This is a genomic window from Ramlibacter lithotrophicus, from assembly GCF_012184415.1.
Taxonomy (GTDB): Bacteria; Pseudomonadota; Gammaproteobacteria; order Burkholderiales; family Burkholderiaceae_C; genus Ramlibacter; species Ramlibacter lithotrophicus.
In genome coordinates, this window is sequence record NZ_VTOX01000001.1 from 1,224,220 (window position 1) to 1,277,738 (window position 53,519).

Consider the following 53,519-nt stretch of genomic DNA (forward strand, 5'->3'; position numbering starts at 1 on the left):
ATTTCAACGGCTTTCATGGTCTGCTCCGTCTGATGGCGGCGCCCCGCGTGGGGCGCCGCACCACAGGCTCATGGAAAACCTCAGACCTGGTCGTCGACCGGCGTCTGCGGCGGCTGCTGCGGCTCGCGCGGCTGCTGGTCGCGCGGCTGCTGAAAGTCACGCTGCTGCTGCGGTTCGCGCGGCTGGAAATCGCGCTGTTCGCGCTGTTCGCGCGGCTCACGCTGTTCGCGCGGCTCGCGGGCCTCGCGCGGTTCACGCGGCTCACGGCGCTCGCGGTAGTCGCCGCGGCCTTCGCCACGCGGGCCGCGGTCCTCGCGCGGGCCACGGTCTTCGCGCGGACGATCTTCCATGCCGGCCGGCCGGTCCAGCAGCGCCTTCATCGACAGCTTGACACGGCCCTTCTCGTCGGTCTCGAGCACCTTGACCCGCACGACCTGGCCTTCGCTCAGGTAGTCGCTCACCTTCTCGACCCGCTCGTGCGCGATCTGCGAGATGTGCAGCAGGCCGTCCTTGCCGGGCAGCAGGTTGACCAGCGCGCCGAAGTCCAGCAGCTTGGTGATCGGGCCTTCGTAGACCTTGCCGATTTCCACTTCCGCCGTGATCTCCGTGATGCGCTTCTTGGCGAATTCGGCCTTGTCGGCTTCGGTGGAGGCGATCGTGATCGTGCCGTCCTCGGCGATGTCGATGGTGCAGCCGGTCTCCTCGGTCAGCGCGCGGATGGTGGCGCCGCCCTTGCCGATCACGTCGCGGATCTTCTCCGGGTTGATCTTCATCGTGTACAGGCGCGGCGCGTAGTTGCTGACCTCGGTCTTGGCTTCGCCCAGGGCTTCCTGCATCTTGCCCAGGATGTGCATGCGCGCTTCCTTGGCCTGGGCCAGGGCGACCTGCATGATTTCCTTGGTGATGCCCTGGATCTTGATGTCCATCTGCAGGGCGGTGATGCCGTTGGTCGTGCCGGCCACCTTGAAGTCCATGTCGCCGAGGTGGTCCTCGTCGCCCAGGATGTCGGTCAGCACCGCGAAGCGGTTGCCTTCCTTGATCAGGCCCATGGCGATGCCCGCCACGTGCGCCTTCATCGGCACGCCGGCGTCCATCAGCGACAGGCAGCCGCCGCAGACCGAGGCCATCGACGAGGAGCCGTTCGACTCGGTGATCTCCGAGACCACGCGCATCGTGTACGGGAACTCGTCCTTGCTCGGCAGGCAGGCGATCAGCGCGCGCTTGGCGAGGCGGCCGTGGCCGATCTCGCGGCGCTTGGTCGAGCCCATGCGGCCCACTTCGCCGGTGGCGAAGGGAGGCATGTTGTAGTGGAACATGAAGCGGTCTTCGTACTCGCCCATCAGCGCGTCGATGCGCTGCGCGTCGCGCTCGGTGCCCAGCGTGGTGACCACCAGCGCCTGCGTTTCGCCGCGGGTGAACAGCGCCGAGCCGTGGGTGCGCGGCAGCGCGCCGGTGCGGATCTCGATCGGACGCACGGTGCGCGTGTCGCGGCCGTCGATGCGCGGCTCGCCGGCCAGGATCTGGCTGCGCACGATGCGCGCCTCGATGTCGAACAGCAGGCCCTCGACCTTGATCGCATCGAAGTCGCCGCCCTCTTCCTTCAGCGCCGCGAGCACCGAGGCGTTGGCTTCGCGCAGGGCCTGGGTGCGGGCCTGCTTGCTGCGGATCTGGTAGGCGGCGCGCAGCTTCTCTTCGGCCAGGGCGTTGACCTTCGCGATGAAGCCTTCGTCCTTGGCCGGCGGCTGCCAGTCCCACACCGGCTTGCCGGCGTCGCGCACCAGTTCATGGATGGCGTTGATCGCGATCTTCGCCTGCTCGTGGCCGAACACCACGCCGCCCAGCATCACTTCCTCGGACAGCTGCTGCGCCTCGGACTCGACCATCAGCACGGCGTTCTCGGTGCCGGCGACGATCAGGTCCAGGTCGGACATCTTGCGGGCCGTCTGGCCCGGATTCAGCACGTACTCGCCGTTGACGTAACCCACGCGCGCGGCCCCGATGGGGCCGGCGAACGGAATGCCGGACACGGCCAGGGCCGCGCTGGTGCCGATCATCGCGGCGATGTCCGCGTCGACCTCGGGGTTCAGCGACAGCGTGTGGATCACCACGTGCACTTCGTTGAAGAAGCCTTCGGGGAACAGCGGGCGGATCGGACGGTCGATCAGGCGCGAGGTGAGCGTCTCGTGTTCGCTCGGCTTGGCTTCGCGCTTGAAGAAGCTGCCGGGGATCTTGCCGGCGGCGTAGGTCTTCTCGATGTAGTCGACCGTGAGCGGGAAGAAGTCCTGCCCCGGCTTGGCGCTCTTGGACGCGGCCACCGTGGCGAGGATCACCGTGTCGTCGATGTTGACGATGACGGCGCCGCCGGCCTGGCGGGCGATCTCGCCCGTCTCCAGCGTGACGGTATGGGAGCCCCACTGGAACGTCTTGGTGACCTTGTTGAAGATGCTCATGGTTGTTTTCCTAGGGTGGCGGAGCCCGCGCTAGGGCGCGGTCCCGACCTGGGGCGCATGTGGCTGCGCCGGGAGCCCGGAACAGGCGGTGTCGAACACGATGCCATTCCAGAAGGAGCCAGGGGCCCCTTGTGGAATGACACAGCGCGTATTCGTCTTGCCGTCTCCGAAGGACAAAGCGCCTGAGCTAGCCGTCGACCAACTCAGGCGCCATGCAGTCGTTGCAGTTCCTGCTTACTTGCGCAGGCCCAGCTTGCCGATCAGCGCGGTGTAGCGCTCGGCATCCTTGTTCTTGAGGTACGCCAGCAGGCTCTTGCGGCGGTTCACCATGCGCAGCAGGCCGCGGCGGCCGTGGTGGTCCTTGGCGTGCGTCTTGAAGTGCGGGGTGAGCTCGTTGATGCGAGCCGTCAGCAGGGCGACCTGGACTTCGGGGCTGCCGGTGTCGTTGGCCGCGCGGGCGTTGGCCTTGACGATCTCGGCCTTGTCGGTGATGTTCATTGGTTTCCTTGGGGGTTTCCACTTGCGTTGGCGACTGGAACTGCCGCCAACGTGCGCTCTGCGGGATGCAGAACCATGGGATTATAGCCGGAAGCGGTCGCCAGCCGCCCGGGATGGGAACGCAACAGCCGAACGCAGAAGCCGCAGAGGGGAAAACAGCCAAAGCCGCAGAGAAAACCTCAGTGAAGTTTTTTGCGGCTTCTGCGCAACCTCTGCGGCTTCTGCGTCCGGCTGTCTGCCTGCGAATTCAGTTCTTCGCCAGCCACCCCTGAAGCCGCTCGACGCCCTGCCCCAGCCGTGAGACATCCCTGGACGCGAAGCACCAGCGCAGCCACCCCTGTGCCTCGGGCGAGAAGGCGTTGCCGGGCGCCAGGCCGAGCCCGGCTTCCCGCACCAGCCGCTTGGCGACGTCGAGCGAGTCGTCGAAGCCGTCCAGCCGGAAGAAGGCGTACATCCCGCCCCTGGCCGGCTCCACCAGCACCCGCGGCAGGCCCTGCAACATGGGCACCAGGGTGTCGCGGCAGGTCTTGAGGTGCGCCACCACGCGCGGGGTGACCTCGTCCGTGCGCTGCAGCGCCACCACCGCCGCGCGCTGGGTGAACGTGCTGGCGCAGGACGTGTTGAACTCCAGCAGCTTGCCCATGTGGTGGGTCAGTTCGGGCGGCATCACCAGCCAGCCCAACCGCCAGCCGGTCATCAGGAAGCTCTTGGAGAAGCTATGGGCCACGATCAGCCGGTCTTCGGGCGCCGCCACGTCCAGGAAGCTCGGCGCGCAGCGCGTCCCCTCCTCGTAGTACAGCCGCTCGTAGACTTCGTCGGCGAGGATCCAGGTCCCGGTCTTGCGGCAGTGGTCCAGGATCGCCTGCTGCTCGTCGCGGCTGAGGGTCCAGCCGGTCGGGTTGTTCGGGGCGTTCACCACCAGCAGGCGGGTGGCCGGCGTCACCGCCTCCAGCAGCGCCTGCAGGTCCAGCGTCCAGGCGCCGCCCCGCGGCCTCAGCGAAACGCGCCTGACGTCGGCGCCCATGATCTTCGGCTGCGCCACCAGGTTGGGCCAGACCGGGGTGACCACCACCACCCGGTCCCCGGCATCGACCACGGCCTGCACGGCCAGCATCAGCGCGCTCACGCCGCTGGAGGTGATGGCGATGCGGTCGGTGCCGACCCGCGGATGCAAGGTGCTCGTGTAGCCGGCCACGGCCTTGCGCAGTTCGGCCAAGCCCAGGTTGTGGGCGTAGAAGGTCTCGCCCTGGCGCAGGGATTCGATCGCCGCCTCGCGGATGAACCCGGGCGTGACCTCGTCGCTTTCGCCGAACCAGAAGGCCAGCACGTCGCTGCGCCCGAGGCCGGCATTGGCGACTTCGCGGATCTTGGATTCTTCGAGGTTCTGGATGGCCTGTCGCATGGGATGCTTTCACTCGGAACGGGTCATTTTGCAGCTGGCGGGCATTTCCGCCTGCGCCGGCTGGATGGTCTTGATGACGCGGAAGCCGTAGCCCGAGCCTTCCACGTCGAAACGGACGCCAGGCGTACCCTGCCGGTCCATCATGCCGACCATCAGCTGCTGCTGGAACTGGTGGTCGGCCGCCCGCATGGCGCCGCGCTGCCCGTGCAATTCCACCTTCGCCTGCTCCAGGGCGCGTGCCACCGGCGCCGCCTCGAGGCCGCCGGCCCGCTCGATCGCCTGGGCCAGCGCCTCCACCAGCAACTGCATGCGCATGTGCACGTAGTCGTCGGCCGGATCCGGATAGCGCTGGCGGAAGGCCTGGTAGAACGCGTCGCTCGCCGGGGTCCCGGCATTGGGCAGCCAGTCGGCCACGGCGATCACCTTGCCGACGCCGGCATCGCCCAGCGCGGCCGGCGCTCCCAGCGCGTTGCCGTAGAACGTGTAGAACTTGCCCTCGAAGCCGACCTCGCGCGCCGCCTTCACCAGCAGCGTCAGGTCGTTGCTGAAATTGCCCGTGATCACCGCCTGCGCACCGCTGGCCTTGATCTTGGTGGCATACGGCGCGAAATCCTTCACGCGGAGCATGGGGTGCAGCTCGTCGGCGACGATCCGCACGTCCGGCCGCAGTGCGCCGAGCTGGCGCCGCGCCTCGCGCGCCACCGCGTGCCCGAAGCTGTAGTCCTGCCCGATCAGGTAGACGGACTTGAGCGCCTGGTCCTCGCGCAGCACCGACATCAGCGCCGTCATCCGCATGTCGGCGTGCGCGTCGAAGCGGAAGTGCCAGAAGCTGCACTTCTCGTTGGTGAGGATCGGGTCGACGGCGGAGTAGTTCAGGAACAGCACGCGCCGGGTCGGCTCGCGCTCGTTGTGCTTGTTGACGGCATCGATCAGCGCCGCGGCGACGGCCGACGAATTGCCCTGCAGGATGAAGCGGGCGCCGTCGTCGATCGCCGAGCGCAGGGCCGACAGCGCCTCCTCGATCTGGCCCTTGCTGTCGTAGCGTTCCAGCTGCAGCCGGCGCGCACCCTCGGCCGTCTTCACCCCGCCGCGCCGGTTGACGCGCTCCACCGCCCACACCAGGTTGCGGAACACAGCCTCGCCGCCGTTCGCGTTGCCGCCCGACAGGCCCTCGATCATGGCCAGCTTCACCGGCCCTCGCGCGGGTTGCGCCATGGCGACGGCGGGGACAAATAGCGTTGCCGCCAGCGATTTCAAGAGCCGGCGTCTCACATCTTTCACTTCAGCATTTCCCTTGAAAAACCTGCCGCGGCTCGCAGATGGGAGCCATGCGGCGATCACGGTGGAGAGCCGCGCAGTGTATCGGAGCGGCGGCCGCGTCCGCCCGCTCCAACAAGGAGTTGATGATGTTTTTCGCCCCTGTCGTGCGCACCCGTTCCGCGCTGCCCTTCCGCTCGTTCGACCGCAACTTCGAGCGCTTCGTCAACGACGCGTTCTTCGGCAATGCCGCTCCCGGCTTCCAGGTGGAGCAGGACGAAAAGGCCTGGACCGTGACGCTGGACGTGCCCGGCGTCGCGAAGGAAGACCTCGCGATCACCATCGAAGGCGCCATCGTGCGCATCGAGACCCGCAAGGAAGCCAGGCGCCAGGTGAAGGCCGCCTACGAGCTGCCGCAGGACATCGACGCGGCAGCGAGCGGCGCGAAGCTGGAGAACGGCGTTCTGGCGCTGACGCTGGCCAAGCAGCAGCCGGTGAGCACCGCTCGCCAGATCGAGGTCAGGTAAACCTCGCAGCGGACAGGTTCCTAGATTTCCGCGAGCGGCCAGCGCGGCCTGACGTCGAAGGCGTACGACCGGCTGGCCGTTGCGAAGCCTGAAGCCAGGCGCATCGCCGCGGCCATCGCGATCATCGCGCCGTTGTCGGTGCAAAGCTGCAGCTCGGGATAGTGCACGCGCACGTTCCGCTTGCCGGCCGCCGCGCCCAGTTGCGCCCGCAGCGACCGGTTCGCGCCCACGCCGCCGGCCACCACCAGCCGTTGCAGTCCGGCGTGGTCCAGCGCGGCCATCGCTTTCTTCACCAGCACCTCCACGATCGCGGCCTGCGCAGACGCCGCGAGATCGGCCTTGCGCGCCTCGAGGTCCGCGCCGAGCTTCTTCGCCTGCGTCAGCACGGCGGTCTTCAGCCCCGCGAACGAAAAATCCAGGTCGCCGCTGTGCAGCAACGGCCGCGGCAGCTTGAACGCCGCCGGGTCGCCCTGCTCGGCCAGCCGCGCCAGCGCCGGCCCGCCCGGGTAGCCCAGCCCCATCAGCTTGGCCGACTTGTCGAACGCCTCGCCCGCGGCGTCGTCGATGGTCTCGCCCAGCAGTTCGTACCGCCCCACGCCTTCGACGCGCATCAGCTGCGTATGGCCACCGGACACCAGCAGCGCCACGAACGGGAACTCCGGCGGGTCGCTGCCGAGGAACGGCGACAGCAGGTGCCCTTCCAGGTGATGCACGCCCAGCACCGGCTTGTCGAGCGCCGCGCCCAGGGCGCAGGCGACGCCGGCACCCACCAGCAGCGCGCCGGCGAGGCCCGGCCCGCGCGTGAACGCCACCACGTCGACCGCCCGCAGGTCCACTTGCGCCTGCGCGAGCACGCTTTCGGTGAGTGGCAGCACGCGGCGGATGTGGTCCCGGCTGGCGAGCTCGGGCACTACGCCGCCGTAGGCCTGGTGCATCGCGATCTGGCTGTGCAGCGCGTCGGCCAGCAGCACCGGCACGCCGGTGGCGCGCGCCTGGACCAGCGCGACGCCCGTTTCATCGCAGGAGGACTCGATACCCAGGACCAGCATGGCTGGCAGTGTAGGTGAACGGCTGCGGCGCGCGGGACGCAGGGTCATCCTGGCGTGCTTCTTGCGCGGCGTGCCCGCATGACAGTTGGCCCGGCCCTCCGCATCCTCGTCGTCGCACCCGATTCGCCCGCGTCAGCCGATGCCCGGCCCGAGGCCGAGCGGCAGGCGGAGCGCTCGCGCCTGCTGCAAGGCAGCCTGCTGGAGAACGGCTGCACCATCGTGGCCGTGCTGCCGGCCGACGCCTTGCCGGGGGAACGCGTGGCCCAGCTGGACCCGGACCTGATCGTCGTCGATGCCGAGAGCGATGCGCGCGCTGCGCTGGAGCACGTCGTGCTCGCGACGCGGGACCGGCGACGACCGATCGTGCTGTTCACCGACGACGGGGACGTCACGCACGTGTCCGACGCGGTCGCCGCCGGCGTCTGCGGCTACGTGATCGCCGGACTCGCGCCGGGGCGCATCGGTGCGGTCCTGGCGGTGGCGATGGCCCGCTTCCGGCACGAGCAGCGGCTGCGGCGCGAACTCGCCGACGCGCAATCGGAGCTCGAGGAGCGCAAGGTGGTCGAGCGGGCCAAGGGCGTGCTGATGGAGCGGCAGCGCCTGGGCGAGGGCGAGGCCTACGCCAGGCTGCGCCGCGCCGCGATGGACAGGGGCCTCAGGCTGCGCGACGTGGCCCAGCGGATCCTGGACGTCGCCGACCTGTCGTGAGCTACGGTCGCCCGCGCGCACGCGAGGCCGAAGACGGTGCACGGTGCGCACCTGCGCACGCTTTGAGTGCACACGCGACGCTCTCGGCACCGACGCGCACGGCTCGCCTCCTTCCTTCGCGTTCCTCGCGGCCCTGCCTCCGGCTGTGCGCGCCCGGCGGGATCCTGGCACGCTCCCTGCATAAGGTCACGCGGCTCGCGCCAACGGCGGCGCGGATCCGAAGTGGACAACGGCGTCCATCCCTGCCCGGCACCCGGGTGGAGGGTGGACGCCGTTCTGGTTTTTCTGGTGCTTTCAGGACAGGAGCAGTGATGCAACGCACATTCGACAACACGGGCTGGTCGCGCCGGTCGGTCATCAGGGCCGCGGCGGCCGGCGCCGGGATCGCCGGCGGGCTGTGGCCGATCGCGGCGTCCGCGCAGGGCGGCGCGCTCGAGACCAGGACGGCCAGGCTCGGCTTCATTGCCCTGACCGACGCCGCGCCGCTGTTCGTTGCCGACGAGAAGGGGCTCTTCAGGAAGCACGGCATGACCGGCGTCGAGGTCCTCAAGCAGTCGTCCTGGGGGGCGACCCGCGACAACCTGGTGCTCGGCTCCAGGAGCGGTGGCATCGACGGCGCCCACATCCTGACGCCGATGCCCTACCTGATCACGACCGGGGCCGTGACGGCGAACAACGTGCCGGTGCCGATGGCGATCCTGGCGCGCCTGAACCTCGGCGGCCAGTGCATCTCGGTCGGCAACGAATACCGGGACCTGAAGGTGGGACTCGACACCCGCGAGTTCAGGAAGGCGCTCCTGGCGAAGGCGGCGAAGACCGGCAAGCCGGTCAATGCCGCGATGACCTTCCCCGGCGGCACGCACGACATGTGGCTGCGCTACTGGCTCGCCGCCGGCGGCATCGACCCGACCCGCGACATCTCCACCATCGTCGTGCCGCCAGCGCAGATGGTGGCGAACATGAAAGTGGGCAGCATGGACACGTTCTGCGTGTGCGAGCCGTGGAACCACCAGCTCATTCACCAGAAGATCGGCTACACGGCCAACACCACCAGCGAGATCTGGCAGAACCACCCGGAGAAAGCTTTCGCGATGCGCGCCGATTACGTCGCCGCCAATCCGAACTCGACCAAGGCGCTGCTGAAAGCCGTGATGGAAGCGCAGATGTACTGCGAGGACCCGAAGAATCGCGAGGAGGTGGCCGAGATCTGCTCGCGCCGGCGCTGGATCAACGCGCCGGTCGCCGACATCGTCGACCGCATGAAAGGCGACTTCGACTACGGCACCGGCCGCCTCGTCGCGAACAGTCCGCACCAGATGCGCTACTGGAAGGACTTCGCCAGCTATCCGTTCCGCAGCCACGACCTCTGGTTCCTCACCGAGAACATCCGATGGGGCTACCTGCCGCCGAACCTGGACACCAACGCGCTGATCGCCAAGGTCAACCGCGAGGACCTCTGGCGCGCCGCGGCGAAGGAACTGGGCGTCCCGTCGAAGGAGATCCCCGCGTCCACCTCGCGCGGCGTCGAGAAGTTCTTCGACGGCAAGGTCTTCGACCCCGCCAACCCGAAGGCGTACCTCGACAGCCTCTCCATCAAGTACCTGAAGTCCGCCTGACCACGCCATGAACCACGTCGAATCCATCGAGCCGCTGCGGCTCGCCAATCCGCCGCGCCACCGGGCCGCCCTCGCCGCCTGGATGGCGAACGCGGCACGCGGCTGCGCGGCGCACGTGCTGCCGCCGCTCGTCATCCTGGGCGTGCTGCTGCTGGTCTGGCAACTGCTCGGCTCGCGCCCGGGCGCGTCGCTGCCCAGTCCGACCCAGGTGATTGCCGACACCTGGGAACTGATCGCCAACCCGTTCCACGACCACGGTGGCAACGACGTGGGCATCGCCTGGCAATTGCTCGCGAGCCTCAAGCGCGTCGCCTACGGCTACTCGCTGGCGGTGGTCGCCGGGGTGTGCCTGGGCGTGCTGGTCGGGCAGTCCTCCTGGGCGCTGCGCGGGCTCGATCCGCTGTTCCAGGTGCTGCGCACGGTGCCGCCGCTGGCCTGGCTGCCGATCTCGCTGGCGGGCTTCCGCGATGGCCATCCCTCGGCCATCTTCGTGATCTTCATCACCTCGGTCTGGCCGATCATCATCAACACCTCGGTGGGCATCCGCAACATCCCGGACGACTATCGCAACGTCGCCCGGGTGATCCGGCTGAACGGCTTCGAGTACTTCGCGAAGGTCATGCTGCCGGCCGCCGCCCCGTCCATCTTCTCGGGGCTGCGCATCGGGGTCGGGCTCTCCTGGCTGGCCATCATCGCCGCCGAGATGCTGATCGGCGGCGTCGGCATCGGCTTCTTCATCTGGGACGCGTGGAACTCCTCGCGCATCAGCGACATCATCCTCGCGCTGGTCTGCGTGGGGCTGGTCGGCTTTGCGCTGGACCGCGTGGTGGCATCCATCGGCCGCAAGGTGACGCGCGGCACGTCCGCGAGCTGAGCACGCCATGGCCAACGCGTATCTTTCGATTTCGAGGGTCGACATGACCTTCAGCCGGGGCGGCGCCGTCAACCCGGTGCTCAAGGGCATCAACCTGGACGTCCCGCGCGGCGAGTTCATCTCCCTGATCGGCCATTCGGGCTGCGGCAAGTCGACGGTGCTCAACATCGTCGCCGGCCTGCTGCAGGCCACCTCGGGCGGCGTGATCCTGGACGGCAGGGAAGTGAACGCACCCGGACCCGACCGGGCGGTGGTGTTCCAGAACCACTCGCTGCTGCCATGGCTGACGGTGCGCGAGAACGTCGCACTGGCGGTGGACAAGATCTTCCGTGGCTCGCGCACCGCCGCCGAGCGCCGCGACTGGGTGCTGCACAACCTGGCCATGGTGAACATGTCGCATGCGCTCGACCGCCTGCCGTCGGAGATCTCCGGCGGCATGAAGCAGCGCGTCGGCATCGCCCGCGCACTGGCGATGGAGCCCAAGGTGCTGCTCCTGGACGAGCCGTTCGGCGCGCTGGACGCGCTGACCCGCGCCCGCCTCCAGGACGAGGTGATCCGCATCCAGGCCGGACTCGGCAACACCGTGCTGATGATCACGCACGACGTCGACGAGGCCGTGCTGCTGTCGGATCGCGTCGTCATGATGACCAACGGCCCGTCCGCGACCATCGGCCAGATCATGCAGGTCCCCCTCGCCCGTCCGCGCAACCGGATCGAGTTGGCCGAGGACCGGGTCTACAACCACTGCCGGCAGGAGATCCTCGCCTTCCTGTACGAGAAGCAGCGCAAGGTGGAGCCGATCGCACCCGGCCGGGCCGCAACCGCCGCCTGGCCCGGCAGGGCCCGTGCAGCCGCACCGGCAGCCGCATCCATGGGAGAGTGAAGTGAAACGATCGAAGCTGGTGATGGTGGGCAACGGGATGGCCGGCGTCCGCACCATCGAGGAACTGCTGAAGGTGGCGCCCGAGCTGTACGACATCGCGGTGTTCGGCGCGGAGCCGCACCCCAACTACAACCGGATCCTGCTGTCCCCGGTGCTGGCCGGCGAGCAGACGCTCGACGAGATCGTGCTCAACTCGTGGGACTGGTACCGGCAGAACGGCATCCGCCTGCATGCCGGCAGGAAGGTGGTCGACGTCGACCGGGTGCGCCGGGTCGTGCGCGCCGAAGACGGCACCGAGGAAGCGTACGACCGGCTGCTGCTCGCCACCGGCTCCAATCCCTTCATCCTGCCGGTCCCGGGCAGGGAACTGCAAGGCGTGATCGCGTATCGCGACATCGCGGACACCACCGCGATGATCGAAGCGGCGCGCAAGTACCGCAAGGCAGTCGTCATCGGCGGCGGCCTGCTCGGCCTCGAAGCGGCCAACGGCCTGATGAAGCGTGGCATGGACGTCACGGTGGTGCACGTGATGCCCTGGCTCATGGAGCGCCAGCTCGACGACGTCGCCGGGCGGCTCCTGCAGCAGTCGCTGCAGGAGCGCGGCCTCAAGTTCATGATCGGCTCCCAGACGCAGGAACTGGTCGGCGGCGACGACGGCCGGGTCAGGGCCATCCGCTTCAAGGACGGCAGCGAGGTCGACGCCGACCTGGTCGTGATGGCCGTCGGCATCCGCCCGAACACCGAGCTGGCCGGAAAGATGAGGCTGCACGTCGACCGCGGCATCGTCGTGCACGACACCATGCAGACGGTGACCGACGCCCGCGTCTACGCCGTGGGCGAGTGTGCCGCCCACCGCGGCGTCGCCTACGGCCTGGTGGCGCCGCTGTTCGAGCAGGCCAAGGTCGCGGCCAACCACCTGGCGCAGTTCGGCATCGGCCGCTACACGGGTTCGCTCACTTCCACCAAGCTCAAGGTGACCGGCGTCGACCTCTTCAGCGCCGGCCAGTTCATGGGCGGCGAAGGCACCGAGGAAATCGTGATGTCCGATCCCGGCGGCGGCGTCTACAAGAAGCTCGTGATCAAGGACGACAAGCTGGTCGGCGCCTGCCTGTACGGCGACACGGTCGACGGCAGCTGGTACTTCAAGCTCCTGCGCGAAGGGCGCAGCGTCGGCGGCATCCGCGACAAGCTGATGTTCGGCGAGTCCAGCCTGGGCGACGGCGGCCATCAAGGCCAGACCCGGGCCGCCGCCATGGCCGACGACGCCGAAGTGTGCGGCTGCAACGGCGTCACCAAGGGCACGATCTGCAAGGCCATCAAGGACAAGGGCCTGTTCACGATCGACGAAGTCCGCAAGCACACCAAGGCCAGCGCCTCCTGCGGCTCCTGCACCGGCCTGGTCGAACAGATCCTGATGTTCACCGCCGGCGGCGACTACTCGGCGGCGCCGAAGAAGAAGGCCTTGTGCGGCTGCACCGACCACAGCCACCAGGAGGTGCGCGACGCGATCCGCGAGCACCGGCTGCTGACGATCGCCGACGCCTTCCGTTTCATGGAATGGCGCACGCCGGACGGCTGCGCCACCTGCCGGCCGGCCGTCAATTACTACCTGCTCTCCACCTGGCCGAAGGAAGCGAAGGACGATCCGCAGAGCCGCTTCGTCAACGAGCGCAGCCACGCCAACATCCAGAAGGACGGCACGTACTCGGTGGTGCCGCGGATGTGGGGCGGCGAGACCACGGCGGACGAGCTGCGCCGCATCGCGGACGTCGTGGACAAATACCGCATCCCCACCGTCAAGGTCACCGGCGGGCAGCGCATCGACCTGCTGGGCGTGAAGAAGGAGGACCTCCCGGGCGTGTGGCGCGACATCGGCATGCCGTCGGGCCATGCCTACGCGAAGGCGCTGCGCACCGTGAAGACCTGCGTGGGCAGCGAATGGTGCCGCTTCGGCACGCAGGACTCCACCCGGATGGGCAAGGACCTCGAGCGCGCGCTGTGGCGGATGTACGCGCCGCACAAGGTCAAGCTGGCCGTCTCGGGTTGCCCGCGCAACTGCGCCGAGTCCGGCATCAAGGACGTCGGCGTGATCGGCGTCGATTCGGGGTGGGAAATCCACGTCGGCGGCAACGGCGGCATCAAGACCGAGGTCGCACAGTTCCTGTGCAAGGTCAGGACGTCAGCCGAGGTGCTGGAGTACGCCGGCGCCTTCCTCCAACTGTATCGCGAGGAGGGCTGGTACCTCGAGCGGACCGTGCACTACATCGAGCGCGTGGGGCTGGACCACGTGAAGCAGAAGGTGCTGGGCGACCACGAAGGTCGCAGGGCGCTGTGGGAACGGCTGCAGTTCAGCCTCGACGGCGAGCCCGATCCGTGGTTCGACTTCGATCGCGCGCGGGTCGACACGCGCCAGTTCGCCCGGATCGAGCCGCCGCGAGCGGCGCACGCAGGCGGTGCGCCGAAAGCGCCACGGGAAACCACGGAAGGCATTCGCAATGACTGAGTGGACGGTGATCTGCCGCGTCGACGACATTCCCGTGCTGGGGTCGCGGCGCGTTGCGCGCTCCAGCGGGCCGGACATCGCCGTGTTCCGCAACGACAGCGGCCAGGTTTTCGCCGTGCTGGACCGCTGCCCGCACAAGGGCGGCCCGCTGTCGCAAGGCATCGTGTTCGGCACCAGCGTCGCCTGCCCCTTGCACAACTGGACCATCGGGCTGCAGGACGGCTGCGCCAAGGCACCGGACGAAGGCTGCGTCCCGAAGTTCGCGTGCAAGGTCGAAGCCGGCACCGTGTTCCTCGATGCAGCGGAACTCGCGCACCACGCGGTCGACACGCCGGTGCCGTCGACCACGTGAAGGAAACCCGATCTACCTGCCCCTACTGTGGCGTGGGCTGCGGTGTGGTGATCGAGTCCGACGGCGACCGGATCACCGGCGTGCGCGGCGACCCCCGGCACCCGGCGAACTTCGGGCGACTGTGCACCAAGGGCTCGACGCTGCACCTGACCGCGACGGCGCCGGTGACGCGGCACGCCCGGCTGCTGCAACCGATGCGCCGCGAGCATCGCGGCGGGCGGCCGCAGCCCGTGACCTGGGACCAGGCGCTAGGCTTCGCCAGCGACACCTTCGCCCGGATCATCGGCGAGCACGGTCCCGACGCCGTCGGTTTCTACGTCTCCGGGCAGCTGCTCACCGAGGACTATTACGTCTTCAACAAGCTGGCCAAGGGGCTCGTCGGCACCAACAACATCGACAGCAACTCGCGCCTGTGCATGAGCAGTGCCGTGGCCGCGTACCAGCTGGCGCTCGGCGCCGACGCGCCGCCGGCGTGCTACGACGACGTCGACCAGGCGGATTGCATCTTCATCGCCGGCAGCAACACCGCCTGGGCGCATCCGGTGCTGTTCCGCCGCATCGAGGACGCGCGGACGGCCAATCCCCGGCTGAAGATCGTCTGCTGCGATCCGCGGCGCACCGAGACCGCCGCCGCGGCGGACCTGCACCTGGCGCTGCTGCCCGGCACCGACGTGATGCTGTTCAACGGCATGCTGCACGTGATGCTGTGGGAAGGCTGGGTGCGCCAGGACTTCATCGCCGCCCACACCACCGGCTTCGACGAACTGAAGGCGCAGGTCCGCGACTGCACGCCCGACGTGGTCGCGCAGGTCTGCGGCATCTCGAAGGAGGACCTGCTCACCGCCGCCCGGCTCTTTGCCACTTCGGCGGCGACGCTGAGCCTGTATTGCCAGGGCCTGAACCAGTCCACCAGCGGCACCGCCAAGAATGCCGCCCTGATCAACCTGCATCTCGCGAGCGGCCAGATCGGCAAGCCCGGCGCCGGCCCCTTCTCGTTGACGGGACAGCCCAACGCCATGGGCGGGCGCGAGGTCGGCGGCATGGCCAGCCTGCTGTCCGCGCACCGCAACCTGGCCAATGCGGAACATCGTGCCGAGGTGGCCGCGCTCTGGGGCCTGCCAGGCGTGCCGGACCGGCCGGGCAAGACGGCGGTGGAGATGTTCCAGGCTGCCGCCGACGGCGAGATCAAGGCGCTCTGGATCGCCTGCACGAATCCGGCGCAGTCGATGCCCGGCCAGGCGACCGTGCGACGGGCCCTGGAACGGGCGGAACTGGTCGTGGTGCAGGAAGCGTTCGCGACCACCGCCACCTGCGACCGGGCCGACCTGCTGCTGCCGGCGACGACCTGGGGCGAGAAGACCGGCACCGTCACCAACAGCGAGCGGCGCATCAGCCGCGTCCGGCCGGCCGTGCCGGCGCCGGGCCAGGCGCGCCACGACTGGGCTGTCGCCGTGGACTTCGCGCGGCGGCTGGAAGCCCGGCTGCGCCCCGGCCGCCCGACGCTGTTTCCCTATGACGCCGACGCGGGTTGCGCCGGCGCCGAGTCCATCTGGAACGAGCACCGGGCGTCGACCCGCGGCCGCGACCTCGACATCACGGGCATGAGCTACGCGCTCATCGAAAGCGCCCCGCAGCAGTGGCCCATGCCCGCCGCCGCATCGGCCGGGACCGCGCGCCTCTACCAGGACGGCCGGTTCGCCACCGGCGACGGCCGGGCGCGCTTCGTGGCGGTTGCCTGGCAGCCGGTCGCGGAGCCGCGCGAGGCCCGCTACCCCTTCTCGCTCACGACCGGGCGGCTGCGCGACCAGTGGCACGGCATGAGCCGCAGCGGCACCGTCGGCCGCCTGTTCGGCCATGTTCCCGAGCCGGCCGTCGAAATGCATCCGCAGGATCTCGCCCGGCGCGGGCTGCGCGAGGGCGACCTGGTGCACGTGACCAGCCGGCGCGGCTCGATCGTGCTGCCGGTGCAAGCCAGCGACGAGGTGGCGCCGAGCCAGGCCTTCCTGGCGATGCACTGGGGGCCGGAGTTCCTGGGCGGCCAGTCCGGCGCCGGACAGCCGCTCGCCGGCGTGAACGCGCTCACGACGGCCGCCTTCTGCCCGCAGTCGAAACAGCCGGAGCTCAAACATGCGGCCGTGAAGATCCTCAAGGCGGAACTGCCCTGGTCGCTGGTCGCCATGGCGTGGCTGCCCGAGGACGACTTCTGGGCGGCGCGCGCGGCCATGCGAGAGATCCTCGATCGGTTCCCGTTCGCGAGCTGCGTGCCGTTCGGCCGCGAGCGGTCGGGACTGCTGCTGAGGGCGGCCGCCCACGAGCCCTGTGGCGGCGACGTGCTGGCGCGCATCGAGGAACTGCTGCGGCTCGGCGGCGCCGAGGTGCTGCGCTATGCGGACGCGAAGCGCGGGCAACGGCGGGCGATGAAGCTGGACAGTGCCGGCCACGAGCGGCGGCTGCAAGGATTCCTGCTCGCCGGCGATACCCGTGCGCAAGCCTGGATCCGGCCGCTCCTGCTGCAGGAGTTGCCGGCCCAGGCATACGGGCGGCAGTTACTGCTCGCCGACGTGACGCCGCCGCGGCCGGTCGCGGAAACGGCGAAGCAGGTCTGTTCCTGCCTGGGCGTGGGCGACGTCGCCATCCGCCAGTTCGTGGCCGCGTGCGCCGGCAGCGCGAGCCAGCGCCTCGCCTCCGTCCAGTCGGCGTTGCAATGCGGCACCCGGTGCGGCTCCTGCGTGCCCGAGCTGAAACGGATCGTCGCCAGCCTGCCGCCGGCGACCCCGGCGTCGCCCTGAAACGCCCATGGGCATCAGCTCATAGCCGAAAGTCATGAAGCATCGCGCAGAATCCTCCCCATGGGCATCAGCCAGTACATCAAGCAGATCGGCCGCCGCAGCGGCGGCCGTCCGCTCACGCGCGAGCAGGCAGCCGACCTGTTCGGGCAGGTGCTCGATGGCGCGCCCAGCGATCTCGAGGTAGGCGCGTTCTGCCTCGCGATGCGGCTGAAGGGCGAAACGCCCGAAGAGCTGTGCGGCTTCCTCGACGCCACCCACGCCCGCCTGAATCTGGTCCCGGCCGGCGAGCGCCCGCTGGTGGTGCTGCCAAGCTACAACGGTGCGCGCCGGCTGCCGGTCCTGACCCCATTGCTCGCGCTGCTGCTGGCGCGGCGCGGCGCGGCCGTCCTGGTGCACGGAACGCCCACCGAATCGGGGCGCGTGTTCGCCGCATCGGTGCTGCGCGCCCTGGACCTCCACCCGCTGGAGCAGGTCCGGGCCGTCGCCCCCGGCGAAGCCGCGTACGTGCCGACGGCGCTTCTCAACCCGCGGCTCGCCTGGCTGCTGGAGGCGCGGCGGCTGATCGGGCTGCGCAATTCCAGCCACAGCGTCGTCAAGCTGATGAACCCCTGCGCAGGCGAGGCCGTGATCGTCAGCAGCTACACCCATGCCGAGTACGGCACGGCCATGGCCGAAGTCCTGGAGACGCTGGGCGCGTCGGCCCTGCTGCTGCGCGGCACGGAGGGCGAAGCCACCGCCGATGCGCGCCGGCTGCCGGCGATGGAGGGCTTCCGCCGGGGCCGGCGGGAAGTGCTGGAGGAACGCCAGTCGGGCTCGCTCACGACGCTGCCGGAACTTCCGCGCGACATCGATGCCGAATCAACGGCTGCCTATACACAGGACGTGCTGGCCGGTCGCAAGCCGGTGCCGGCGGCGATCGGCGCCCAGGTGGAACACATCTTGCGTCTGGCTTCCCCATGACCCATCCCGGAACAGTCACCCTGGTCGGCGCCGGCCCCGGCGATCCCGAACTGCTCACCGTCAAGGCGGTGAAGGCGATCCAGTCCGCCACCGTACTGCTGGTGGACGACCTCGTGAGCCCCGAGGTCGTCGCCCTCGCCGCGCCCGGCGCCCGCGTCATCCACGTCGGCAAGCGCGGCGGCTGCCGCAGCACGCCGCAGAGCTTCATCCACAAGCTGATGGTCACCGCGGCGCGCGAGGGCGAGCGGGTCGTGCGCCTCAAGGGCGGCGATCCGTTCATCTTCGGCCGCGGCGGCGAGGAGCTGGAAGCGCTGCACGAGGCCGGCGTCCAGGTGCGCGTCGTCAACGGCATCACGGCCGGCCTCGCCGCCGCCACGGCGCTGGGAGTGCCGCTCACGCACCGCGACCACGCGCACGGCGTGCTGTTCATCACCGGACACGGGCAGCACGGTGCGCCTGCCACCGACTGGCGCGCGCTGGCGGCCACCGCGCGCGAGGCGCGACTGACGCTCGTGATCTACATGGGCGTCAGCGGCGCGGCCACCATCCAGGACGAGCTGCTGACGGGGCTGCCGGCGGCCACCCCGGTCGCGGTGGTGCACCGCGTCAGCCTGCCCGGCGAGCGCCAGGTGGTGACGAAGCTCGGTGACCTGGCCGCGACCATCGAGCGCGACGCGCTCGCCAGCCCGTCGGTGATCGTGGTCGGCGACGTGATCGGCAGCGTGGCCGCGGCCGCGCAGGCGCTGCGCCTGCAGTTCGGCTGAGGTGGGCGCGGCGGGCCCTACACTCGCCGCCCATGCATTCCTTCGATGTCGTGATCGTCGGCGCCGGCGCCGCCGGCCTGTTCTGCGCCGGCGTCGCCGGCCAGCTCGGGCTGAACGTGCTGCTGGTGGACCACGGCGAGAAGGTCGCCGAAAAGATCCGCATCTCCGGCGGCGGCCGCTGCAACTTCACCAACCGCGACCTCGACCCGAGGGCCCCGCACCGGCACTACCTCGGCGAGAACCCGAACTTCTGCCGCTCGGCGCTGTCGCGCTACACCCCCTCGGATTTCGTCGCGCTGGTGCGCCGCCACGGCATCCCGTTCCACGAGAAGCACAAGGGCCAGTTGTTCGGCGACCGCTCGGCCGAAGACTTCATCCGGATGCTGCTGGACGAATGCGGCGCCGGCGGCGTGACCCACTGGCAGCCCTGCACCGTCCAGGAAGTGCATGGCGTCGAAGCGCCAGGCGGCGCCCGCTACGAGCTCGCCACTGAGCGCGGGCCGGTTCAGGGGCGCCATCTGGTGATCGCCACCGGCGGCCTCTCGATCCCGAAGATCGGCGCCACCGATTTCGGCTACCGGATCGCGCGCCAGTTCGGCCTGCGCATCGTGCCGCCGCGCCCCGCGCTGGTGCCGCTCACCTTTGCCAGCGCGGACTGGGCGCCTTACGCCCAGCTTGCGGGCCTGTCGCTGCCGGTGGCCATCGCCACCGGCGAGAAGAAGAGCCGGATGGAGTTCCACGAGGACCTGCTGTTCACCCACCGCGGGCTGAGCGGCCCCGCCGTGCTCCAGATCTCCAGTTACTGGCGCGAGGGCGAGCCGATCCGCATCGACCTGGCGCCGGGCGTGGACGTGGCGGCGCAACTGCGGCGGGCGAAAGCGAGCTCGCGCAAGCTGGTCGCCAACGAGCTGGCGGCCTGGTTGCCGTCGCGGTTGGCCGATGCGTGGGCAGCGCAGGACCCGGCATGGCAACGGCCCGTAGGCGAGGCGAGCGACAAGGCCCTGGCGACGCTGGCGGAGCGGCTCGCCCGCTGGAGCCTGGTGCCGGATGGCACCGAGGGCTATCGCAAGGCGGAGGTCACCGCCGGCGGCGTCGACACCCGGGGCCTCTCCTCCCAGACCATGGAGTCGAGCCAGCCCGGCCTCCATTTCATCGGCGAGGCGGTCGACGTCACCGGCTGGCTGGGCGGCTACAACTTCCAGTGGGCCTGGGCGAGCGCGTGGGCCTGCGCCCAGGGCATCGCCGCGGCCGCAGCCGGACGCTGAAGGCGAACGGTCGAGCTGGGGCCCGCCTGGCCCGCGCCATTCGGTGCCTCCCGGGACGCCGATGCCCCCGTGGCCGGCCCCGCCGAATCCCGGCGCCTTGCCGGCTGGCGGCAGAAGGCTATAATGTCGGGCTTTGCTGGCAAACCCCAATGGGCCTGATCACCATACATTGGGGAAATTCGCGGTTACGGCGCCCGGGCCCGATCTTCCCAGGCACCCTCTGGCCGCACACTTTGGAATTCAATCGCTGATGACGACGATCCGTGTAAAAGAAAACGAGCCCTTCGACGTGGCCCTGCGCCGCTTCAAGCGCACCATCGAGAAGCTGGGCCTCCTGACCGAACTGCGCGCCCGCGAGTTCTACGAGAAGCCCACGGCCGAGCGCAAGCGCAAGAAGGCAGCCGCCGTCAAGCGCCACTACAAGCGCGTGCGCAGCATGCAGCTGCCCAAGAAGCTGTACTGAGCTTCCCGCAGCACCGGCGGCCCGCGCCGCCGACGAGGATCACAAGCCCGCCTGAGGACGCTCGCGCGGGCTTTTTTCATTCATCGCACCGGAGAACGACATGAGCCTGAAGGAACGGATCACCGAAGACATGAAGGCGGCCATGCGCGCCCGCGAGGCGCAGCGCCTGGGCGCCATCCGCATGCTGACGGCCGCGATCAAGCAGAAGGAGGTCGACGAGCGCATCGAGCTGGACGACGCCGCCGTGGTCGGCATCGTCGACAAGCTCATCAAGCAGCGCAAGGACAGCATCGAGGCCTTCGAGAAGGCCGGCCGCCAGGACCTCGCGGACAACGAGGCGGCGGAGATCGCCGTGCTGCAGGCCTACCTGCCGGCGCGGCTGTCGCCGGAGGAAATCGCCGCGCAGGTGAAGGCGATCGTGGCCGAGGTCGGCGCCAAGGGGCCCGGCGACATGGGCAAGGTGATGGGCGCGGCCAAGGCGAAACTGGCTGGCAAGGCCGACATGGGCCAGGTGTCGGCGGCGGTGAAGGCGGCTTTGGCGGGCTGAGGAACGAGGAGGCCCTGCCTCGCGTCGGCTGCGGCTGCGGGGCATCGAGCCCCCCAGCCTCGGTCGTAAATTCGCGGGTCGATCCCCGCCTGCGGCGGGGCCCCTCGCCCTCGCGAATTTACGACCCGGCCACCTTCATCTTCCCGACCAGGATCGACCCCACGCTCTTCGCGCCGTAGTTGTAGACGTCAGAGCCCACGGCCTCGATGCCGGCGAACATGTCCTTCAGGTTGCCGGCGATCGTGATCTCCTCCACCGGGAACACGATCTCGCCGTTTTCCACCCAGAACCCGCTCGCACCGCGCGAATAGTCGCCGGTCACGTAGTTCACGCCCTGCCCCATCAGCTCGATCACGAACAGGCCGGTGCCCAGCTTGCGCAGCATCTCCACCAGCCCGTGGCCCGGCTCGGTGAGCCGCGACGTGAGCGACAGGTTGTGCGACCCGCCGGCGTTGCCGGTGGTCTTCATGCCCAGCTTGCGCGCGGAGTAGCTGCTCAGGAAATAGCCTTCCACGCGCCCGGCGTCGACGACCTTGCGCGCCTTGGTGCGCACGCCTTCCTCGTCGAACGGCGCACTGCCCTTGCCCCCGCGGACGTGCGGGTCCTCGGTCACGTCGATGTGGCCCGCGAAGACCTTCTTGCCCAGCGAGTCGACCAGGAAGCTGCTGCGCCGGTACAGCGCGCCACCGCTCACGGCCTGCACGAAGCCGCCCAGCAGCCCCGCGGCCAGCGGCGACTCGAACAGCACCGGGCACTCGCGGGTGCTGATCTTGCGCGAGTTCAGGCGCGCCAGCGCCCGTTCCGCCGCGTAGCGGCCGATGGCCTCCGGGCCGGCCAGGTCGCGCGCGTCCCGCATCGAGCTGTACCAGGCATCGCGCTGCATGTTGTCCCCGGTCCCGGCGATCGGCGCCACCGAAATCGAATGGCGCGAGCTCGCATACCCGCCGCGAAAGCCGCGCGTGTGCGAGCTGAAGAAGTGGCTCTGCTGCGCCGAAACCCCGGCGCCTTCGCTGTTGGTGATCCGGCGGTCGGTCGCGAACGCCGCCTTCTCGCAAGCCAGGGCGATCTTCGTCGCCTGCTCGCTGGTGACGTCCCAGGGATGGAACAGGTCGAGGTCGGGCTGCTCGCCGGGTTGCGCGATGTCGTCCGCGTCGGGCAGGCCGGCCACCGGATCCTCCGCCGTGAAGCGGGCGATGTCGTACGCCGCCTGCACCGTCTGCTCGATGGCCGCGCGCGAGAAGTCGGACGTGCTCGCGTTGCCGCGGCGCTGGCCCACGTAGATCGTGACCCCCAGCGACTTGTCGCGGTTGCGCTCGACGTTTTCCAGTTCGCCCTTGCGCACCGAGACGCTCAGGCCGCAGCCTTCGGAAGCCTCCGCTCCAGCGTCCGTCGCGCCGAGCTTCTTCGCGTGCGCGAGCGCGGTGTCGACCAGGTCCTCGAAAGCGGCACGGCTGTAGGCGAACACGGAGTCGGCGCGGGCGTCTGGTTTTGTCATGGCGCGGCTATGATACTTGCGCCGCGCAGCCGCCGCGGCGCACTTCCACTCCATGCCACGCAAACCGAAAAAAGGCTACTTCGTCCGCGGCCAGTTCATCGCCGAAGGCAGCGCCGAGGACATCGCCCTCAAGGCTGAGCTCAAGGGCGGCGACGAACCGAGCAGGACCGACCTCAAGCGCGAAAGCGCCGAGCTGCAGAAGCTCGGCGAATCGCTGCTCACGCTGCGCGCCGACCTGATGCAGCGCCTGCAATTGCCCGAGAAACTGCTGGAGGCCCTCGCCGACGCGAAGCGCATCACCAATTTCGAGGGCAAGCGCCGGCAGATGCAGTTCGTCGGCAAGCTCATGCGCGGGCTCGACGAGGACGCGCTGCAGGCAGTCCGCGACGCCCTGGACGAGCAGCGCCAGGGTTCCGCCAGCGAAGCGCTGGCGCTGCATCGCGCCGAACAGTGGCGCGACAGGCTCATCACGAACGACGAAGCGCTGCAGGAGTGGCTCGCGGCCCATCCCGAAACCGACACGCAGCAGCTGCGGGCGCTGATCCGCCAGGCGCGCAAGGACGCGCCCGCCGACCGGGACGCGGTGTCGAGGGGCCTGGCGCCGCGCCATGGCCGTGCCTACCGGGAGATCTTCCAGCTGGTGCGGCAACAGCTCGAACAGGAGGGCCCGCCGCCGGGCTTCGCGCCATCGCCATGACCACAGATCCATTCGACCCCGTCCGCATCGGCATCGTCTCGATCAGCGACCGCGCCTCCAGCGGCGTCTACGAGGACAAGGGGCTGCCCGCGCTCAAGGAGTGGCTGGGGCGCGCCCTGAAGAACCCGATCACGTTCGAGGCGCGGCTGATCCCCGACGAGCAGGCGGGCATCAGCGCGGCGCTGATCGAGCTGGTCGACGCCGGCTGCTCGCTGGTGCTGACCACCGGCGGCACCGGGCCGGCGCCGCGCGACGTGACGCCCGAAGCGACGCTGGCGGTGGCCGACAAGGTGATGCCGGGTTTCGGCGAGCAGATGCGGCAGATCAGCCTCAGGTTCGTGCCGACGGCGATCCTCTCACGCCAGTGCGCCGTGATCCGCGGCGAGAGCCTGATCATCAACCTCCCCGGCCAGCCGAAGTCGATCCAGGAGACGCTGGAGGGCTTGCGCGAGGCCGACGGCAAGGCGGGCGTGCCGGGCATCTTCGCCGCGGTGCCCTATTGCATCGACCTGATCGGGGGGCCGTACCTCGAGACGCACGACGAGGTGTGCAAGGCGTTCCGGCCGAAGTCGGCGGTGCGGCCAGCCCGCTGAAGAAGAGTCGACAGCCGAACCCGGCTTCCTGACGCCTACTTCCCCACCAGCTGCGTCAGCTTGTCCTTCTCGAAGCCTTCCTTCAGCGCAGCGTCCTCCGGCACGCACTCCGGCCCCTTGGCGTTCTCGGACAGCTTCTCGATCGCCTGCCACAACAGCGCGATCTGGTGCTCCTGCGACGACGCGTTGTCGATCAGGCCCTTCATCGCCTGCGACAGCGGATCGTCCTGCTCCGTCACCCCGTAGGCCGAGAACCCCATCCGGTTGGCGACTTCCTCGCGCCGCTTCAGGTCCTCCGCCTGGATGATGCGCGCCGGAATGCCCACCGCCGTCGCGCCGGCCGGCACCGGCTTGGTCACCACCGCGTTGGAGCCGATGCTGGCGTTGTCGCCCACGGTGAAGCCGCCCAGCACCTTCGCGCCGGCACCGACGACGACGTTGCGGCCCAGCGTCGGATGGCGCTTCGATCCCTTCGTGAGCGACGTGCCGCCCAGCGTGACGCCCTGGTAGATGGTGCAGCCCTCGCCGATCTCGGCGGTCTCGCCGATGACGACGCCCATGCCGTGGTCGATGAACACCTTGTCGGCTATGCGCGCGCCCGGATGGATCTCGATGCCGGTGAGCCAGCGCGACACGTGCGAGGTGAAGCGCCCCAGCCAGCGCAGGTCGCGCCGCCAGAACCAGTGCGCCACCCGGTGCAGCACCAGCGCGTGCAGCCCGGGGTAACACGTGATCACCTCCCACTTGCTGCGCGCGGCAGGGTCGCGGTCGAAGATGCACTGGATGTCGGAACGCAGGCGGCTGAACATGATGATGGGATCGCTGGTGCCCCAGTCTAGCGCCTCGCTGCGGCGCCGGCCTGCGACATCGCCTTGGCGACACCACGCAGTATGTGGATTTCCTCGACCGTGAGCTGCGCCCGGTTGAACAACTGGTTCAGGCGCGGCATCAGCTTCTTCGGGGCCGCCGGGTCGAGGAAGCCGATCGCCACCAGCGCCTGCTCCCAATGGGCCAGCATGCCGGCGACGGCCTGGCCGTCGGCCAGCACCGGCGGCTGCTCCGGTCCGCCCGGGACGGCGAAACCGCCGAGCGCGGTGCGCCACTCGTAGGCGATGACCTGGAGTGCCGCCGCCAGATTGAGCGAGCCGTAGCCCGGCGCCGTCGGGATGGTGAGCGCCGCATGGCAGCGATACACGTCCTCGTTGCTCATGCCGAAGCGCTCCGACCCGAACAGGAAGCCGACGGTGTGTTGCGAGGCCGCCAGCCCGGGAAAGTGCTCGCGCGGGGTGACGGTCGGCGGGCCGAAGTCGCGCGGCGTCATGGCGGTGGCGCACAGCCAGCTCACGCCCTCCAGCGCCTCGTCCAGGGTGGCGACGACGCGCGCGCGCTGCAGCACGTCGACGGCGCCGCTCGCGCGCTGCACCGTCTCCTCGCGCACCAGCACGTCGGGCCAGCGCGGCGCGACCAGCACGAGGTCGTCGAACCCCATCACCTTCATGGCGCGCGCGGCCGCGCCGACGTTGCCGGCGTGGCTGGTGTTGATCAGGATGAAGCGGGTGCGCATGGGGCCGATTGTCTCAGCCCCGTTGCGACTGTCACTCGTCGGCGAGGCGCACCAGGATGTAGCCGGGACCGAACTTCTCGCCGGCGGCGACCGCGATCTGTTCCACGACGCCCGGCGCCGGCGCGGCGACCACCAGGCCCTCATGGACCAGGGAGGCCTTCGCCAGCACCTGGCCGGCGTCCACGTGGTCGCCTTCATCGACCAGCCAGCTCTCCAGGAGAGCCTCGGCGTCGGGTTCTGCCGACTCCCACCGCTTCGGATCCAGAATGACGTCGACCATGGAGCCTCCTGTTTCGCTTCGATCGGGGCCATTGTTGTGTGGCCGGCCACGGGCCCGCATTGCGCCGGATCAATGAACCGGCGCGGCGCGCGCCCGGCCTCGGCGGCCAGGCGGGATCTTCGCCGACAGGGCCGGGTGGGGATTCATGGGACAATCCCTGCATCGTGCCCGCCGCATCGACGGCGGAGCCACCGCTCCTGATCAATGAAGGGGCCGCGCCTCGCGCGCCGTCCCGCCAACGCTCGAACAATCCATGGCCTCCTCCAACCTGCATCCCATGCTCAACGTGGCCGTCAAGGCCGCACGCGCCGCCGGCGCGATCATCAACCGGGCCGCCCTCGACGTCGAGGCGGTGCGGATCTCCCAGAAACAGGTGAACGACTTCGTGACCGAGGTCGACCACGCGAGCGAGGCCGCCGTCATCGAGACGCTGCTCGGCGCCTACCCGGACCACGCGATCTGGGCCGAGGAATCGGGCAAGACCCATGGCCGGCAGGGGTCGGACCATGTCTGGATCATCGACCCGCTGGACGGCACCACCAATTTCATCCACGGCTTTCCCGTGTACTGCGTCAGCATCGCGCTGGCCGTCAGGGGCAAGATCGAGCAGGCGGTGATCTACGACCCGACCCGCAACGACCTCTTCACGGCCACCAAGGGCCGCGGCGCGTACATGAACGAGCGCCGCATGCGGGTTTCCAAGCGCACCGACCTGCGCCAGTGCCTGGTCAGCACCGGATTTCCGTTCCGGCCCGGCGACAACTTCAACAACTACCTGCGCATGATGGCGGAGGTGATGCAGCGCACCGCGGGGCTGCGCCGGCCCGGCGCCGCGGCGCTCGACCTGGCCTACGTGGCCGCGGGCTTCGCCGACGGTTTCTTCGAGACCGGGCTGTCGCCGTGGGACACGGCCGCGGGCTCGCTGCTGGTGACCGAGGCCGGCGGCCTGATCGGCAACTTCACCGGCGAGTCGGACTTCATGGAACAGAAGGAATGCGTGGCCGGCAACCCGCGCATCTACGGCCAGCTGGTGCAGATCCTGGGCAAGTACAGCAAGTTCGCCAGTGCCGGCGAGAAGGCCGCCCTGCGGCAGTCGACGCCCAGCCTCGTGCCGCCGGACACGACGCCGAGCGCGAAGGTGGAAGCCGACGGCACCCGCATCAGCGACGCCACCGGCGATCCGGCGGAGTGACCGGCCGATGAGCGTGGAGCTACTGGCCGGGTTCTTCCAGGAAAGCCCCTGGGTCGCAACGGCCACCGTCGCGCTGCTCGCCGTCGCCGGCGCCCTGGTGGTGCATCGCATCGGGCAAGCCGTGCTGCTGCGCGCCGCTTCCCGGGTGCCGCTGCTGCACGCCGTGATCCGCTGCAGCACGTCGGCGGCGGCCGCCGCGCTGCCGCTCGCCGCGCTGCAGGTGGTCTGGACCGCGGCGCCGGACACGCTGCGGTGGATCGCGAACGTTCGCCACGTCAACGGACTGCTGCTGATCGGGGCGCTTACCTGGCTCGCGATCCGCGCGATCCGCGGCGTGGCGCTGGGCGTGCTCGCCCGCCATCCGGTGGAGGCCGAGGACAACCTGCACGCCCGCCGCATCCAGACCCAGGCCACGGTGCTGTCCCGCACGGCGATGGTGCTCGTCTTCATCGCCGGCGCGTCGATGGCGCTCATGACCTTCCCGGGCGCGCGGCAGCTCGGCGCCAGCCTGCTGGCCTCGGCCGGGGTGATCGGACTGGTGGCCGGCATCGCGGCCCGGCCGGTCTTCAGCAACCTGATCGCCGGCCTGCAGCTCGCGCTGGCGCAGCCGATCCGCCTCGACGACGTGCTGATCGTCAACGGCGAATGGGGCCGGGTCGAGGAGATTACCGGCACTTACGTGGTGCTCAAGATCTGGGACGAGCGGCGCCTGATCATCCCGCTGCAGTGGTTCATCGAGAACCCGTTCGAGAACTGGACCCGCAGCAGCTCGCAGATCCTGGGGACCGTGATGCTGTACCTGGACTACGCGACGCCGGTCGAATCGCTGCGGCAGGAAGCAGAGCGCGTCGTCAAGGCGGCTCCGGAGTGGGACCGCCGGGTCTTCGCGGTGCAGGTCACCGACACGACCGAGCGCGCGATGCAGGTGCGCATCCTGGTCTCCGCGGTCAATGCCGGCAAGGCGTTCGACCTGCGCTGCCGGGTGCGCGAGCAGATGCTGGCCTTCGTCGCCCGGGAGTACCCGCAATGCCTGCCCCAGGTGCGCAGCATCACGACCGAGCCGCCGGCGCATGCCGCGGCGGCCGGGAGCCTCGCGCCCGGATAAGGTGAAAGGGCTGCGCGCCGCGGCGCTCGGCTAAGCTATCACCCCGGCCGCGCCACCCAGGGCGGCCGCCTTGCAAGAGACGAACGACCTTGGCTTCCCCTTCCGTCGACGAAGGCGCCCGCGCGGCGCATACGCCGGTCATGGCGCAGTACCTCGCCATCAAGGCGGAACATCCCGGCACGCTCGTCTTCTACCGGATGGGCGACTTCTACGAGCTGTTCTACAGCGACGCCGAGAAGGCGGCCCGGCTGCTCGACATCACGCTGACCCGCCGCGGCAACTCCGGCGGCGAGCCGGTGATCATGGCGGGGGTGCCGTTCCATTCCGTGGAGAGCTACCTCGCGCGCCTGATCAAGCAAGGCGAATCCGTCGCCATCTGCGAGCAGGTCGGCGACGTCGGCGCCTCCAAGGGCCCGGTGGAACGCAAGGTGGTGCGCGTCGTCACGCCCGGCACGCTCACCGACAGCGCGCTCCTCAATGACAAGAGCGAGGCCATCCTGCTGGCGGTGCACCAGGGCACGCGCCACCGCCTCGGCCTCGCCTGGCTGAGCCTCACCCAGGGCGCGCTGCAGCTGGCCGAATGCGCCGGCGACGAACTGGAGACGTGGATCGCTCGGATCGCGCCGAGCGAGCTGCTGTTCAGCGCCGACGTCACTCCAACCTTCGAGCAGCGGCTCAAGGCGCTGCGCGGCGGCGCCGCGCTGTCGCTGACGCAGCGGCCGCAGTGGCAGTTCGACGCCGGCCTGGGACTGCGCAAGCTGCTGGAGCAGTTGAACAGTGCCACGCTCGCCGCCTGGGGCGCCGAGGAGCTGGTGCACGCGCAGACCGCCGCCGCCGCCCTGCTCACCTACGCCGAACACACGCAGGGCCGCGCGCTCTCGCACGTGCAGAGCCTGCAGGTGCAGCGAGACGACGATCTGATCGAGCTGCCGGTGACGACGCGCCGCAACCTGGAGCTGGTGCAGACGCTGCGCGGGGAGGACTCGCCCACGCTGTTCTCGTTGCTGGACACCTGCATGACCGGCATGGGCAGCCGCCTGCTGAAATGCTGGTTGCTGGAGCCACGGCGCGAGCGCACGCAGGCGTTGCAGCGGCTGGAGGCGATCGGCTTCCTGCGGGATGGCGCCTGGCAGCAGCTCCGCGCGGCACTCAAGGGATGCAGCGACGTCGAGCGCATCACGGCCCGCATCGCCCTGCGTCAGGTACGGCCGCGCGAACTGGTCGGATTGCGCCAGTCGCTGGAACGGTCGGCGCAGCTCGCGGACGCGGCGGCCGGGCCCGGCGCGCTGCTCGCGGAGATCCGCGCCAGCCTCGCGCCGCCGCCCGGCTGCGGCCAGGCGCTGGCCCGGGCGATCATGGAGGAACCGGCGGCGCTGGTACGCGACGGTGGGGTCATCGCCACCGGCTGCGACGCCGAGCTCGACGAACTGCGCGCGATCCAGGACAACTGCGACGGCTTCCTGCTGGACCTGGAGACGCGCGAGAAGGCGCGCACCGGCATCGCCAACCTACGCGTGCAGTTCAACAAGGTCCACGGCTTCTTCATCGAGGTGACGCAAGGCCAGCTGGACAAGGTGCCCGGCGACTACCGCCGCCGCCAGACGCTGAAGAACGCCGAGCGCTTCATCACGCCGGAGCTCAAGGCCTTCGAGGACAAGGCGCTCTCGGCGCAGGAGCGGGCGCTGGCGCGCGAGAAGTGGCTGTACGAACAGCTGCTCGACGAACTGCAGCAGTACGTGCCGGCCCTCACCCGCCTGGCCCGCGCCATCGCAGCCTTGGACGTGCTGTGCGCGCTGGCGGAGCGGTCGCTGACGCTGAACTGGGCCTGTCCGCAGTTCATGAAGGAGCCCGGCATCGAGATCACCCGGGGCCGCCACCCGGTGGTGGAAAGCCGGCTGGCGGAAACGACCGGCGGCAGCTTCATCGCCAACGACACCCGCCTCGGACCGAAGCAGCGCATGCAGATCATCACCGGCCCCAACATGGGCGGCAAGTCGACCTACATGCGCCAGGTGGCGCTGATCTGCCTGCTGGCCTCGATGGGTTCGTACGTGCCGGCGCAGGCCTGCCGGCTCGGACCGCTCGATGCGATCCACACCCGCATAGGCGCCGCCGACGACCTCGCCAACGCGCAGTCCACGTTCATGCTGGAGATGACCGAGGCGGCGCAGATCCTCCACGCCGCGACGCCAAACTCGCTGGTGCTCATGGACGAGATCGGGCGCGGGACCTCCACGTTCGACGGCCTGGCGCTCGCTTCCGGCATCGCGGCGCACCTGCACGACCGCACCAAGGCGTTCACGCTGTTCGCCACGCACTATTTCGAGCTGACCGAATTTCCGGCGAAGCATCACGGCGCCGTCAACATGCACGTGAGCGCGGCCGAGTCCGGCGCGGACATCGTGTTCCTGCACGAGATCCAGCCGGGGCCGGCCAGCCGCAGCTACGGCATCCAGGTGGCGCGGCTGGCGGGCATGCCGGCCGCCGTGGTGAACCACGCCCGCCAGGCGCTCGACGCGCTCGAAACCCAGCAGACGCTGAGCCGCGAGCAGGTAGACTTGTTCGCGCCACCCCCGGCGGCGGCCGCGCCGGCGCCGAGCGCGGCCGAGGCAGCGCTGGCGGCGCTGGACCCCGACGCGCTGAGTCCGCGGGAGGCGCTGGACGCGGTGTACCGCCTGAAGAAACTGCTCACGAAATGACCCCATGACCTACTGCGTCGGCATCAAGCTCAATGCGGGACTGGTGTTCCTCAGCGACTCGCGCACCAACGCGGGCGTGGACAACATCAGCACCTTCCGCAAGATGATCGTGTACGAGCGCGCGGGCGACCGCTGCATGGTGCTGCTGTCGGCCGGCAACCTGAGCATCGCCCAGTCGGTGCGCGAGATCCTGCAGGTCGAGCAGTTGCAGGAGCGGCCGGACGTGGAGCCGCTCACCATCTGGAACGCCAGGAGCATGTTCGACGCCGCGCGCGTGCTGGGCAACGCCGTGCGCCACGTCTACGACCGCGACGCCAAGGCCCTGGAGCACGCGGGCGTCGACTTCAACGTGTCCCTGGTGTTCGGCGGGCAGATCCGCGGCGAGGGCATGCGCCTGTTCCAGGTCTATTCGGCCGGCAACTTCATCGAGGCGACGCTCGAGACGCCGTACTTCCAGATCGGCGAGTCCAAGTACGGCAAGCCGGTGCTCGATCGGGTCATCACGCCGGACACGCCGCTGGACGAGGCGGCCAAGTGCGCCCTGGTGTCCATGGACTCGACGATGAAATCCAACCTGTCGGTCGGGCCGCCGCTGGACCTGGTGGTCTACGAGGCGAATCGCTTCGAGACCGACAAGATCGTCTGCATCGACATGCAGAACCCCTACTACCGCATGCTGCACAGCAGCTGGGGGCAGAAGCTGCGCGAGGTGTTCGACAGCCTCGAAGACCCGGTGTGGGACGACGCGCACACCGACGTCCCGCTGAAGGTGTCCGGCGGCCGCAGCAAGCCGCTCAAGAAGATCTCCAGGCCAGACGAGCGGCTGATTTGAACCGGCCACGCGCCGGCGCACGCGCGCAAGCGGCGGACTCAGCCGTGGCGCGGGCACAATGCGGGTCTGCGCCCCGCCGGCACGCCGCCATGGCCCCATGACACTGATCGTCTTCTCCCACGCCAACAGCTTTCCCGCCACCACGTACAACGTGCTGTTCAAGCACCTGCGCTCGCGCGGATTCCAGGTGCGCGCCATCGAGAAGTACGGCCACGACCCGGCCTACCCGGTCACCAACAACTGGACCCACCTCGTGCAGCAGCTGCACGATTTCGCGGCGCGCGAGACCGACAGGCATGGCGCGCCGGCGTTCCTGGTCGGCCACTCGCTCGGCGGCTTTCTCAGCCTGATGTGCGCGGCGCGGCATCCGAAGCTGGCCCGCGGCGTGCTGCTGCTGGATTCGCCGCTGCTGGGGGGCTGGAAGGCGACGGCGTTCGGCGCCATCAAGCGCACGCCCCTGGTCGGCTCCATTTCGCCGGGGCGGGTCAGCCGCCGCCGCAAGAATCGCTGGCCCGGCGTCGAGGCGGCCTTCGAGCATTTCCGCCACAAGAAGGCGTTCGCGCACTGGGACGAGCAGGTGCTGCGGGACTACGTCACCCACGGCACCGTGGCGGAAGGCGGCGAGCGCGTCCTGTCGTTCGACCGCGACGTGGAGACCATGATCTACAACACCCTGCCGGACAACTTCGACGGCATGCTGCGCCGCCACCCGCTGAAGTGCCCGGTGGCGTTCATCGGCGGGCTGCAGTCGGAGGAGAACCGGCAGGTGGGCCTGGCCATGACGCAGCAGGTCACCCGCGGCCGCATGGCGATGCTCGATGGCAGCCACCTGTACCCGATGGAAAAGCCGCTGGCCACGGCGGCGGCCATCGAGGCGGCGCTGCGTTCGCTGGAAGCTTGACCGGGCGCATTGACGAGCTGGGGTGCGCGGGCTAGGTTGGCGGTATTTCCTCGAAGGAGACCGCGATGGCCACCAATCCGTTTGGCTCCCTGACGCTGCGCGACCTCGGGGACGTGGGCCAGGTCAGGGCCTACGTGCTGTCCCTGTATGACCAGTCGATGGCCGCGCTCGTCGCCGCGTCCGCCTATGTGGACACCAGCGCCGCGATGGCCCTGGTCACCAGCTACCGCAACCAGACGATCGCCCTGTTCGACCAGCTGGCGATCGACCTGCCGTCGATCGCCACGGTCTACCCCCTGGACACGCCGCTGTCGTCCATCATGGACCAGGCCTATGGCAGCAGCCTGGGCGGTGCGGACATGTCGTCGTTCCTGGGCGGCTACACGTTGCCGGACTTTCCCGATCTCACGCCCGCGCCGACCCCGGCCCCGACGCCCGTGCCCACCCCCGCCCCCGAGCCGGTCACGCTGCCCGACGTGATGCCCACCGGGCCCGCGCCTTACTCGGGCGACGGCGTGCGGATCTACGGCGACACGCCGATGCTGCTGCGCGAAACCGATCCTTCCATCCCGCTCCAGGCCGCCTTCACGCGCGTCCCCGGCACCTTCGAATACGTCTCGCCGACGGCATCGCCGGAGAACCTCACCGTGGGCGGCTATCGCGCGGCGACCGAGGAGGGTTTCTGGGAGCTGATCGGCGACGCGGCCGAGATCACCTGGAAGGGGCTGCTGGGCGCCGGCGCCCAGATGCTCGGCTTCGGCGACTTCTACGCCAAGGCCGAGAACGTGCGCGAGATCGGCGACGCGCAGGAAAAGGTCGTCGAAGGCACGATCGGCGTCATGCGCGACGGCATGGAGGTCATCAACGGCCGCATGACGCTGGGCCAGTTCGAGTCGCGGTACGACGCGTTCAGCACCGGTACCCAGAGCACCTTCGACCAGATGCTGCAGAGCCAGCTCGCGGGCCAGGCGCCCGGCAACTGGGGCACCATCTTCGGCCAGCTGGTCGGCATCGGCCAGAAGGTCAGCGCGAAGATCAGCATCACCAACTCGTTCACGCTCAGCGTCAGCGGCGACACCACGCTGCAGGGCGGCAACGCCGGCAACTACTTCGTCGGCGGCGACCAGTTCAACACGATGTTCCTCGGCGGCGGCAACAGCCTGGCCGTCGGCGGCGACGGCGGCAACCGCATCCATTCCGGCACCGGCAACGACGTGATCGTCGGCGGCGCCTCGGTGGACACCGCCGTCTATGGCGCTGTCCGCGCGGCCTTCGACATCGCGCGCACCGGCAGCACCTTCACCGTCGCCGACCGGCAAGGCACGTTCGGCACCGACACGCTCGATCGCGTCGAACGGCTGGAATTCAGCGACGTCAAGCTGGCGTTCGACATGGACGGCAGCGCCGGCAACACGGCGCGGATGATAGGCGCGGCGCTGGGCACCGCGTCGCTCGTCCCGGCTTACGTCAAGGAAGGCCTGGCCCTGTTCGACGCCGGCTGGACCCCGACCCAGGTCGCCGCCCTCGTCGCCGGGCTGCCGCTGTTCCAGGCGCTCGCGGGCTCGAGCAGCAACAACGATTTCGTGCGCCTGGTCTACCGCAACGTCACCGGCGTCGCACCTTCGACCGCGGAGCTGAACCTGTACGCGGGCATGCTGGACAGCGGCACCGGCCGCGCCGACCTGCTGGCGATGGCGGCGGCGACGCCCCTCAATGGCGACCACGTGAACCTGGTGGGCCTCGCCGCCACGGGACTCGAATACCTCTGATCCGGCCGCCCGGGGGTCTGCCTGGCGGGCGCAGCACGGCACGAGCCGTGGCTGCGTCCTACACCTCGACACCGGCGGCGCCCACAGCCGCACCGTGCACCGCGCGGCACAGTGCGTCGCATGCCCTTCGCCACCACGTTCCGCCCGCCGTTCCAGGCGCCACCGCTGTCGCTGCTGGCCGTGGAGCCGCTGCGAGCGATGTTCGACGGCTTGGCCGCGCACTTCGCCTGCGAACGCGGCGCCACTGGCGACGGCCATCCGGTGATCGTCTATCCGGGCCTCGGCGCCGGGGGCGCGCAGACGGCGCTGCTGCGCCGCTACCTCAGGGACTGCGGCTTCGCCGTGCACGACTGGGAAGGCGGCATCAACACCGGGCCGGTGGGGCGGTTGCACGAATGGCTTGGCACGCTGCAAGACCACCTGGGCCGGGTGCACGAGGAGCACGGCCGCACGGTGAGCCTGGTGGGCTGGAGCCTGGGCGGGCTCTATGCGCGCGAACTGGCCAAGTGCCGACCCGCCGCCGTGCGGCAGGTGATCACCCTGGCGACGCCGTTCAACTCGCTGGGGCACGGCAACCACGCCAGCGGCCTGTTCCAGCTGCTGCACCCCGGCACTTCCCATCTGGGCCCGAAGATGCAGGAGCGGCTGCGCGAAGCGCCGCCGGTGCCGACGACGTCGATCTACAGCAAGAGCGACGGCATCGTGTCGTGGCGCGGCTGCGTGCAGAAGCGGACCAGGCGCTGCGAGAGCGTGGAGGTGTCGGCGAGCCACCTCGGCATCGTGTCGCACCCGCAGGTCCTGCGCATCGTCGCCGAGCGGCTGGCGCAGCCCGACGGCCAATGGCGTCCGCTGCGGCCCGCGCGGCGCCTTCCCTGATCAGGCGGACCAGTCGACCCAGCCGGTCATCGCCGTGAGCAGCACGATGATCCCGAAGGCGATGCGGTACCACGCGAACGGCGTGAAGCTGTGGGTGGAGATGTAGCGCAGCAGCCAGCGCACGCACAGCCAGGCGCTGAGGAACGAGAACAGCAGGCCCACGGCGAACATCGGCAGGTCGGCCAGCGAGAGCAGCGCCCGCTGCTTGTACAGGCTGTACGCGCCCGCGCCCACCAGCGTGGGAATCGCGAGGTAGAACGAGAAATCGGTCGCCGCCTTGCGCGACAGCCCGAGCAGCATGCCGCCGATGATGGTGGCGCCGCTGCGGCTGGTGCCGGGAATCATGGCGAAGCACTGCACCAGGCCGACCTTCAGCGCGTCCTTCCAGGTCATCGCGTCGACGTCGTGCACCCGCACCGATTCGCGCGGCCGCCGCTCGGCCCAGATGATCACGAAGGCGCCGAGGATGAACGTGCTGGCCACGACTTCCGGCGTGAAGAGGTGGGCCTGGATCGCCTTGCCGAACGCGAGGCCCAGCACGACCGCCGGCAGGAAGCCGATCAGCACGTTGAGCGCGAATCGCTGCGCGTGGCGCTGCGTGGGCAGCGCGACCAGCGTGTCGCGGATCTTCTGCCAGTAGACGATGATCACCGCGAGGATGGCGCCGGTCTGGATGGCGATGTCGAAGACCTTGGCCTTCTCGTCGTGGAAGCCGAGCAGGCTCCCCGCCAGGATGAGGTGGCCGGTGCTGGAAATGGGGAGGAACTCGGTCAGCCCCTCGACGATGCCCATGACGGCGGCCTTCACCAGCAACACGACATCCACGCGCTCTCCTTGAAAAGAGGCTGGATTATCGCTGGGCTTCACCATTCGCCAGGTGGCCCGACCGGGCCATGGCTCGTGCGGTGCGTAGGAGACTGCCCACGTCCGGATGCGCGCGGCCGGCCTTGGATCAGCCAGCCACAACGCTACCTTGTGGCCATGGGAGTGATTCCTCCCGCACCACAGGAGCCATCGAGATGAACAAGCACCAGGTCAAGGGCGTGACCAACCAGGTCACCGGCAAGATCAAGGAAGCCGTCGGCAAGGCGACCGACGACCAGTCGCTGCGCGCCAAGGGCGCCGCCCGCGACACCAAGGGCAAGCTGCAGGAAAAGGTCGGCGACGCGAAGGAAGCGCAGCGCGAGGCGCGGATCGAGCACGAGGCCGACCGCGGCCACCTCGACAAGCGCTGAGCGTCAGCCGGCGGGCTGGCCTTCCAGCGGGTAGCCTGCGCGCTTCCATGCCTGCATGCTGCCCGGCATGTTCGCGACCTCGGCCACGCCGGCGCGCTGCAGCACGCTGGTGCCGATCGAAGCGCGGTAGCCGCTGTCGCAGTAGACGACCACCGGCTTGCCGCGCGGCAATTCGCCGGCGCGCGCCGGCAGTTCGGGCAGATAGACATGCCGGGCGCCGGGCAGGTGGCCGCTCGCCCACTCGTGCGGCGCCCGCACGTCGACCAGCGTGAAGTCGCCGGGGCGATCGTGGACCTGCGCCGCCGTCACCTGCGCCGTCGCCACCACGTCATGCCCGGCGTTGTCCCATGCCGTCATGCCGCCCACCAGATAGCCGGCGAAGCGCGTGAACCCGGTGCGCAGGAAAAGCCGCAGCACCTCGTCGAGCGCGCCGTCGCTCTCCACCACCAGCAGCAGCGGCTGCGCCGGATCCAGCATCCACCCGGCCCAGATCGGAAGCTGCGCTGCCATGCCGATGTTGAGCGCGCCTTTCACATGGCCGCCGCCGAACGCCAGCATGTGGCGCGTGTCGACGACCACGGCGCCGCCCTCTTCCATGCGCCTGGCGAATTCCTCCGCCGGCAGCGGCGGCGCGACCGGCAACCCGTGCCGCACCGCCGGGCCGACCGTATTGGTTTCCTTCAGCCGCGGGTAGTAGGACGGTTTCGGCGGCAGGCCGTCCAGTGCGAACCGCCGGAACTGCTCCTCGCTGCGGCACTGCAGGTGCGGGTTGAAGCGGCGCTCGTAGCCGATGGTGCTCGAGAGCCGGTCGCCGATGGCCGCCCCGCAAGGCGAGCCATGGGCGTGCGTGGGATGGATGATCACGCCGTCGTCGAGCTTCAGGTAGAAGTCGTGGAGCGTGCGGTACTGCGCCGCCGTCAGCGCCTGGGCCCGGTCCGGCCCGAGGAGGTCAGTGCGTCCGGCGGCGTTGATCAGGAGGCTGCCGCCGGTGAACACCGCATACGGCGCCTGCTCGCGGCCCTCCTCGGCGACCAGGAACGCCATGTGCTCCGGCGTGTGGCCTGGCGTATGCCGGGCCGTCAGCACGGTGCTGCCGAAGGCGAGGCAGTCCCCGTCGCGCAGGGCCTCGTGCGCGTAGCCGTACGGCGCCGCGTCTTCCGCGCTGCTGCACAGGGTGGCGTTGCCGACGCGAGCCGCGAGCTCGTTGGCGCCGCTCAGGAAGTCCTCGTGCACATGGGTCTGCAGGATGTGCGTGATCGCGACCTTGTGCCGGCGCGCGAGTTGCAGGTAGACGTCGACGTCGGCCTGCGGGTCGATCACGGCGGCGGTGCCGGCCGAATCGTCGCCGATGAGATAGCTGAGGTCGCCGAGTCCTTCGGTGACGACGCGTTCGAAGACCAATGCCATGTCCGCTCCCTGACCGGTGTCGCGCCGGTATACCAGAGGGCGGACGCGCCCGGGGGCCGCTGTTGCAGACTGCGCTACTCGTAGCGCAGCGCCTGGATGGGCAGCAGCTTCGACGCGCGCCGGGCCGGGTAGAAGCCGAAGAAGACGCCGACGAAGGCCGAGAAGCCGGCGGCCAGCCCGATCGACGCGGCCGTCATGCTCACCTGCCAGCCGGCGAACTGCCCGACGGCCCAGGTGGCGATGCCGCCGATCACGACACCGATGGCGCCGCCGATCAGGCTCAGCGTCATCGCCTCGATCAGGAACTGCAGCAGGATGTCGCGGCCGCGTGCGCCCACGGCCATGCGCAGGCCGATCTCGCGGGTGCGCTCGGTGACGCTCACCAGCATGATGTTCATGATGCCGATGCCGCCGATCACGAGGCTGATGCCGGCCACCGCGGCCAGCAGCAAGGTCATGACGCGGCTGGATGCCTCCTGGGCCTGCAGGATCTCGGTGAGGTTGCGGATCGAGAACGGGTCCTCGGCGCCGGGCTGGACGCGCAGGCGCTGGCGCAGCAGTTCCTTGATGCCCTCTTCCGCTGCCTTCATGCTCTGGCCTTCCCGCACCTTCACGGCAATCGAGCCGACCCGCTTGAGCTTTCCGGCGGTGCCGCCCTGGATCCGGTTGCGGAAGGTGCTGATCGGCACGATGACCATGTCGTCCTGGTCCTGGCCCATCGAGTTCTGGCCCTTCTTCTCAAGCAGCCCGATCACGGTGACCGGCACCTTCTTGACGCGGATCACCTGGTCGAGCGGATCGGCGTCGCCGAAGAGCTGTTGCGCCACGGTCTGGCCGATGACCGCGACCTTCGCCGATCCCTGCAGCTCCGCGGCCTCGAACGGCCGGCCGTCGGCCAGCCGCCAGTCGCGTGCCTCGAGGAAGTCGTTGGTGGTGCCGGTGACCGAGGTGGCCCAATTGGTGTTGCCGGCCACGACCTGCGCGCCGGTGCGCAAGGTAGGCGCCGCCACCTGCACCTCGGCGATCTCGCGGGCGATGGCGATCGCGTCCTCCTCGGTCAGCATCTGCCCGGTCTGCGCCCCCAGCCGCACGCCGCCGGCCGTCATGCCGCCGGGCAGCACCAGCATGATGTTCGAGCCCAGCCCCTTCATCTGCTCCTGCACCCGCTCGGTCGCGCCGCGCCCGACGGCAATCATCGTGATCACGGCACCGACGCCGATGATGATGCCCAGCATGGTCAGCACGCTGCGCAGTTTGTTGGCGGCGAGCGCGCGCAGCGCCGAGCGGAAGGCGGCCAGCGCGGTCATGCAGCCCTGGGGTCAGATTCCAATTCTTTCCGCCGAACCGCCGACGCCCGGAAATTGGAATCTGACCCCGATTTGTCTTCGAGGATCCGCCCGTCGCGGAAGACGATCCTGCGCCGCGCCCACGCCGCGATGTCCGCCTCGTGGGTGACGATGATCACCGTGATGCCCTGGCCGTTGAGGTCAGCCAGCAGCCGCATGATGTCTTCCGACGTCTGCGAATCGAGCGCCCCCGTGGGCTCGTCGGCGAGGATCAGCTGCGGATCGTTCACCAGCGCGCGCGCGATCGCCACGCGCTGCTGCTGGCCGCCCGACAGCTCGCCCGGCGTGTGGTGGCAGCGCTCGCCCAGGCCCACCTTGCGCAGGGCCGCCACGGCCCGGTCGCGCCGCAGCGCCGCCTTCACGCCCGAATACACCATCGGCAGCTCCACGTTCTCCGCCGCGCTGGTGCGCGGCAGCAGGTTGAACTGCTGGAACACGAAGCCGATCCGGCGGTTGCGGATCGACGCGAGCTGGTTCGCGCTCATGCCCTCCACCGCCTCGCCCGCCAGCCGGTACGTGCCGCTGGTCGGCCGGTCGAGGCAACCGAGGATGTTCATCAGCGTCGACTTGCCGGAGCCCGACGCGCCCATGATCGCGACGAACTCGCCCTCCTCGATGTCGACCGACACGCCGCGCAGCGCGTGCACCGTCTGGTCGCCCATCTGGTAGGCCTTGGCGATGTCGCGCGCTTCGATGAGGGCCATCAGAACGGCATCCTGGGCCCGGCGGGGCGCGCGGCGGGGGCCGTGCCCGTGCCGCCCGCGCCGGTGACGACCAGCGCGCCTTCCTTCAGCACCGCCGCCTCGGGCGAGTTCGCCGGCACCACCAGTTCGGTGCTGGTGCCGTCGGTGATGCCCAGGCGCACGTTGTGGGCCCGCGGCTTGTTGTCCTCGCCCAGCAGGTGGATGCGCCCGCGCGTGACGGCCCGGCCCGCGCCCTCGGCCTGCAGCGCGGCATAGAGCGGCTTCTGCTCCGGCGTCAGGAGCGCGCCGATGCTGGCTCGCACTTCGGCGGAAATGCGCTCGCGCGCCTTGCTCCGCTCCTCGGCCGGGAGGTCGCGCAGCTGCATGAACTTCGGGCGCGCCTGGGCATAGATCGCATCGACCTGCTCCAGTTGCGCCGGCGTCAGCTTCAGTTCGGTCCGCAGGCGGGCGCGAAGCTCCTGCGCCGCGCCGCCGGGACCGCCGCCGGCCGGCTGCTGCTGCGTCGCCGCGGACTGGGCGTCGGGCGGCCCTTCGGCCGGCCTCGGACGCACAGCGTCGGCAGCGGACGCGGCGCCCGCGGCCGGCTCGACGCCCGCCAGCCGCACCCGCAGCGCCGCGTTCGGCACCTTCAGCACGCCTTCGCGCGAATCGGTGACCACCCGCACGTTGGCGGTCATGCCGGGCAGCAGCCGCCCGGCGGTGTTCGAGAAGCCGATCACGGCGACGTAGGTGACCACGTTGGCGACGTTCTGCGCCGCCTTGCGGACCTGGCGCACTTCGCCTTCGAAGGTCTGGCCCGGAAAGGCGTCCACCGTGAAGGTCGCGCGCTGGCCGGTGCGGATGCGCCCGACGTCGCTCTCGTCGATGCTCGCGTCGACCTGCATGTCGCGCAGGTTCTGCGCGATCACGAACAGCTCCGGCGCCTGCAGGCTCGCCGCGACGGTCTGCCCCCGCTCGATCGCGCGCTTGATCACGATGCCGTTGACCGGCGAGGTGATGCGGGTTCGCGCCAGGTCGACCCGCGCCTGCGCCAGCGCCGCCTGCCGCTGCTTGACGTTGGCCTGCGCGGTCTTGATCTGCGCCTCGGTCACCGCCTGCTGGGCCTGCGCCGACTTCAGCGCCTCCGCGGTGCTGTCGACCAGCGCCCGCGCCTTGTCCGCCTCGCTCTGCGCGATGAACTGCCGGTTCACCAGCATCGCCTTGCGCTCGTGGTCGCGCTTGGCCTCGGCCAGGTCGACCTGCACCCGCGACACCGCCGCCCGCGACGCCGCGGCGTTCGCCTGCGCCGTCAGCACCGCCGCCTGCGCGGCATCGACGTCCGCCTGCGACTGGCGCAGCCGGTACTCGAAGGTCTCAGGATCGATCAAGGCGATCAGCTGGCCCGCCTTCACCTCCGAGTTGAAGTCGGCGTGCAGCTCCTTGATCTGGCCCGAGACCTGCGTGCCGACCGACACCTGCGTCACCGGGTTCACCGCGCCGGAGGCCGAGACGGTCGCCTGCAGCGGCCCGCGCTCGATCTTCGCGGTGCGCCACGCCACCTCGGGGGTGCGCGCCTGGGTCCACCACCATGCGCCTCCTGCAGCGGCGGCCACGACGGCGCCGGCGGCCACCCACAGCTTCCAGGAGAGCTTGTTCATGTAAGTGATTGTAGTAAGCGACCCCCGCCGCGGCGGCTCTGTCGTGTGTCCCCCGTGTAAAGGCCGTGCATTTCGCGAAGCGTGCGCTGCGTTTCGCTCCAACGCCATGTCGATTCGTCCCGGCGCGGTGGCCTGCGTTCGACGTCCCCGGCACAGTGCGCCCATTGCCGCGGTACGCCACAGGAGACCCCATGCAACTCACGCCGTTGGTCCGCCTCGCCAAGGAGAAATCATGAACGCCTGCACCATGGAACCCGATCGAATCGAACGCCTCGCCCGTCGCAACGCCGCCATCCGCATGGGCTGGTACATCCACGCCGTGGTCTACATCACGGTCAACCTGTTCCTCGCGCTGCTCTCGGCGATGAGCGGGCGTCACTGGGCGGTGTTCCCGGCGTTCGGGTGGGGCATCGGCCTGGCCGTCCACGGCGCCGTGGTGTTCATGCTCACCGGCGGCGGCGGGCTGCTCGAACGCCTGGTCGCGCAGGAACGCCGCCGGCTCGCCGCGCGGCGCGATCCCTGGTAGCGCCGGCACCGGGCCAAACCTAGAATTGCCGCATGGCATCGACCCTGTCACCGGAAGAGATCGAACGGCTCGCCCAGCGGCGGGCCGGCGCGAAACTGGGCTGGTACACCCACGCCGTGGTCTACGTGCTGGTGAACCTGTTCATCTTCGCGATCTCCCGCTATGGCTTCGGCAGCCGCCCGTGGTCGGTCTATCCGCTGCTGGGATGGGGGCTGGGCCTGGTGCTGCACGGTGTCGCCGTGTTCGTCCTCGGTTCGGACGGCGGGCTGCGGGAGCGTCTGGTGCAGCAGGAGCGCGAGCGGTTGCAGCGCCAGCGCCAGAACCAGTGAAGATCGACTGGAACGCCAAGCTGCAGCACTTCCTGCAGGCGCTGGCTTTCTCGCTCGCGGTCGCGACGGTCCTGTACGGCCTGCAGCCCGAAAAACCGTACGCGCCGAACGTCGTCTATTCGGTGTGCATCGGCACCGTGATGTGGGCCGTCATCGACCTGGGGCGCCACCTGCTGCCGTCCAGCGCCGAGACCGGCTGGCCGCGGGGGCTGCGCGGCGTCGCCCTTGTGGCCGTCGCGATCCTGGCCGGCTTCCTGCTCGGCTCCGAGGCCGGCAGCCGCATCGAGGTCGCCCTGGGCTGGTCGCGCCTGGAAACCAGCGGCCTGAGGTCCCACCAGTGGCGCACGACGCTGCTGGTGAGCCTGGTGGCCGGCGTCGTCGCCAGCTTCTACTTCTACAGCATGAACCGCAGCGCGTACCTCGAACGCAAGATGGGCGAGGCGCGACGGCATGCCGACGAGGCGCGGCTGCGGCTGCTGGAGACGCAACTCGAGCCGCACATGCTGTTCAACACGCTGGCGAACCTGCGGGTGCTGATCGCCAGCGATCCCCGGCGGGCGCAAGGCATGCTGGACCACATGATCGACTACCTGCGCGCCACGCTCGATGCCTCGCGCAGCGCCACCCACCCGCTGCAGGCCGAATTCGACCGGCTGCGCGACTACCTCGAGCTGATGGCGATCCGCATGGGACCGCGCCTGCGCTACGAGTTGCTGCTGCCGCGCGACCTGGCGCATGTGCGCGTGCCGGCGCTGTTGCTGCAGCCGCTGGTGGAGAACAGCATCAAGCACGGGCTGGAGCCCAAGGTGGACGGCGGCCACGTCCTGGTCAGCGCCGCGCGGGACGGCGACCGGCTGGTCCTGCAGGTGCAGGACACCGGGCTGGGCGAAGCCGCGGCGGGCCACGGCACGGGCTTCGGCCTGGCACAGGTGCGCGATCGCCTCGCCGCCGTGTACGGCGAGCGGGGCCAGGTGGACTTCGACGCGGTCCCGGGCTCGGGCGCCACCGCCACCGTGCGGCTGCCCGTCCAGCCATGAACCGCCGCCCCACCGCGCTCATCGCCGAGGACGAACCGCTCCTGGCGCAATCGCTGCGGGACGAGCTGGCACGCGCCTGGCCCGGGCTGGACGTCGTGGCCGTGGTCGGCGACGGCGCTTCGGCGGTGGACCAGGCGCTGGCACTGCGGCCGGACGTGCTGTTCTTCGACGTCCGCATGCCGGTGCGCGACGGCCTGGAAGCGGCCGTGGACCTGGCCGACGAGTGGCCCGCCGGCGCCGCGTTTCCGGCGCTGGTGTTCGTCACGGCCTACGACCAGTACGCGGTGCAGGCCTTCGAGGCGCAGGCCGTCGACTATGTGCTCAAGCCCGTGCAGCCGGCGCGCCTGGGACGAACGGTGGCGCGGGTGCAGCAGGTGCTGGCGCGGCGGGGGCCGGCCGGCGCCGGCCTCGAGGCGACCTTCGCGCAGTTGCGCGCCCTCGTGGCCGCGGGCCCCGCGCGCCCGCAGGAAGCGCTCAAGGTGCTGCAGGTCAGCGTCGGCAACGCCATCCGCATGGTTCCACTCGAGGAGGTGCTGTACTTCGAGGCGGCAGACAAGTACGTGCGGGTGCTGACGGCCGGCCACGAGTACCTGCTGCGCACGCCGCTCAGGGAGTTGATCCCCAGGCTGGACCCGGACCAGTTCTGGCAGGTGCACCGCGGCACCGTCGTGAGGGCCCTGGCCATCGACAGCGTCGCCCGCGACGAGGCCGGCAAGATGCACATCGCGCTGCGCGGCCGTCCCGAGCGGCTGCCCGTCAGCCGCTTGTACGCCCACCTGTTCAAGGCCATGTGAAAGCAGGCGCCTCGTGATGCCATCCCCAAGGCGACCCCCGGCTCAGCCACTGTCGGCATGAGGGTTTCGCAGGGCGGCGCCTTGCGGCCTACAATGAAGACGTTCACCCCGTACGTCCTGGCATGAGAACCCTGAGTCCCGAAGACCTCGAGCGCCTCGCGCACAAGCGGGCCGGCGCCAAGCTCGGCTGGTATGTGCATGCCGCGGTCTACCTGGTGGTCAACCTTTTCCTCACCGGCCTGTCCTACTTCTTCGGCTACACCTGGACCGTGTACACGGTCCTGGGCTGGGGCCTGGGGCTGGCCCTGCACGGGATTGCCGTCTTCTTCCTGGGCGCCGGCTCCGGCGTGCGCGACCGGTTGCTGCGCCGGGAACGCGAGCGGCTCCGGCGCCAATTCGAGCGCTCCGAAGCCCGCTAGGGCCGCACCCGCCGCCGGCCGGCGGCGGCTTCATTTGCGGTTGCGGAAACCGTCCCACCATTCCCTGGCGGTCGCCTTGACCACCTCGACCGCCTGCGGGTCGCCGTGGAGCAACGCCTTCGCGTAGTGCTTCACCTGATCGCGGGTCACCCGCGGCGGCATGGGCGGCACGTTCGGGTCGGTGATCATCTGCAGCACCGTCGGCCGGTCCGACGCCAGCGCTTCCTCCCATGCCAGCGCCACCGACTGCGGACGGTCGACGCGCACGCCGCGCAGGCCCAGGAGCTTCGCGTACTCGGCCGCCGGAAACGCCGGCAGCGACTGGGAGCCTTCGAACTTCGGGTCCCCTTCCGTGCCGCGCTGTTCCCAGGCGACCATGTTCAGGTCGCCGTTGTCGAGCACCAGGATCACCAGCCGCGGATCGCTCCATCGCTTCCACAGGTGCGCCACCGTGACCAGGGCATTGATCCCGTTCATCTGCCACGCCCCGTCGCCGACCAGGGCGATCACCGGCCGCTGCGGATGCGCGAGCTTGGCGGCGATGGCGTACGGCATGGCGCAGCCCATGGTCGCGAGGCCGCCGGACAGGGATCCCATCATCCCGCGCCGCATCCTGAGGTTGCGCGCGTACCAGGCCGCGCAGGTGCCGGAGTCGCAGGCGATGATGGCGTCGTCGGGCAGCCGCGGCGAGAGTTCGCCGAACACCAGTTGCGGGTTGAGCGGCTGCGCCTCGTTGCGCTCGCGCTGCTCGACCACCTGCCACCAGCGCGCCACCTGCGCCTCGATCTCCTGGCGCCAGCTGCGGTCCTGCTTGCCCTGCAGGAGCGGCAGCAGCGCCTGCAGCGTGAGCCGGCTGTCGCCCACCAGGTTGATCTCGGTCGGGTAGCGCAGGCCCAGCCGGCGCCCATCGACGTCGATCTGCACCGCGCGGGCCTGCCCTTCCCTGGGCAGGAACTCCGAGTACGGGAAGCTGGTGCCGACCATCAGCAGCGTGTCGCAGCCCTCCATCAAGGCCACGCTCGCCTGCGTGCCGAGCAGCCCGATCGCTCCGGTGACGTACGGCAGGTCGTCGGGCAGCGCGCCCTTGCCCAGGAGCGCCTTGGCCACGCCCGCACCCAGGCGGTCGGCCACGGCCATCAGTTCGTCGCCGGCGTGCAGCGCCCCGGCGCCGGCCAGGATGGCCACCCGTTGGCCGCCATTGAGCACTTCGGCCGCCGCCTGCAGGCTGGCCAGGTCCGGCAGGCCGGGCTGGAAGGTGCGACCGATGCCGCTGTGCACGGTGCCGTGCTCGTGCGGCGGGGCCTCGACGGCGTCCATCCGCTGCAGGTCGCTCGGCAGGATGATGCAGGTGACGCTGCGCCGGTCCAGCGCGATCCGCACCGCGCGATCGACGAGGTGGCGCACCTGCCCCGGCACCGTGGCCATCTGCACGAAATCGGAGGCAACGTCCTTGAACAGGGCGGCGAGGTCCACCTCCTGCTGGTACTCGCCGCCGAGGGCGGCCCTGGCCTGCTGCCCGACGATCGCGACCACCGGCTGGTGATCCGCCTTGGCGTCGTACAGGCCGTTGAGGAGGTGGATCGCGCCCGGCCCCGAGGTGGCGATGCACACCCCGACCTCGCCGGTGAACTTGGCGTGGCCGACGGCCATCAGCGCCGCCAGTTCCTCGTGCCGGGCCTGCACGAACTCCACCTGCCCGCTCATCCGGTTGAGCGCGCCCATCACGCCGTTGATCCCGTCGCCGGGGTACCCGAACACGCGGCGCACGCCCCACGCGTGCAGCCGCTCCACCACCTGGTCGCTGACTGTCTTTGCCATCCGTCCAGGGTAGAACCGGCGCGGGCGGCCGCGGTCGGCGGGACGGAGATGCCGGCGTCAGCCGGGTCCGACGCGGCGCCTCCCGCAGACCCACCATGCCGTCCGGCGCCAGCGCGGCGCCGTCTGTCACCTGGTGTGGGCTTTGTCCTACAGCAGCCATCGGCAGGACGCGGTGTACTACAAGCCAATCACCCCGACTCCTCTGAGTCCCCTCCTCCTCCGGGGTGAGCTGGTCCGGCCCTCCGTCCCGCGACTGGCATGTTGCCCCCAGGCTAGCGCCTGGGGGCTCTTTTTTTGTCGTGTCGTTTTCCGCGCCGGCTGCGCCAAAAAAAAAGAGCCCCGACGCGCGCGCGCGGGGCTCAGGCCTGGAGAAAGCCCGGGACTTCAGTGCCGGCCGTAGCCGTGGCCGCCATGGCGGCGGTGTTCGTTGCGCCAGTGCTTGCGGTGGCCATGGCCCCAGCCGCGCTCGTAATAGACCGGTGCCGGAGCGTAGTACACCGGCGCCGGCCGCACGTAGACCGGGGCGGGTCGCACGTACACCGGCGCCGGCTCGTAATACACCGGGGCCGGTTGCACGTACACCGGCGGGTAGTAGACCGGCGGCGCGTTCGACACGCCGACGGCGACGCCCGGCGCCACGTTGGCGCCGATCGAGAAATACACGTTGTCGCGGGCCTGGGCGACGGTGGCCGTGCCGGCGGCGGCCAGCACCAGCGCGGCGGCGGCGAGCCTGGCGTAGAAGGAACTGCTCATGGTGATCTCCTGTTCTGCGGGACACCGCAGTGGCATCCCATGGGTTCATTAGACAAGCCGGTGCGTGACCGAATACACGCCGCACGGTCAAACCCGTTGCCAGACGTAAACCGCGTGATGGAAGTCACGCGGCCCGCTCGCCCCCTAAAATCGATCGGTTATGACCGTGCCCGCCGACAAAGAACTCCCCAAGCCAAGCAACTTCCTGCGCCAGGTGATCGAACGCGACCTGGAGCAAGGCACGTATGCGCAACGCCGCTGGGGTGGCTCGCCGGGCGACGCCGCCAATCACCTGGCCGGCGAGCCCGACCCGGCCCGGATCCGCACCCGCTTTCCGCCTGAGCCGAACGGCTACCTGCACGTCGGGCACGCCAAGAGCATCTGCCTGAACTTCGGGCTGGCGCGCGAGTACGGCGGCGTGTGCCACATGCGCTTCGACGACACCAACCCGGAGAAGGAAGACGTCGAGTACGTCAACTCCATCCTGGACGCGGTGCAGTGGCTTGGCTTTTCGTGGGACGCGAACGGCACCAGCCACCTGTATCACGCCAGCGACTACTTCGACTTCATGTACCGCGCCGCCGAGTACCTGATCGAGGCCGGGCTGGCCTATGTCGACGAGCAGAGCGCGGAGGAGATGCGCGTGAACCGGGGCGACTTCGGCAAGCCGGGCGTGGACAGCCCGTTCCGCAGCCGCTCGATCGACGAGAACCTGCAGCGCTTTCGCGACATGCGCGACGGCAAGCTGCCCGACGGCGCCGCCGTGCTGCGCGCGAAGATCGACATGGCCAGCCCCAACATCAACATGCGGGACCCGGCCCTCTATCGCATCCGCCGCGCCACTCACCACAACACCGGCGACAAGTGGTGCATCTACCCGATGTACACCTATGCGCACCCGATCGAGGACGCGCTGGAGAACATCACCCACAGCCTGTGCACGCTGGAGTTCGAGGACCAGCGGCCGTTCTACGACTGGCTGCTCGACGCGCTGGGCGAAGGCGGCCTGACCAACCAGCCGCATCCGCGCCAGTACGAATTCGCGCGGCTGAACCTCACGTACGTCATCACCAGCAAGCGCAAGTTGAAGCAACTGGTCGACGAGAAGCACGTGAGCGGCTGGGACGACCCGCGCATGCCCACCATCGTCGGCCTGCGCCGCCGCGGCTACACGCCCGAGAGCCTCCAGTTGTTCTGCGAGCGGATCGGCGTCACCAAGAGCGACAGCTGGATCGACTACTCCACGCTGGAACAGGCGCTGCGCGACGACCTCGACCCCAAGGCCGCCCGCGGCATGGCGGTGCTGGACCCGTTGAAGCTGGTGATCACGAACTGGGACGCGGTGATGGGCGCCGGTGCGCTGGACGACTGCTCCGCGCCGGTGCACCCGCACCAGCCCGAGCGCGGCCGCCGCGAATTCAAGTTCGGGCGCGAGCTGTGGATCGAACGCACCGACTACGAGGAAGTGCCGCCCAAGGGCTACAACCGCCTCTTTCCCGGCAACAAGGTCCGCCTGAAGTACGGGTACGTGATCGAGTGCAAGGGCGCGACCAAGGACGCGAACGGAAACGTCACCGAGGTGCAGGCCGAACTGATCCCCGACACCAAGAGCGGCACGCCGGGCAGCGACAAGGTCAAGGTCAAGGGCGTCATCACCTGGGTGGCCGCCGCCGACGGCGTGCCGGCCGAGGTGCGCATGTACGACCGGCTGTTCTCGGTGCCGCAGCCGGGTACCGGAGACAAGGACTTCCTCGAGGAGATCAATCCGGATTCGCTCAGGGTGGTGACGGCTTACGTCGAGCCCTCATTGGCCCATGCGAAAGGCGACGACCGCTTCCAGTTCGAGCGGCACGGGTACTTCGTGGCGGATCGGGTGGAGCACCGCGAGGGCAAACCCGTGTTCAACCGGGTGGCGGGGATGAAGGATAGTTGGGGGAAATAGTTCCGACACGGTGGGCGGCCATGACAAGCATCCACATTTTCCACAAGGGCACCAACGAGCGAGGCGATCTCTTTGCCAGGCTCATGTCTGACTTGTTTGTCGCCCTAGGCTATGGCGTTTCGCGGCTCAACATTCATAAGTCAGGTCGGGAAATTGATCTTTCTGCGCGCCACCGCTTGGAGCAGCGCAAGGCCATCGCCGAGTGCAAGGCCACGAACACGCCCGTGGGCGGCTCCGACCTTAACAAGTTTGTTGGAGCACTGGACGCGGAGAGTGACAAGTCTGCTTTGACGGAAGGCTATTTTATTTCGCTTTCTGGCTTTACAGAAACGGCTATAGAGCAAGAGCTAGGAAGGAAGAAGACGAAGCTTTGCCTCCTTACCGGAGAGCGAGTAGTGGATGAATTAGTTCAAGGAAGGATTCTGGTTTCGAAGGAGCGGGCCACAGAAATCGCTGGGCGCCTCTGCGGAACACAGCAACAGTTCGAACTTGACTTGAACTTGGAGCTCCTCGTTCACGAGCGAGGATTAGTGTGGGCCGTGTTCTATACACAGGGCAAGCAACGAACACATGTCGCACTGATACACGCGGACGGCACACCATTGGCAGCGGGTCTCGCAGCACAAATAATCGGTGCTTATGCGGAGTATACGGGCACTGACTCCGATGCTATTTGCCTGAATCGATCGCAGACCACCAAGTGTATAAGTAGTGAAGAACGCGCACACGCGCTGACGCTATACCAGCAGTATGTGGTGAACGAATGCGGGACAATCCAGCTCGACGGATTGCCAGCGGATAGCGACGTCGGTTCGCGAAGATTGATGCTTGAAGCGCTGTTCGTTCCGCTCCATCTTGATTTGCCGGATAAAGAGCGTACGCGCGTCGCGGCAGGAACCGCCTTGACCGAGTTTAGCCGGATTGCACTTCTTGCAGCTCCTGGCGGCGGTAAGTCAACCCTCCTGAAGCGGATCGCAGTTGCTTATGCAGATCCCACTCGACGCCTACAAATAGACGACCTGCTTCCTGACCGCAAGTGGCTCCCACTGTTCTTTCGTTGTCGCGAACTCCGAGGGTTAACGAGAAGTTCGTTCGCCGATCTCACGGAGGCGCTGTGCAACAGAGAGCCTGTTCGCCAAGCCGCAGAGGCATTCAAGAAAGAGATTGATGACGCTCTTACCGAAGGTAGAGTCCTTCTGCTGGTTGACGGGCTCGACGAAATCGGAGACCCCGGCGACCGGGCTTCGTTCGTATGCACACTGCGCACTGCCTTACTTGCGTACCCGGATACAGCAATAGTCGTTACCTCTCGAAGCGGGATTTCGTCACGTTGCCGCGCACTTGGCTCCGGTTTGCACCATCGCTACGCTTTCTCCGTTTAATGAGGAAGACATTCGGAGGCTGACAGTTGCTTGGCATGTTGAAGTGGTGGGATCGACGGACAAAGTGCGTGCTGACGCGGAAGCGCTTGCCGCAACCATCTCGCGCAACGATCGCATTCGCCGTCTAGCGAGCAACCCCCTCCTCTTAACTACACTCCTACTAGTTAAGAGGTGGGTCGGCTCATTGCCAACCCGGCGAGCGGTTCTTTACGGGAAGGCCGTCGAAGTGCTGCTCATGACGTGGAACACCGAAGGGCACGAACCCATTCGGGATGAAGAAGCGCTACCGCAACTCTGCTACGTCGCAGCGGCCATGATGCGATCGAAGGTTGAGCGTATTAGCCGACCTCATCTAGCCGCCTTTGTGCAAGATGCGCGCACCGCATTGCCTACAGAACTGGGGTATGTTCGGGGAACAGTTGCGGAATTCATTCATAGAGTGGAAGACCGTAGTAGCCTCTTGATGATGACGGGGCTCGATGTCGAAGATGGTCTACTCGTTGAGTTCTTTGAGTTTCGGCACCTGACGTTTCAAGAGTACCTTTGCGCACGCGGAATGGTGGAGGGGTGGCACCCCGATCGAAAAGAGACCGACACACTCGTGAGCGTCCTTGCGCCGTACTTCGAAGAGGAAAAATGGCGCGAGGTGATTCCGTTGGCAGCCGTGCTTGGTGGAAAGGCTACGGAGCCTCTGATCCAGGAACTGACCGCCGCGTGTCTGCAGGTGTCTGCCAGTGGACGAGCAGAGAACCCGAAGCCCTCATTACTGATAAATTCGCTCGGGCACAGCCTCGCTGACGAAGCCGCCGCACGCCCAGAGACCATCGGGTGTGCGATCCAGGCTTTGGTAGCTTGCGGGCTCGATCATCAGACGCGGTCGAACGTGCAGAGTTTCGTTCCGAGTCTGATGGCAGGGCGCTACGGCGGCGAAGTCATTAAGGAGGCAAGGCGAGCCGTTGCTGACGAAGGTAGCGATTTCACTAAAACGACGTACGCGCTGAAGGAGGCTTCCTGGCAAGTTGCGCTGCAAACGCATAACGGCGAGTTTATGGCAATCCTGGACGCAGCAATCTGTGAATTGGCCGTTGACGATCTCTATCGGGTAGGTGAGGGAGCTCTCCTCTTCGCACACTGCCTGGAGAGACTTCCACTGCGACTGCCACGAGCGATTGAACTCGACAGGATTGTCCCAGCATTACTTAGGCTGCTTTACTCCGATGTCAGCGCACAGCAATACATTGCTGGTTGGGCGCTGTGGGCGCTTGGGCGATGCGATATGTGGCTTCCTCCAACCGAGCCCGATGTATTTGGGCGAATTTTTTACTTATGCCGTCACGGATCGAACACAATTCTTCGCCAAGGACTTGCACACACTCTAGTGCAGCAAAAGTTGGCCTCTCGCGACACATACAACGCCTTTCATTCCATAGATCCGAATGAAATCTTGAAAGCACTGATCGGGCGTTATCAAGAGCTCGGATCGTACGAAAGGGCTGCCATGCTTATAGCAGCGTACTTCCGCCGTGCCATCGGTGACGAGGACATCATCCGGAAAACGCTGGAAGTTGAGCAACTGAAATCTGGTATCCCAGATCAGCAGCACACGCCAGTACAGGTTGATGTTCGGCTCGGCGAATTCCTTGCATTGCTGGGCTATCAAGCTCCGCCTGATGGAAAAAAGGCGAAGCGCGCGCGCACATATGCGAGACCGGACATCGGGTTGATCTCGGACCCGAACCAAGAAGAGCTGCTTTGACGAGGAGCCAAGCTTCTTGCGCAGCTCGGAAGCGGGGACGTAATCTCGGGGCCCTTCAATTAGCTCTAACATTCCGCGACGTAATCGCGCAACCCAGGCGGGTCGCTCGCCGCATTCGCGTTCCAGCTGAGGCGCGGCCAGCCGCCGCTTGCCAGAGGTACATGAGGCGCATACGTCGGATTGCGCTTCATGAATGAGGCGCAAATTGGCGGTTTACGCTTCAGAGAACGCCAACAGGGAGCCGCTTGGCGAACCGACAGGCCGCCCCGCCTCACTCGACCCTGATATTCCCGCCTTGATCAGGCGCGCCCACTTTTCCACGTCGGACTTCTGGAACGCCGCGAGTTCGGCGGGTGTCATGCCGCCCGGCTCGATGCCTTGTGCGACCAGCTTCGCCTTCGTGTCGGGGTCCTGAATCGACTTGATCAACTCGATCGAGAGCCGCTCCACCACAGGCTTGGGCACGCCGGCCGGCGCGAACGCGCCTGCCACGAGACGATGCCGAATCTCGGCAAGGTTTCGGCGATGGCCGGCACGTCGGGCCCCGCTCTTCTCCGACGTCACGCCCAGCGCGCGCAGTTTGCCGGCCTTGATGTGCGGCAGCGCCGGCGCCAGGTTCTCGAAGATGATGTCGGTGCCCTGCCCCGAAATCGGCACGGTCAGCGACTCGGCCCTGCTCTTGTACGGCACGTGCACCATCTTGCCGCCGGTCAACTGCTCGAAGAACACGCCCGACGGGTGCTGCGAGGTGCCGTTGCCGGACGACGCATAGTTGATCGTCCCCGGCTTGCTCTGACGGCGGCGATCACCTCTCCTGCACCGTCTTGTACAGACTGTCGGCGCGCACCACCAGGCCGATCATGGTGATCGGCTGGAAGTTCTTGATCGGGTCGTACGGCAGCTTCGCGTACAGGCTGCCGTTGATCGCATGGCAGCTGATCGTGCCGCCCTGGATCGTGTAGCCGTCCGGCGTGAAGAATCGGAGTCAGACTCCAATTCTGTGCGGCGGAACCAAGGCATACCTCGTCCCCCTCCCGGCCCCCGTCCTATCCACCAATCCCAACGCCGTCAACTGGCCGTCGATCTCGGGCACGCGGCTGCGCACGTTGAACCATTCGAGCAGGGCACCCATCTGCGCGGGCACCTTGGCCGACGGCGGCGCTTCGTAGTGCACGACGTCCGGTTTTCCGAGGCGCGGCCTGACGATCTGCATCGGCTCCTCGTCGGTGCACCAGCCGCCGGTGGGTGATGCCGGTCACGCCGCTCCGGCCGGCGGGAAACAGCGCCGCGTGCCAATCGAACAGGTCCTGCTCCGCCAGCGGTCCCTCCCAACGCGTGACCGCTGCCTGCAGGACGTCCAGCGTCGCTTCGGTACGCGCGTCGCGTGGAGTCGCGGGTGTCACTTTCCACCGTAATCAGGCCACTTCGTTTTCGGCGTAATCAGGCCAGGGGGCCGGGCCGACGGCAGCTGGCGTTTTCGGCGTAATCAAGCCAGCTGTTTTCGGCATATTCAGGCCAGCTCGG

51 protein-coding genes (1 of these 51 running past the window's edge) are annotated in these 53,519 nt (G+C 68.8%); 31 read left to right on the plus strand and 20 right to left on the minus strand.

Annotated features, from left to right (window positions below):
• The 5 genes from RAMLITH_RS05765 to RAMLITH_RS05785 form a co-directional block, all read right to left on the minus strand.
• Nucleotides 1–17, minus strand: partial view of an NAD(P)H-quinone oxidoreductase gene (locus RAMLITH_RS05765; RefSeq protein WP_168106324.1) — the 5' portion only. Its footprint begins 973 nt before the window's first position; the window shows 17 of its 990 coding nt (coding positions 1–17); its start codon is at nucleotides 15–17; its stop codon lies beyond the left edge, outside the window.
• A 63-nt stretch (nucleotides 18–80) separates the two neighbouring features.
• Entirely contained in the window at nucleotides 81–2,450 is a 2,370-nt protein-coding gene (gene pnp / locus RAMLITH_RS05770) for a polyribonucleotide nucleotidyltransferase (RefSeq protein ID WP_168106325.1), read from the minus strand.
• A gap of 234 nt (nucleotides 2,451–2,684) precedes the next feature.
• Entirely contained in the window at nucleotides 2,685–2,948 is a 264-nt protein-coding gene (rpsO, locus tag RAMLITH_RS05775) for a 30S ribosomal protein S15 (protein WP_168106326.1), read from the minus strand.
• Between the two features lie 247 nt (nucleotides 2,949–3,195).
• Nucleotides 3,196–4,350: a pyridoxal phosphate-dependent aminotransferase gene (locus tag RAMLITH_RS05780; RefSeq protein ID WP_168106327.1), complete on the minus strand. Its 1,155-nt coding sequence runs from the start codon at nucleotides 4,348–4,350 to the stop codon at nucleotides 3,196–3,198.
• A gap of 9 nt (nucleotides 4,351–4,359) precedes the next feature.
• A complete protein-coding gene (locus RAMLITH_RS05785) occupies nucleotides 4,360–5,565 on the minus strand; it encodes a branched-chain amino acid ABC transporter substrate-binding protein (protein WP_168106328.1) in 1,206 nt (401 codons plus the stop codon).
• Nucleotides 5,566–5,756: 191 nt separating this feature from the next.
• On the opposite strand from RAMLITH_RS05785, the gene RAMLITH_RS05790 reads away from it, so the two are divergent.
• Nucleotides 5,757–6,134, plus strand: a complete 378-nt coding sequence (locus RAMLITH_RS05790; RefSeq protein ID WP_168106329.1) for an Hsp20/alpha crystallin family protein — start codon at nucleotides 5,757–5,759, stop codon at nucleotides 6,132–6,134.
• Between the two features lie 20 nt (nucleotides 6,135–6,154).
• Here RAMLITH_RS05790 and tsaD read toward each other — a convergent pair whose 3' ends face one another.
• Entirely contained in the window at nucleotides 6,155–7,183 is a 1,029-nt protein-coding gene (gene tsaD, locus RAMLITH_RS05795; RefSeq protein ID WP_168106330.1) for a tRNA (adenosine(37)-N6)-threonylcarbamoyltransferase complex transferase subunit TsaD, read from the minus strand.
• A gap of 78 nt (nucleotides 7,184–7,261) precedes the next feature.
• Here tsaD and RAMLITH_RS05800 point away from each other — a divergent pair, with 78 nt between their 5' ends.
• The 12 genes from RAMLITH_RS05800 to RAMLITH_RS05855 all read left to right on the plus strand — a co-directional run bounded on the left by RAMLITH_RS05800 (nucleotide 7,262) and on the right by RAMLITH_RS05855 (nucleotide 20,907).
• On the plus strand, nucleotides 7,262–7,891 hold the full coding sequence (locus RAMLITH_RS05800; protein ID WP_168106331.1) for an ANTAR domain-containing response regulator: 630 nt from the start codon (nucleotides 7,262–7,264) through the stop codon (nucleotides 7,889–7,891).
• 311 nt (nucleotides 7,892–8,202) lie between these two features.
• On the plus strand, nucleotides 8,203–9,507 hold the full coding sequence (locus RAMLITH_RS05805) for a CmpA/NrtA family ABC transporter substrate-binding protein (protein ID WP_168106332.1): 1,305 nt from the start codon (nucleotides 8,203–8,205) through the stop codon (nucleotides 9,505–9,507).
• 7 nt (nucleotides 9,508–9,514) lie between these two features.
• Nucleotides 9,515–10,381: a nitrate ABC transporter permease gene (gene ntrB, locus RAMLITH_RS05810; protein WP_168106333.1), complete on the plus strand. Its 867-nt coding sequence runs from the start codon at nucleotides 9,515–9,517 to the stop codon at nucleotides 10,379–10,381.
• A gap of 7 nt (nucleotides 10,382–10,388) precedes the next feature.
• Nucleotides 10,389–11,264, plus strand: coding sequence for an ABC transporter ATP-binding protein (locus tag RAMLITH_RS05815; RefSeq protein WP_168106334.1), 876 nt, complete (start codon nucleotides 10,389–10,391; stop codon nucleotides 11,262–11,264).
• 1 nt (nucleotide 11,265) lies between these two features.
• Complete coding sequence (gene nirB / locus RAMLITH_RS05820) at nucleotides 11,266–13,767, plus strand: nitrite reductase large subunit NirB (protein WP_168106335.1); 2,502 nt, start codon at nucleotides 11,266–11,268, stop codon at nucleotides 13,765–13,767.
• On the plus strand, nucleotides 13,760–14,119 hold the full coding sequence (nirD, locus tag RAMLITH_RS05825) for a nitrite reductase small subunit NirD (RefSeq protein WP_168106336.1): 360 nt from the start codon (nucleotides 13,760–13,762) through the stop codon (nucleotides 14,117–14,119). Before nirB ends, nirD begins: the two co-directional genes overlap by 8 nt.
• A complete protein-coding gene (locus RAMLITH_RS05830) occupies nucleotides 14,116–16,908 on the plus strand; it encodes a molybdopterin-dependent oxidoreductase (protein ID WP_168106337.1) in 2,793 nt (930 codons plus the stop codon). The genes nirD and RAMLITH_RS05830 overlap by 4 nt, the downstream gene beginning before the upstream one ends.
• A 60-nt stretch (nucleotides 16,909–16,968) precedes the next feature.
• A complete protein-coding gene (ybiB, locus tag RAMLITH_RS05835) occupies nucleotides 16,969–17,868 on the plus strand; it encodes a DNA-binding protein YbiB (RefSeq protein ID WP_168106338.1) in 900 nt (299 codons plus the stop codon).
• Nucleotides 17,865–18,632, plus strand: a complete 768-nt coding sequence (gene cobA, locus RAMLITH_RS05840; protein ID WP_168106339.1) for a uroporphyrinogen-III C-methyltransferase — start codon at nucleotides 17,865–17,867, stop codon at nucleotides 18,630–18,632. The genes ybiB and cobA overlap by 4 nt, the downstream gene beginning before the upstream one ends.
• A gap of 32 nt (nucleotides 18,633–18,664) precedes the next feature.
• Nucleotides 18,665–19,897 (plus strand): BaiN/RdsA family NAD(P)/FAD-dependent oxidoreductase, encoded by a 1,233-nt coding sequence (locus tag RAMLITH_RS05845; RefSeq protein WP_168106340.1) that lies wholly within the window; start codon nucleotides 18,665–18,667, stop codon nucleotides 19,895–19,897.
• Nucleotides 19,898–20,147: 250 nt separating this feature from the next.
• On the plus strand, nucleotides 20,148–20,360 hold the full coding sequence (rpsU, locus tag RAMLITH_RS05850) for a 30S ribosomal protein S21 (protein ID WP_012346814.1): 213 nt from the start codon (nucleotides 20,148–20,150) through the stop codon (nucleotides 20,358–20,360).
• A 100-nt stretch (nucleotides 20,361–20,460) separates the two neighbouring features.
• Complete coding sequence (locus RAMLITH_RS05855; RefSeq protein ID WP_168106341.1) at nucleotides 20,461–20,907, plus strand: GatB/YqeY domain-containing protein; 447 nt, start codon at nucleotides 20,461–20,463, stop codon at nucleotides 20,905–20,907.
• A 118-nt stretch (nucleotides 20,908–21,025) separates the two neighbouring features.
• Here RAMLITH_RS05855 and pmbA read toward each other — a convergent pair whose 3' ends face one another.
• On the minus strand, nucleotides 21,026–22,402 hold the full coding sequence (gene pmbA / locus RAMLITH_RS05860; protein WP_168106342.1) for a metalloprotease PmbA: 1,377 nt from the start codon (nucleotides 22,400–22,402) through the stop codon (nucleotides 21,026–21,028).
• A gap of 52 nt (nucleotides 22,403–22,454) precedes the next feature.
• On the opposite strand from pmbA, the gene yjgA reads away from it, so the two are divergent.
• Entirely contained in the window at nucleotides 22,455–23,099 is a 645-nt protein-coding gene (yjgA, locus tag RAMLITH_RS05865) for a ribosome biogenesis factor YjgA (RefSeq protein ID WP_168106343.1), read from the plus strand.
• The gene (mog, locus tag RAMLITH_RS05870; RefSeq protein WP_168106344.1) at nucleotides 23,096–23,692 is read left to right on the plus strand and encodes a molybdopterin adenylyltransferase; all 597 of its coding nucleotides are present in this window, start codon (nucleotides 23,096–23,098) and stop codon (nucleotides 23,690–23,692) included. Before yjgA ends, mog begins: the two co-directional genes overlap by 4 nt.
• A gap of 35 nt (nucleotides 23,693–23,727) precedes the next feature.
• Here the strand turns inward: mog and cysE are convergent, their stop codons facing one another.
• Genes cysE through RAMLITH_RS05885 form a run of 3 tightly spaced genes read right to left on the minus strand, consistent with a single transcriptional unit; the run spans nucleotide 23,728 to nucleotide 25,536 of the window.
• Nucleotides 23,728–24,501, minus strand: a complete 774-nt coding sequence (gene cysE, locus RAMLITH_RS05875) for a serine O-acetyltransferase (protein WP_168106345.1) — start codon at nucleotides 24,499–24,501, stop codon at nucleotides 23,728–23,730.
• A 26-nt stretch (nucleotides 24,502–24,527) separates the two neighbouring features.
• Nucleotides 24,528–25,256 (minus strand): RNA methyltransferase, encoded by a 729-nt coding sequence (locus RAMLITH_RS05880; protein ID WP_168106346.1) that lies wholly within the window; start codon nucleotides 25,254–25,256, stop codon nucleotides 24,528–24,530.
• A gap of 31 nt (nucleotides 25,257–25,287) precedes the next feature.
• Entirely contained in the window at nucleotides 25,288–25,536 is a 249-nt protein-coding gene (locus tag RAMLITH_RS05885; RefSeq protein ID WP_168106347.1) for a biotin/lipoyl-containing protein, read from the minus strand.
• A gap of 253 nt (nucleotides 25,537–25,789) precedes the next feature.
• On the opposite strand from RAMLITH_RS05885, the gene RAMLITH_RS05890 reads away from it, so the two are divergent.
• The 7 genes from RAMLITH_RS05890 to RAMLITH_RS05920 all read left to right on the plus strand — a co-directional run bounded on the left by RAMLITH_RS05890 (nucleotide 25,790) and on the right by RAMLITH_RS05920 (nucleotide 34,910).
• Entirely contained in the window at nucleotides 25,790–26,728 is a 939-nt protein-coding gene (locus RAMLITH_RS05890; protein ID WP_272954148.1) for an inositol monophosphatase family protein, read from the plus strand.
• A gap of 7 nt (nucleotides 26,729–26,735) precedes the next feature.
• The gene (locus RAMLITH_RS05895) at nucleotides 26,736–27,833 is read left to right on the plus strand and encodes a mechanosensitive ion channel family protein (protein ID WP_168106348.1); all 1,098 of its coding nucleotides are present in this window, start codon (nucleotides 26,736–26,738) and stop codon (nucleotides 27,831–27,833) included.
• Nucleotides 27,834–27,973: 140 nt separating this feature from the next.
• Complete coding sequence (mutS, locus tag RAMLITH_RS05900; protein WP_168106482.1) at nucleotides 27,974–30,532, plus strand: DNA mismatch repair protein MutS; 2,559 nt, start codon at nucleotides 27,974–27,976, stop codon at nucleotides 30,530–30,532.
• Between the two features lie 4 nt (nucleotides 30,533–30,536).
• Nucleotides 30,537–31,364 (plus strand): proteasome-type protease, encoded by an 828-nt coding sequence (locus RAMLITH_RS05905; RefSeq protein WP_168106349.1) that lies wholly within the window; start codon nucleotides 30,537–30,539, stop codon nucleotides 31,362–31,364.
• A gap of 97 nt (nucleotides 31,365–31,461) precedes the next feature.
• Nucleotides 31,462–32,265 (plus strand): alpha/beta fold hydrolase, encoded by an 804-nt coding sequence (locus tag RAMLITH_RS05910; protein WP_168106350.1) that lies wholly within the window; start codon nucleotides 31,462–31,464, stop codon nucleotides 32,263–32,265.
• Between the two features lie 65 nt (nucleotides 32,266–32,330).
• Nucleotides 32,331–34,034, plus strand: coding sequence for a DUF4214 domain-containing protein (locus RAMLITH_RS05915; RefSeq protein ID WP_168106351.1), 1,704 nt, complete (start codon nucleotides 32,331–32,333; stop codon nucleotides 34,032–34,034).
• Between the two features lie 120 nt (nucleotides 34,035–34,154).
• A complete protein-coding gene (locus tag RAMLITH_RS05920; protein ID WP_168106352.1) occupies nucleotides 34,155–34,910 on the plus strand; it encodes a lipase family protein in 756 nt (251 codons plus the stop codon).
• On the opposite strand, the gene RAMLITH_RS05925 is transcribed toward RAMLITH_RS05920, so the two are convergent.
• The gene (locus RAMLITH_RS05925) at nucleotides 34,911–35,735 is read right to left on the minus strand and encodes an undecaprenyl-diphosphate phosphatase (protein ID WP_168106353.1); all 825 of its coding nucleotides are present in this window, start codon (nucleotides 35,733–35,735) and stop codon (nucleotides 34,911–34,913) included.
• A 194-nt stretch (nucleotides 35,736–35,929) separates the two neighbouring features.
• On the opposite strand from RAMLITH_RS05925, the gene RAMLITH_RS05930 reads away from it, so the two are divergent.
• Complete coding sequence (locus RAMLITH_RS05930) at nucleotides 35,930–36,145, plus strand: CsbD family protein (RefSeq protein WP_168106354.1); 216 nt, start codon at nucleotides 35,930–35,932, stop codon at nucleotides 36,143–36,145.
• Between the two features lie 3 nt (nucleotides 36,146–36,148).
• Here the strand turns inward: RAMLITH_RS05930 and RAMLITH_RS05935 are convergent, their stop codons facing one another.
• The 4 genes from RAMLITH_RS05935 to RAMLITH_RS05950 form a co-directional block, all read right to left on the minus strand.
• The gene (locus tag RAMLITH_RS05935) at nucleotides 36,149–37,552 is read right to left on the minus strand and encodes an MBL fold metallo-hydrolase (protein WP_168106355.1); all 1,404 of its coding nucleotides are present in this window, start codon (nucleotides 37,550–37,552) and stop codon (nucleotides 36,149–36,151) included.
• A 74-nt stretch (nucleotides 37,553–37,626) separates the two neighbouring features.
• On the minus strand, nucleotides 37,627–38,859 hold the full coding sequence (locus RAMLITH_RS05940) for an ABC transporter permease (RefSeq protein ID WP_168106356.1): 1,233 nt from the start codon (nucleotides 38,857–38,859) through the stop codon (nucleotides 37,627–37,629).
• Nucleotides 38,856–39,602: an ABC transporter ATP-binding protein gene (locus tag RAMLITH_RS05945; RefSeq protein ID WP_181017746.1), complete on the minus strand. Its 747-nt coding sequence runs from the start codon at nucleotides 39,600–39,602 to the stop codon at nucleotides 38,856–38,858. The genes RAMLITH_RS05940 and RAMLITH_RS05945 overlap by 4 nt, the downstream gene beginning before the upstream one ends.
• A complete protein-coding gene (locus RAMLITH_RS05950; protein WP_168106357.1) occupies nucleotides 39,602–41,239 on the minus strand; it encodes an efflux RND transporter periplasmic adaptor subunit in 1,638 nt (545 codons plus the stop codon). Before RAMLITH_RS05950 ends, RAMLITH_RS05945 begins: the two co-directional genes overlap by 1 nt.
• Before the next feature lie 232 nt (nucleotides 41,240–41,471).
• Here RAMLITH_RS05950 and RAMLITH_RS05955 point away from each other — a divergent pair, with 232 nt between their 5' ends.
• The 5 genes from RAMLITH_RS05955 (at nucleotide 41,472) to RAMLITH_RS05975 (ending at nucleotide 44,344) form a co-directional block, all read left to right on the plus strand.
• A complete protein-coding gene (locus tag RAMLITH_RS05955; protein WP_168106358.1) occupies nucleotides 41,472–41,765 on the plus strand; it encodes a 2TM domain-containing protein in 294 nt (97 codons plus the stop codon).
• Nucleotides 41,766–41,797: 32 nt separating this feature from the next.
• Nucleotides 41,798–42,094, plus strand: coding sequence for a 2TM domain-containing protein (locus RAMLITH_RS05960; RefSeq protein ID WP_168106359.1), 297 nt, complete (start codon nucleotides 41,798–41,800; stop codon nucleotides 42,092–42,094).
• Nucleotides 42,091–43,131 carry a histidine kinase gene (locus RAMLITH_RS05965; protein ID WP_168106360.1) on the plus strand — a complete coding sequence of 347 codons (1,041 nt, stop codon included), beginning with the start codon at nucleotides 42,091–42,093 and terminating at the stop codon, nucleotides 43,129–43,131. The genes RAMLITH_RS05960 and RAMLITH_RS05965 overlap by 4 nt, the downstream gene beginning before the upstream one ends.
• The gene (locus tag RAMLITH_RS05970; protein ID WP_168106361.1) at nucleotides 43,128–43,925 is read left to right on the plus strand and encodes a LytR/AlgR family response regulator transcription factor; all 798 of its coding nucleotides are present in this window, start codon (nucleotides 43,128–43,130) and stop codon (nucleotides 43,923–43,925) included. The genes RAMLITH_RS05965 and RAMLITH_RS05970 overlap by 4 nt, the downstream gene beginning before the upstream one ends.
• 122 nt (nucleotides 43,926–44,047) lie before the next feature.
• Nucleotides 44,048–44,344, plus strand: a complete 297-nt coding sequence (locus RAMLITH_RS05975; RefSeq protein ID WP_168106362.1) for a 2TM domain-containing protein — start codon at nucleotides 44,048–44,050, stop codon at nucleotides 44,342–44,344.
• Nucleotides 44,345–44,374: 30 nt separating this feature from the next.
• Here RAMLITH_RS05975 and RAMLITH_RS05980 read toward each other — a convergent pair whose 3' ends face one another.
• Entirely contained in the window at nucleotides 44,375–46,162 is a 1,788-nt protein-coding gene (locus tag RAMLITH_RS05980) for a thiamine pyrophosphate-requiring protein (protein WP_168106363.1), read from the minus strand.
• A gap of 384 nt (nucleotides 46,163–46,546) precedes the next feature.
• Nucleotides 46,547–46,915, minus strand: coding sequence for a hypothetical protein (locus RAMLITH_RS05985; protein ID WP_238343996.1), 369 nt, complete (start codon nucleotides 46,913–46,915; stop codon nucleotides 46,547–46,549).
• A 160-nt stretch (nucleotides 46,916–47,075) separates the two neighbouring features.
• Between RAMLITH_RS05985 and RAMLITH_RS05990 the strand changes: the two genes are divergently transcribed.
• The 3 genes from RAMLITH_RS05990 to RAMLITH_RS06000 all read left to right on the plus strand — a co-directional run bounded on the left by RAMLITH_RS05990 (nucleotide 47,076) and on the right by RAMLITH_RS06000 (nucleotide 51,995).
• Nucleotides 47,076–48,857 (plus strand): glutamine--tRNA ligase/YqeY domain fusion protein, encoded by a 1,782-nt coding sequence (locus tag RAMLITH_RS05990; protein WP_168106364.1) that lies wholly within the window; start codon nucleotides 47,076–47,078, stop codon nucleotides 48,855–48,857.
• Between the two features lie 20 nt (nucleotides 48,858–48,877).
• A complete protein-coding gene (locus RAMLITH_RS05995; protein ID WP_168106365.1) occupies nucleotides 48,878–50,239 on the plus strand; it encodes a restriction endonuclease in 1,362 nt (453 codons plus the stop codon).
• 235 nt (nucleotides 50,240–50,474) lie between these two features.
• On the plus strand, nucleotides 50,475–51,995 hold the full coding sequence (locus RAMLITH_RS06000; protein WP_168106366.1) for an NACHT domain-containing protein: 1,521 nt from the start codon (nucleotides 50,475–50,477) through the stop codon (nucleotides 51,993–51,995).
• A gap of 213 nt (nucleotides 51,996–52,208) precedes the next feature.
• On the opposite strand, the gene RAMLITH_RS06005 is transcribed toward RAMLITH_RS06000, so the two are convergent.
• Genes RAMLITH_RS06005 through RAMLITH_RS06015 form a run of 3 tightly spaced genes read right to left on the minus strand, consistent with a single transcriptional unit; the run spans nucleotide 52,209 to nucleotide 53,208 of the window.
• Nucleotides 52,209–52,772 (minus strand): tripartite tricarboxylate transporter substrate-binding protein, encoded by a 564-nt coding sequence (locus RAMLITH_RS06005; protein ID WP_168106485.1) that lies wholly within the window; start codon nucleotides 52,770–52,772, stop codon nucleotides 52,209–52,211.
• A 28-nt stretch (nucleotides 52,773–52,800) separates the two neighbouring features.
• The gene (locus RAMLITH_RS26270) at nucleotides 52,801–52,950 is read right to left on the minus strand and encodes a tripartite tricarboxylate transporter substrate-binding protein (RefSeq protein ID WP_168106486.1); all 150 of its coding nucleotides are present in this window, start codon (nucleotides 52,948–52,950) and stop codon (nucleotides 52,801–52,803) included.
• A gap of 30 nt (nucleotides 52,951–52,980) precedes the next feature.
• Complete coding sequence (locus RAMLITH_RS06015) at nucleotides 52,981–53,208, minus strand: hypothetical protein (RefSeq protein ID WP_168106367.1); 228 nt, start codon at nucleotides 53,206–53,208, stop codon at nucleotides 52,981–52,983.
• Nucleotides 53,209–53,519 lie beyond the last annotated feature (311 nt).

Bases quoted from the DNA above. Each gene is read 5' to 3' on its own strand.
- pnp (WP_168106325.1), bottom strand. From the start codon at position 2,450: ATGAGCATCTTCAACAAGGTCACCAAGACGTTCCAGTGGGGCTCCCAT.
- rpsO (WP_168106326.1), bottom strand. From the start codon at position 2,948: ATGAACATCACCGACAAGGCCGAGATCGTCAAGGCCAACGCCCGCGCG.
- RAMLITH_RS05780 (WP_168106327.1), bottom strand. From the start codon at position 4,350: ATGCGACAGGCCATCCAGAACCTCGAAGAATCCAAGATCCGCGAAGTC.
- RAMLITH_RS05785 (WP_168106328.1), bottom strand. From the start codon at position 5,565: ATGGCGCAACCCGCGCGAGGGCCGGTGAAGCTGGCCATGATCGAGGGC.
- RAMLITH_RS05790 (WP_168106329.1), top strand. From the start codon at position 5,757: ATGTTTTTCGCCCCTGTCGTGCGCACCCGTTCCGCGCTGCCCTTCCGC.
- tsaD (WP_168106330.1), bottom strand. From the start codon at position 7,183: ATGCTGGTCCTGGGTATCGAGTCCTCCTGCGATGAAACGGGCGTCGCG.
- RAMLITH_RS05800 (WP_168106331.1), top strand. From the start codon at position 7,262: ATGACAGTTGGCCCGGCCCTCCGCATCCTCGTCGTCGCACCCGATTCG.
- RAMLITH_RS05805 (WP_168106332.1), top strand. From the start codon at position 8,203: ATGCAACGCACATTCGACAACACGGGCTGGTCGCGCCGGTCGGTCATC.
- ntrB (WP_168106333.1), top strand. From the start codon at position 9,515: ATGAACCACGTCGAATCCATCGAGCCGCTGCGGCTCGCCAATCCGCCG.
- RAMLITH_RS05815 (WP_168106334.1), top strand. From the start codon at position 10,389: ATGGCCAACGCGTATCTTTCGATTTCGAGGGTCGACATGACCTTCAGC.
- nirD (WP_168106336.1), top strand. From the start codon at position 13,760: ATGACTGAGTGGACGGTGATCTGCCGCGTCGACGACATTCCCGTGCTG.
- ybiB (WP_168106338.1), top strand. From the start codon at position 16,969: ATGGGCATCAGCCAGTACATCAAGCAGATCGGCCGCCGCAGCGGCGGC.
- cobA (WP_168106339.1), top strand. From the start codon at position 17,865: ATGACCCATCCCGGAACAGTCACCCTGGTCGGCGCCGGCCCCGGCGAT.
- RAMLITH_RS05845 (WP_168106340.1), top strand. From the start codon at position 18,665: ATGCATTCCTTCGATGTCGTGATCGTCGGCGCCGGCGCCGCCGGCCTG.
- rpsU (WP_012346814.1), top strand. From the start codon at position 20,148: ATGACGACGATCCGTGTAAAAGAAAACGAGCCCTTCGACGTGGCCCTG.
- RAMLITH_RS05855 (WP_168106341.1), top strand. From the start codon at position 20,461: ATGAGCCTGAAGGAACGGATCACCGAAGACATGAAGGCGGCCATGCGC.
- pmbA (WP_168106342.1), bottom strand. From the start codon at position 22,402: ATGACAAAACCAGACGCCCGCGCCGACTCCGTGTTCGCCTACAGCCGT.
- yjgA (WP_168106343.1), top strand. From the start codon at position 22,455: ATGCCACGCAAACCGAAAAAAGGCTACTTCGTCCGCGGCCAGTTCATC.
- mog (WP_168106344.1), top strand. From the start codon at position 23,096: ATGACCACAGATCCATTCGACCCCGTCCGCATCGGCATCGTCTCGATC.
- cysE (WP_168106345.1), bottom strand. From the start codon at position 24,501: ATGTTCAGCCGCCTGCGTTCCGACATCCAGTGCATCTTCGACCGCGAC.
- RAMLITH_RS05880 (WP_168106346.1), bottom strand. From the start codon at position 25,256: ATGCGCACCCGCTTCATCCTGATCAACACCAGCCACGCCGGCAACGTC.
- RAMLITH_RS05885 (WP_168106347.1), bottom strand. From the start codon at position 25,536: ATGGTCGACGTCATTCTGGATCCGAAGCGGTGGGAGTCGGCAGAACCC.
- RAMLITH_RS05890 (WP_272954148.1), top strand. From the start codon at position 25,790: ATGGCCTCCTCCAACCTGCATCCCATGCTCAACGTGGCCGTCAAGGCC.
- RAMLITH_RS05895 (WP_168106348.1), top strand. From the start codon at position 26,736: ATGAGCGTGGAGCTACTGGCCGGGTTCTTCCAGGAAAGCCCCTGGGTC.
- mutS (WP_168106482.1), top strand. From the start codon at position 27,974: ATGGCGCAGTACCTCGCCATCAAGGCGGAACATCCCGGCACGCTCGTC.
- RAMLITH_RS05905 (WP_168106349.1), top strand. From the start codon at position 30,537: ATGACCTACTGCGTCGGCATCAAGCTCAATGCGGGACTGGTGTTCCTC.
- RAMLITH_RS05910 (WP_168106350.1), top strand. From the start codon at position 31,462: ATGACACTGATCGTCTTCTCCCACGCCAACAGCTTTCCCGCCACCACG.
- RAMLITH_RS05915 (WP_168106351.1), top strand. From the start codon at position 32,331: ATGGCCACCAATCCGTTTGGCTCCCTGACGCTGCGCGACCTCGGGGAC.
- RAMLITH_RS05920 (WP_168106352.1), top strand. From the start codon at position 34,155: ATGCCCTTCGCCACCACGTTCCGCCCGCCGTTCCAGGCGCCACCGCTG.
- RAMLITH_RS05930 (WP_168106354.1), top strand. From the start codon at position 35,930: ATGAACAAGCACCAGGTCAAGGGCGTGACCAACCAGGTCACCGGCAAG.
- RAMLITH_RS05935 (WP_168106355.1), bottom strand. From the start codon at position 37,552: ATGGCATTGGTCTTCGAACGCGTCGTCACCGAAGGACTCGGCGACCTC.
- RAMLITH_RS05940 (WP_168106356.1), bottom strand. From the start codon at position 38,859: ATGACCGCGCTGGCCGCCTTCCGCTCGGCGCTGCGCGCGCTCGCCGCC.
- RAMLITH_RS05945 (WP_181017746.1), bottom strand. From the start codon at position 39,602: ATGGCCCTCATCGAAGCGCGCGACATCGCCAAGGCCTACCAGATGGGC.
- RAMLITH_RS05950 (WP_168106357.1), bottom strand. From the start codon at position 41,239: ATGAACAAGCTCTCCTGGAAGCTGTGGGTGGCCGCCGGCGCCGTCGTG.
- RAMLITH_RS05955 (WP_168106358.1), top strand. From the start codon at position 41,472: ATGAACGCCTGCACCATGGAACCCGATCGAATCGAACGCCTCGCCCGT.
- RAMLITH_RS05960 (WP_168106359.1), top strand. From the start codon at position 41,798: ATGGCATCGACCCTGTCACCGGAAGAGATCGAACGGCTCGCCCAGCGG.
- RAMLITH_RS05970 (WP_168106361.1), top strand. From the start codon at position 43,128: ATGAACCGCCGCCCCACCGCGCTCATCGCCGAGGACGAACCGCTCCTG.
- RAMLITH_RS05975 (WP_168106362.1), top strand. From the start codon at position 44,048: ATGAGAACCCTGAGTCCCGAAGACCTCGAGCGCCTCGCGCACAAGCGG.
- RAMLITH_RS05980 (WP_168106363.1), bottom strand. From the start codon at position 46,162: ATGGCAAAGACAGTCAGCGACCAGGTGGTGGAGCGGCTGCACGCGTGG.
- RAMLITH_RS05985 (WP_238343996.1), bottom strand. From the start codon at position 46,915: ATGAGCAGTTCCTTCTACGCCAGGCTCGCCGCCGCCGCGCTGGTGCTG.
- RAMLITH_RS05990 (WP_168106364.1), top strand. From the start codon at position 47,076: ATGACCGTGCCCGCCGACAAAGAACTCCCCAAGCCAAGCAACTTCCTG.
- RAMLITH_RS05995 (WP_168106365.1), top strand. From the start codon at position 48,878: ATGACAAGCATCCACATTTTCCACAAGGGCACCAACGAGCGAGGCGAT.
- RAMLITH_RS06000 (WP_168106366.1), top strand. From the start codon at position 50,475: ATGACGTGGAACACCGAAGGGCACGAACCCATTCGGGATGAAGAAGCG.
- RAMLITH_RS06015 (WP_168106367.1), bottom strand. From the start codon at position 53,208: ATGCAGATCGTCAGGCCGCGCCTCGGAAAACCGGACGTCGTGCACTAC.